At 65.8% G+C, this 56765-nt stretch carries 50 protein-coding genes (1 of these 50 only partly in view); 23 read left to right on the plus strand and 27 right to left on the minus strand.

Annotated elements, in window-relative coordinates:
• The 3 genes in view from H8F01_RS01440 to H8F01_RS01450 are tightly spaced (at most 2 nt apart) and all read left to right on the plus strand, a layout consistent with a single transcriptional unit that may run on beyond the window.
• Positions 1 to 295 carry the 3' portion of a guanyl-specific ribonuclease gene (locus H8F01_RS01440; protein WP_187057326.1) on the plus strand. Its footprint begins 131 nt before the window's first position, so 295 of the gene's 426 nt are visible here — the last part of the coding sequence; the start codon falls outside the window, past its left edge; the stop codon is at positions 293 to 295.
• Positions 292 to 726, plus strand: a complete 435-nt coding sequence (locus H8F01_RS01445) for a barstar family protein (RefSeq protein WP_187057327.1) — start codon at positions 292 to 294, stop codon at positions 724 to 726. The genes H8F01_RS01440 and H8F01_RS01445 overlap by 4 nt, the downstream gene beginning before the upstream one ends.
• A gap of 2 nt (positions 727 to 728) precedes the next feature.
• Positions 729 to 950 carry an RNA-binding S4 domain-containing protein gene (locus tag H8F01_RS01450; RefSeq protein WP_187057328.1) on the plus strand — a complete coding sequence of 74 codons (222 nt, stop codon included), beginning with the start codon at positions 729 to 731 and terminating at the stop codon, positions 948 to 950.
• A gap of 146 nt (positions 951 to 1096) precedes the next feature.
• On the opposite strand, the gene H8F01_RS01455 is transcribed toward H8F01_RS01450, so the two are convergent.
• Positions 1097 to 1924: an arylamine N-acetyltransferase family protein gene (locus H8F01_RS01455; protein WP_187057329.1), complete on the minus strand. Its 828-nt coding sequence runs from the start codon at positions 1922 to 1924 to the stop codon at positions 1097 to 1099.
• 182 nt (positions 1925 to 2106) lie between these two features.
• On the opposite strand from H8F01_RS01455, the gene msrA reads away from it, so the two are divergent.
• The gene (gene msrA, locus H8F01_RS01460; RefSeq protein ID WP_238481106.1) at positions 2107 to 2814 is read left to right on the plus strand and encodes a peptide-methionine (S)-S-oxide reductase MsrA; all 708 of its coding nucleotides are present in this window, start codon (positions 2107 to 2109) and stop codon (positions 2812 to 2814) included.
• A gap of 9 nt (positions 2815 to 2823) precedes the next feature.
• Here the strand turns inward: msrA and H8F01_RS01465 are convergent, their stop codons facing one another.
• The 6 genes from H8F01_RS01465 to H8F01_RS01490 all read right to left on the minus strand — a co-directional run bounded on the left by H8F01_RS01465 (position 2824) and on the right by H8F01_RS01490 (position 11824).
• Entirely contained in the window at positions 2824 to 5574 is a 2751-nt protein-coding gene (locus H8F01_RS01465; protein ID WP_187057330.1) for a putative bifunctional diguanylate cyclase/phosphodiesterase, read from the minus strand.
• 71 nt (positions 5575 to 5645) lie between these two features.
• Positions 5646 to 6419, minus strand: a complete 774-nt coding sequence (locus H8F01_RS01470) for an iron-containing redox enzyme family protein (RefSeq protein ID WP_187059096.1) — start codon at positions 6417 to 6419, stop codon at positions 5646 to 5648.
• A 364-nt stretch (positions 6420 to 6783) separates the two neighbouring features.
• Positions 6784 to 7179: an MAPEG family protein gene (locus H8F01_RS01475; protein WP_187057331.1), complete on the minus strand. Its 396-nt coding sequence runs from the start codon at positions 7177 to 7179 to the stop codon at positions 6784 to 6786.
• Positions 7180 to 7290: 111 nt separating this feature from the next.
• On the minus strand, positions 7291 to 8310 hold the full coding sequence (gene bla / locus H8F01_RS01480; protein ID WP_187057332.1) for a class A beta-lactamase: 1020 nt from the start codon (positions 8308 to 8310) through the stop codon (positions 7291 to 7293).
• Between the two features lie 129 nt (positions 8311 to 8439).
• A complete protein-coding gene (gene hutU / locus H8F01_RS01485; protein ID WP_187057333.1) occupies positions 8440 to 10110 on the minus strand; it encodes a urocanate hydratase in 1671 nt (556 codons plus the stop codon).
• Positions 10111 to 10189: 79 nt separating this feature from the next.
• On the minus strand, positions 10190 to 11824 hold the full coding sequence (locus tag H8F01_RS01490; RefSeq protein ID WP_187057334.1) for a DUF4034 domain-containing protein: 1635 nt from the start codon (positions 11822 to 11824) through the stop codon (positions 10190 to 10192).
• Positions 11825 to 12053: 229 nt separating this feature from the next.
• Between H8F01_RS01490 and H8F01_RS01495 the strand changes: the two genes are divergently transcribed.
• From H8F01_RS01495 to H8F01_RS01510, 4 genes are all read left to right on the plus strand, one after another.
• Positions 12054 to 12611 (plus strand): hypothetical protein, encoded by a 558-nt coding sequence (locus H8F01_RS01495; RefSeq protein WP_187057335.1) that lies wholly within the window; start codon positions 12054 to 12056, stop codon positions 12609 to 12611.
• 75 nt (positions 12612 to 12686) lie between these two features.
• A complete protein-coding gene (locus H8F01_RS01500; protein ID WP_187057336.1) occupies positions 12687 to 14177 on the plus strand; it encodes a DNA-3-methyladenine glycosylase 2 family protein in 1491 nt (496 codons plus the stop codon).
• A complete protein-coding gene (locus H8F01_RS01505) occupies positions 14177 to 14707 on the plus strand; it encodes a methylated-DNA--[protein]-cysteine S-methyltransferase (protein ID WP_187057337.1) in 531 nt (176 codons plus the stop codon). The genes H8F01_RS01500 and H8F01_RS01505 overlap by 1 nt, the downstream gene beginning before the upstream one ends.
• Positions 14708 to 15121: 414 nt before the next feature.
• Positions 15122 to 16402, plus strand: coding sequence for an alkaline phosphatase family protein (locus H8F01_RS01510; protein WP_187057338.1), 1281 nt, complete (start codon positions 15122 to 15124; stop codon positions 16400 to 16402).
• A 45-nt stretch (positions 16403 to 16447) separates the two neighbouring features.
• Here the strand turns inward: H8F01_RS01510 and H8F01_RS01515 are convergent, their stop codons facing one another.
• A complete protein-coding gene (locus tag H8F01_RS01515; RefSeq protein ID WP_187057339.1) occupies positions 16448 to 16831 on the minus strand; it encodes a VOC family protein in 384 nt (127 codons plus the stop codon).
• An 8-nt stretch (positions 16832 to 16839) separates the two neighbouring features.
• On the minus strand, positions 16840 to 18138 hold the full coding sequence (locus H8F01_RS01520; protein ID WP_238481107.1) for an MFS transporter: 1299 nt from the start codon (positions 18136 to 18138) through the stop codon (positions 16840 to 16842).
• A 278-nt stretch (positions 18139 to 18416) separates the two neighbouring features.
• Here H8F01_RS01520 and H8F01_RS01525 point away from each other — a divergent pair, with 278 nt between their 5' ends.
• Positions 18417 to 20081, plus strand: coding sequence for a GGDEF domain-containing protein (locus H8F01_RS01525; protein WP_187057340.1), 1665 nt, complete (start codon positions 18417 to 18419; stop codon positions 20079 to 20081).
• Here H8F01_RS01525 and H8F01_RS01530 read toward each other — a convergent pair.
• The 5 genes from H8F01_RS01530 to H8F01_RS01550 all read right to left on the minus strand — a co-directional run bounded on the left by H8F01_RS01530 (position 20062) and on the right by H8F01_RS01550 (position 27351).
• On the minus strand, positions 20062 to 21039 hold the full coding sequence (locus H8F01_RS01530; protein ID WP_187057341.1) for an alpha/beta hydrolase: 978 nt from the start codon (positions 21037 to 21039) through the stop codon (positions 20062 to 20064). The genes H8F01_RS01525 and H8F01_RS01530 overlap by 20 nt on opposite strands.
• 29 nt (positions 21040 to 21068) lie before the next feature.
• Positions 21069 to 24071: a glycoside hydrolase domain-containing protein gene (locus H8F01_RS01535; RefSeq protein WP_187057342.1), complete on the minus strand. Its 3003-nt coding sequence runs from the start codon at positions 24069 to 24071 to the stop codon at positions 21069 to 21071.
• Positions 24072 to 24240: 169 nt separating this feature from the next.
• Complete coding sequence (locus H8F01_RS01540; protein ID WP_187057343.1) at positions 24241 to 25227, minus strand: multidrug resistance efflux transporter family protein; 987 nt, start codon at positions 25225 to 25227, stop codon at positions 24241 to 24243.
• Between the two features lie 73 nt (positions 25228 to 25300).
• The gene (locus H8F01_RS01545) at positions 25301 to 26668 is read right to left on the minus strand and encodes a sensor histidine kinase (RefSeq protein WP_187057344.1); all 1368 of its coding nucleotides are present in this window, start codon (positions 26666 to 26668) and stop codon (positions 25301 to 25303) included.
• Positions 26665 to 27351 (minus strand): response regulator transcription factor, encoded by a 687-nt coding sequence (locus H8F01_RS01550; RefSeq protein WP_187057345.1) that lies wholly within the window; start codon positions 27349 to 27351, stop codon positions 26665 to 26667. Before H8F01_RS01550 ends, H8F01_RS01545 begins: the two co-directional genes overlap by 4 nt.
• A gap of 163 nt (positions 27352 to 27514) precedes the next feature.
• Between H8F01_RS01550 and H8F01_RS01555 the strand changes: the two genes are divergently transcribed.
• Positions 27515 to 28012, plus strand: a complete 498-nt coding sequence (locus H8F01_RS01555) for a Spy/CpxP family protein refolding chaperone (protein ID WP_187057346.1) — start codon at positions 27515 to 27517, stop codon at positions 28010 to 28012.
• Positions 28013 to 28197: 185 nt separating this feature from the next.
• Here the strand turns inward: H8F01_RS01555 and H8F01_RS01560 are convergent, their stop codons facing one another.
• Positions 28198 to 29313, minus strand: a complete 1116-nt coding sequence (locus H8F01_RS01560) for an aldo/keto reductase (protein WP_187057347.1) — start codon at positions 29311 to 29313, stop codon at positions 28198 to 28200.
• A 108-nt stretch (positions 29314 to 29421) separates the two neighbouring features.
• Between H8F01_RS01560 and H8F01_RS01565 the strand changes: the two genes are divergently transcribed.
• Positions 29422 to 30339, plus strand: coding sequence for a LysR family transcriptional regulator (locus H8F01_RS01565; RefSeq protein WP_187057348.1), 918 nt, complete (start codon positions 29422 to 29424; stop codon positions 30337 to 30339).
• A gap of 20 nt (positions 30340 to 30359) precedes the next feature.
• Here H8F01_RS01565 and H8F01_RS01570 read toward each other — a convergent pair whose 3' ends face one another.
• Both H8F01_RS01570 and H8F01_RS01575 read right to left on the minus strand, forming a co-directional pair.
• On the minus strand, positions 30360 to 30530 hold the full coding sequence (locus H8F01_RS01570) for a hypothetical protein (protein WP_187057349.1): 171 nt from the start codon (positions 30528 to 30530) through the stop codon (positions 30360 to 30362).
• A 134-nt stretch (positions 30531 to 30664) separates the two neighbouring features.
• Positions 30665 to 32032 (minus strand): formimidoylglutamate deiminase, encoded by a 1368-nt coding sequence (locus H8F01_RS01575; protein ID WP_187057350.1) that lies wholly within the window; start codon positions 32030 to 32032, stop codon positions 30665 to 30667.
• Between the two features lie 81 nt (positions 32033 to 32113).
• Between H8F01_RS01575 and H8F01_RS01580 the strand changes: the two genes are divergently transcribed.
• Genes H8F01_RS01580 through hutI form a run of 3 tightly spaced genes read left to right on the plus strand, consistent with a single transcriptional unit; the run spans position 32114 to position 36422 of the window.
• A complete protein-coding gene (locus tag H8F01_RS01580; RefSeq protein ID WP_187057351.1) occupies positions 32114 to 33688 on the plus strand; it encodes a carbon-nitrogen hydrolase family protein in 1575 nt (524 codons plus the stop codon).
• Positions 33685 to 35190, plus strand: coding sequence for a chloride channel protein (locus tag H8F01_RS01585; protein WP_187057352.1), 1506 nt, complete (start codon positions 33685 to 33687; stop codon positions 35188 to 35190). Before H8F01_RS01580 ends, H8F01_RS01585 begins: the two co-directional genes overlap by 4 nt.
• Positions 35187 to 36422, plus strand: coding sequence for an imidazolonepropionase (gene hutI / locus H8F01_RS01590; protein WP_187057353.1), 1236 nt, complete (start codon positions 35187 to 35189; stop codon positions 36420 to 36422). The genes H8F01_RS01585 and hutI overlap by 4 nt, the downstream gene beginning before the upstream one ends.
• 74 nt (positions 36423 to 36496) lie before the next feature.
• On the opposite strand, the gene H8F01_RS01595 is transcribed toward hutI, so the two are convergent.
• From H8F01_RS01595 to H8F01_RS01615, 5 genes are all read right to left on the minus strand, one after another.
• Entirely contained in the window at positions 36497 to 36658 is a 162-nt protein-coding gene (locus tag H8F01_RS01595) for a 30S ribosomal protein THX (protein ID WP_187057354.1), read from the minus strand.
• 101 nt (positions 36659 to 36759) lie between these two features.
• A complete protein-coding gene (locus tag H8F01_RS01600) occupies positions 36760 to 37758 on the minus strand; it encodes a cation diffusion facilitator family transporter (RefSeq protein ID WP_187057355.1) in 999 nt (332 codons plus the stop codon).
• Between the two features lie 62 nt (positions 37759 to 37820).
• Positions 37821 to 38246 carry a MerC domain-containing protein gene (locus H8F01_RS01605; protein WP_187057356.1) on the minus strand — a complete coding sequence of 142 codons (426 nt, stop codon included), beginning with the start codon at positions 38244 to 38246 and terminating at the stop codon, positions 37821 to 37823.
• A 120-nt stretch (positions 38247 to 38366) separates the two neighbouring features.
• Positions 38367 to 38885: a transcriptional repressor gene (locus tag H8F01_RS01610; RefSeq protein WP_187057357.1), complete on the minus strand. Its 519-nt coding sequence runs from the start codon at positions 38883 to 38885 to the stop codon at positions 38367 to 38369.
• Between the two features lie 48 nt (positions 38886 to 38933).
• A complete protein-coding gene (locus tag H8F01_RS01615; protein ID WP_187057358.1) occupies positions 38934 to 39218 on the minus strand; it encodes a hypothetical protein in 285 nt (94 codons plus the stop codon).
• Between the two features lie 90 nt (positions 39219 to 39308).
• Here H8F01_RS01615 and H8F01_RS01620 point away from each other — a divergent pair, with 90 nt between their 5' ends.
• The 5 genes from H8F01_RS01620 to H8F01_RS01640 all read left to right on the plus strand — a co-directional run bounded on the left by H8F01_RS01620 (position 39309) and on the right by H8F01_RS01640 (position 47368).
• The gene (locus tag H8F01_RS01620; RefSeq protein ID WP_187057359.1) at positions 39309 to 40010 is read left to right on the plus strand and encodes a response regulator transcription factor; all 702 of its coding nucleotides are present in this window, start codon (positions 39309 to 39311) and stop codon (positions 40008 to 40010) included.
• Positions 39997 to 41376 carry a sensor histidine kinase gene (locus H8F01_RS01625; protein ID WP_187057360.1) on the plus strand — a complete coding sequence of 460 codons (1380 nt, stop codon included), beginning with the start codon at positions 39997 to 39999 and terminating at the stop codon, positions 41374 to 41376. The genes H8F01_RS01620 and H8F01_RS01625 overlap by 14 nt, the downstream gene beginning before the upstream one ends.
• A 128-nt stretch (positions 41377 to 41504) precedes the next feature.
• A complete protein-coding gene (locus H8F01_RS01630; RefSeq protein WP_187057361.1) occupies positions 41505 to 42683 on the plus strand; it encodes an efflux RND transporter periplasmic adaptor subunit in 1179 nt (392 codons plus the stop codon).
• A gap of 27 nt (positions 42684 to 42710) precedes the next feature.
• The gene (locus H8F01_RS01635; protein ID WP_187057362.1) at positions 42711 to 45902 is read left to right on the plus strand and encodes an efflux RND transporter permease subunit; all 3192 of its coding nucleotides are present in this window, start codon (positions 42711 to 42713) and stop codon (positions 45900 to 45902) included.
• Between the two features lie 8 nt (positions 45903 to 45910).
• Positions 45911 to 47368 carry an efflux transporter outer membrane subunit gene (locus H8F01_RS01640; protein ID WP_222615748.1) on the plus strand — a complete coding sequence of 486 codons (1458 nt, stop codon included), beginning with the start codon at positions 45911 to 45913 and terminating at the stop codon, positions 47366 to 47368.
• Positions 47369 to 47509: 141 nt separating this feature from the next.
• Here H8F01_RS01640 and gltX read toward each other — a convergent pair whose 3' ends face one another.
• Entirely contained in the window at positions 47510 to 48910 is a 1401-nt protein-coding gene (gene gltX, locus H8F01_RS01645) for a glutamate--tRNA ligase (RefSeq protein ID WP_187057364.1), read from the minus strand.
• 121 nt (positions 48911 to 49031) lie between these two features.
• On the opposite strand from gltX, the gene H8F01_RS01650 reads away from it, so the two are divergent.
• Positions 49032 to 49760: a transporter gene (locus H8F01_RS01650; protein ID WP_238481108.1), complete on the plus strand. Its 729-nt coding sequence runs from the start codon at positions 49032 to 49034 to the stop codon at positions 49758 to 49760.
• A 3-nt stretch (positions 49761 to 49763) separates the two neighbouring features.
• On the opposite strand, the gene H8F01_RS01655 is transcribed toward H8F01_RS01650, so the two are convergent.
• Positions 49764 to 50198, minus strand: coding sequence for a DUF4399 domain-containing protein (locus H8F01_RS01655; protein ID WP_187057366.1), 435 nt, complete (start codon positions 50196 to 50198; stop codon positions 49764 to 49766).
• A 169-nt stretch (positions 50199 to 50367) separates the two neighbouring features.
• Here H8F01_RS01655 and H8F01_RS01660 point away from each other — a divergent pair, with 169 nt between their 5' ends.
• Positions 50368 to 51528, plus strand: coding sequence for a glycosyltransferase family 4 protein (locus tag H8F01_RS01660; protein WP_187057367.1), 1161 nt, complete (start codon positions 50368 to 50370; stop codon positions 51526 to 51528).
• Positions 51497 to 52078 (plus strand): phosphatase PAP2 family protein, encoded by a 582-nt coding sequence (locus H8F01_RS01665; protein WP_187057368.1) that lies wholly within the window; start codon positions 51497 to 51499, stop codon positions 52076 to 52078. Before H8F01_RS01660 ends, H8F01_RS01665 begins: the two co-directional genes overlap by 32 nt.
• Before the next feature lie 627 nt (positions 52079 to 52705).
• Here the strand turns inward: H8F01_RS01665 and accD are convergent.
• Genes accD through trpB form a run of 3 tightly spaced genes read right to left on the minus strand, consistent with a single transcriptional unit; the run spans position 52706 to position 55647 of the window.
• The gene (accD, locus tag H8F01_RS01670) at positions 52706 to 53578 is read right to left on the minus strand and encodes an acetyl-CoA carboxylase, carboxyltransferase subunit beta (protein ID WP_187057369.1); all 873 of its coding nucleotides are present in this window, start codon (positions 53576 to 53578) and stop codon (positions 52706 to 52708) included.
• Between the two features lie 54 nt (positions 53579 to 53632).
• Complete coding sequence (gene trpA / locus H8F01_RS01675; protein ID WP_187057370.1) at positions 53633 to 54442, minus strand: tryptophan synthase subunit alpha; 810 nt, start codon at positions 54440 to 54442, stop codon at positions 53633 to 53635.
• Positions 54439 to 55647 (minus strand): tryptophan synthase subunit beta, encoded by a 1209-nt coding sequence (trpB, locus tag H8F01_RS01680; RefSeq protein WP_187057371.1) that lies wholly within the window; start codon positions 55645 to 55647, stop codon positions 54439 to 54441. The genes trpA and trpB overlap by 4 nt, the downstream gene beginning before the upstream one ends.
• A gap of 105 nt (positions 55648 to 55752) precedes the next feature.
• Here trpB and H8F01_RS01685 point away from each other — a divergent pair, with 105 nt between their 5' ends.
• Positions 55753 to 56667, plus strand: coding sequence for a LysR family transcriptional regulator (locus tag H8F01_RS01685; RefSeq protein WP_187057372.1), 915 nt, complete (start codon positions 55753 to 55755; stop codon positions 56665 to 56667).
• Positions 56668 to 56765: the final 98 nt, after the last annotated feature.

Below are 56765 nucleotides of genomic sequence, written 5' to 3' on the forward strand. Positions count from 1 at the left end.
CACGGCTGGCCAGGGTTCGCTGCCATCGTTCCTTCCTCCGGAGGCCGCCGATGAGCTGCGGCGCATCGCCACTGGCGGCCCGTTCGAGCATCGCCAGGATGGCGTGGTATTCCAGAACCGCGAACATCGTCTGCCGGCGCAGCCCGAGGGCTACTACCACGAGTACACCGTGGATACGCCCGGGCTCGATTACCGCGGGGCCCGGCGCATCATCACCGGTGGCACGCCACCGCAGGTCTACTACTACACCGACGACCACTACCGCACGTTTCGACAGTTCGAGGTATCCCGATGAGCGCGCAATTTGATCTCGACTTCGGCGACGCCGAACACGGCGGCATCTTCTTTGTCACCAGCGAAGACCTGGAACCGCTGGCCGAAGCCGCCGGCATGCAGGGCCTGCGCGTATGCCGCGTGAACCTGGCCGAGTACACCGACCACGATGCCCTGTTCGACCGCCTTACCCAGGCACTGCAGCTGCCGACCGATTTCGGCCGCAACTGGGATGCACTGGCCGACAGCATGCGCGACCTTTCGTGGCTGAAGGCCAGCGGTTACATCCTGCTGTTCGACCACGCGCAGGACATGCGTGACCGCAATGAAGACGACTTCGACATGCTGCTGGACATCCTCGAGGAAGCTGTCGATTACTGGCAGGAAGCCAACGCCCCCTTCTTTGTATTTTTCGCGCTGCCTGAAAGCGCCTTTGACGAAGCCGACGCCTGACCATGCAAGAACTCGAATTTGAACTGGACCGCGACTACGTCGAACTCAACCAGCTGCTGAAGCTGGTGGGCCTGTGTGACAGCGGCGGCGCCGGCAAGGCCATCGTGGCCAGCGGAGCGGTCTATGTGGACGGCGCGCAGGAGCTGCGCAAGACCTGCAAGATCCACGTAGGCCAGGTGGTGCAGGTGGAGGATTTCGTCATCCACGTGCATGGGCTGGACTGAGTAGTAGCGAGGCGCCAGCACCGCCTTGCTGTTGCAGGAGCGCACCCTGTGCGCGACCGCAACCTCACACGCTTCGACGTGCCTGGGGACCTGCGGTCGCGCACAGGGTGCGCTCGTGCATGAAACATTCCGTCTGAGCGTTGCCCTCAGACCGCTGCCGGCATCGGCAACGCATCGAGCTTTGCATCAAGCAACGGCGACGCAGGCAGGCGGAGGCCAAACTGTTCCTCCAGCACGCGCCGGATCTCCGCCGTGCCCTGCAGGGTGCGACGCACCGACTCCTGCCCCAGCGCATGCACCACGAACTCGCGATCACGCAGGCCCAGACGACGGTCGTGCAGCGTGCGCGCGACAATCAACGAGTGCAGGAAGTGCGATGTGGGATGGGTCGAGGTGAAATGGTTGGCCACGACATAGTCGATGGCTTCGGCAGGCTGCAGGCGAAAGCGATAGAGCGTGCGCCATTCGTCGCGCACCAGCGCCTGCGTGCGCCAGTGGACGCCGTCCGTGACCAGCCGGAACGGTTCCAGCGACGTAGGCTGTGCTTCATCCACCACCAGGCGCAGTGCGCCACCCAGTGCCATGCTGCCGAAGCCCACGTCGGCCAGCCAGCTTTCGCCCTCCACCTCCACCCGCAGCAGCATGTGCGTCTGCGGCACCTCGGCATCCTCGGGCTTGTTCCACAGCACGCGGGCAATCAGGCCCGACACGTCGAAGCCGATGGCGCGCAGTGCGGCGATGAATAGCCCGTTCTGTTCGAAGCAGTAGCCACCGCGCCCGCTCTCCACCAGCTTGTGCTCGATGGCGGCCAGGTCCAGCGATACCGGCGTGCCCAGCAAGGGGTCGAGGTTCTCGAACGGAATGGCGGCGATGTGCGCGGTAGCCAGCGCGCGCAGGGTGGCGACATCCACCCGCGGCTCGCCCACGTAATCGATGCGCTGCAGATAACGGTCCAGATCGAGCCGGTGCGACATGGGGACGTCCACGGGGAGGGAATCCCCACCATAACACCGCCTTGGCGCGGCCTTCGCACGCCACCGGCCGGGCCGTGCCAGCATGCAGGTAACCGCAGGCGATCCCGTGGCGAATAAGGAAGCAGAGCCCGTGCCGGTGGCGACGGGCCTTGACGTCCCTCCCCTCGATGGAGCGTTCCTTCATGAGCATCCGCCGATTCAAGTGGTTCCCTCCCGTTGCCGGCCTGTTGCTGATGGCCGGCGTCACGGCATGCACGCTGGCCACGGCCGGCAACGACCATGCGCCCCTGCCCGACCCTGCCGTCAACGCCACGCCCGCCCAGGGCGACCAGGTCGCCGTGCTTGCCGGCGGCTGCTTCTGGGGCCTGCAATCGGTGTTCGAGCACGTCAAGGGCGTGAAGAAGGTATCGGCGGGCTACTCCGGCGGCGCGGCCAACACGGCCGACTACGACCGGGTCAGCGACGGTGACACCGGCCACGCCGAGTCGGTGAAGATCGTCTACGACCCCGCCAAGGTCAGCTACGGCCAGCTACTGAAGGTGTATTTCTCGGTGGCCACGGACCCCACTGAACTCAATCGCCAGGGCCCTGACGTGGGCACGCAGTACCGCTCGGTCATCTTCTACGGCAATGACGAGCAGAAGCGCATCGCCACGGCCTATATCGCCCAGCTTTCGGCAGCCCATGCGTTTCCCGATGCCATCGTGACCCAGGTAGTGCCGCTCAAGGGCTTCTATGCCGCGGAGTCCTACCATCAGGATTATGCAAAGCGGCATCCGGATGACCCGTACATCGTGTTCAACGACGCGCCCAAGGTGTCACACCTCAAGCAGCAGTTTCCCGACCTGTACGTGCCTGACCACGAAGTGGTCAGCGTGCTGCTGCACTGAGCCGGGCGCTCAGCTCGCCTCGGGTGGCACCAGACGCAGGTGCGAGTTGCCCTGGCGTCGCCCGGGGGTGAGCAGTTGCGCGATGACGGCCGGCTCCACCGGGCGCGAGTACAGGAAGCCCTGGCCTTCGACGCAACCTGCACGCAGCAGGAAGCGGTGCTGTTCTTCGGTTTCGATGCCTTCGGCGATCGGGCTGATATCCAGCCGCCGGCACAGCGTGAGCATGGCTTCGATGATGGCGCCGTCGCTGCCATCGTCCGGCAGGCCAGCGACGAAGCTCTGGTCGATCTTCAGGTAATCGATGGCGCGCATCTTCAGGTAGCTCATCGACGAATAGCCGGTACCGAAATCGTCAATGGCCACGCTCACGCCCAGTGCGTGGAGCGCGTGCAGCGTGCGCTCCATTTCCTCGCCGAGGCGCAGGATCGCGCCCTCGGTGATTTCCAGCATCAGCCGCGCCGGCGACAAACGGCGCGCCTCCAGCAGCATGCGGATTTCGTCGACGAAATTGGCCTGACCGAACCAGTTCGCGGACACGTTCACCGCCATGCGCAGCGGCGGCAGGCCGGTCGAATCCCATTCGTACATCTGCTCGCAGGCCGCCTGCAGCACCCACTGGTCGATGCGGCGGATCAGGCCGAGCTTCTCCGCCATGGGGATGAATTCACCCGGTGAGATCAGCCCGCGCTGTGGGTGGAACCAGCGCAGCAAGGCTTCGACGGCCACGATGCGGCCGGTGCGCATTTCCACGGTGGGCTGATACATCAGCCGGAACTCATTGTCAGCCAGCGCCTTGCGCAGTTCCGACGCCAGCGCAATGCGGCGCCGCGCATCCGCCTGCATGCGCGGCGAATAGAAGCGGAACGCGTTGCGCTCTTCTGTCTTGGCCGCGTACATCGCCGCGTCCGCGTTGGTGATCAGCGTGGGCACATCGGTGCCATCCAGCGGAAAGCAGGCAATGCCGATGCTGGCGCTGAGTGCCAGTTCATAATCACCCACCGCGAACGGCGCCGACAGCACGGTCAGCAGGCGCCCCGCCAGGGCGCTGGCCTGCTCGCGCGAATGCATGGCGGGAATCAGTACGGTGAATTCGTCACCGCCGATGCGCCCCGCCACGCCCTTGTCGCCCAGTTCATAGGCAATGCGTTCGGCCACCTTCACCAGCAGGTGGTCGCCAATGGCGTGCGTGTAGCTGTCGTTCACGGCCTTGAAGGCATCGAGGTCGATGAATACCACCGCTGCCATGCCGCGGTCGCGCTCGGCGGCGGTGACCGCCTGTACGCAGCGCCGCTCGAACTCGGCTCGGTTGGCCAGGCCGGTGAGCGTATCGTGCGCGGCCATGTACTGCAGGCGCTGCTCGTTCGCCTTCGCCGCGCTGATGTTGTTGATCACGGCTACGTAATGCTGCACTTCGCCTTCCGCGTTGCGGATGGCGCTGATGCTGAGCAGTTCCGGGTAGCTGGTGCCGTCCATGCGCCGGCTGCGCACTTCGCCGACCCAGTTGCCTTCAGACTCGATGGTGTCCCACACCGATTCGGGCAGCAGCGAGCCGTCGGCCAGGCAGCGCAGGTCGTCGAAACGCAGGCCCTGAAGGGCCTGCACGGTAAATCCGGTCATGCGGATGTGCGCGGCATTCACGCGGGCCACGCGGCGGTCGGCGTCGGCGATGATCACGCCCTCGGCAATGCTGGCCAGGGCCTCCGAAGCAATGCGTCGCTGCTGCTCCAGATTCACGCGCTCGGTGATGTCGCGCATGATGGACTGGCGCACGCTCTTGGTGCCCCAGTGCGTCACGCTGCTGCGCATTTCCACCGGCCGCAGTTCCTCATCAGGGCCCTTCAGTTCGCCGGTCACTGCGCCATCGGCCCGGTGCAGCAGCGGATTGAAGAACGAGGACAACTGCTCGCCCGCCAGATGATCCACGTCGCGCCCGGTCCACTGCAGCGCCGTGCGGTTCGCGTCGAGGATGCGCCCGCTGTCCTCGTCGACCATCAGGATGGCGTCGGCGGCGCTGTTGAACAGCACGCTGTAGCGCTCCTCCGTGCCGCGGATGCGGATCAGGATGCGTCGCGCCGTGCGCATCCAGATCAGCGAGGCGGCGCAGGCGGTAAGGAACACCCCGATGAACAGCACCCGTCCCAGCCAGATGGCGCCCTGCGCCACCTCCAGCGAGAAGTCGTTGGTGAGCGGCTCCAGCTCGCGGTTCAACCCATTGATGCGGTCCATCTGCCACTGCAGCCAGGCGTGCTCGGGCCGGCCGCCTGCATAGGCGTCCTGCAGCTCCCCGGCCACGTCGTTCAGGCGCGACAGCGGACGATCCGCCTCACGCCAGAGGGACACGGCCTCGCGCATGTGCGGCGCGCCGGTGCAGTAGCGCAGCATGAAGATCATGCCGGGTTCGGACTGGGCCAGGATCTTGCCGCGCTGGAAGGCCTCGTGGACCTGCGTCCGGTCGTAATGGCCCGAGGCAATGGCGTCGCGTGCCCAGCCGTCGGAGCGGAGCAGCTGGTAGCTTTCGTGGAAAGCGGCGAGACGCGTGGCCTCGCCGTTTTCCGCATAGCCGAGCAGGTCAACCACCGCCTGCTTCTGCGCCTTGCTCCAGACACTCTCGCCGTTGAGGAAACCGGCGAGAGTGACCTGAACCTGGAGGGCTCCCCAGGTAAGCGCGAGAATCAGGCCGATAACGGCCACCAGCCCATAGGCCAGTGGCCTCAGGCGCTGGGACAGCGGTCTTGGAGAGGTGCTACGGATCAAATCCATGGCGTCCTTTTACACGACCGTTCCATAAAGCTGCATCTCGTCCCGTTACGCCATCGACCACGGGATCCCCGTTACGCCGCCTGCTCTTCGACCCCGCCAACCTCGTGCTGCAGGAGGCAGCGCTCAAGGCCGTAATGCAGGCTTACATAACTGCGTTCAATACATTCACGCACGTGCTCCACTTCCTCCGCGGCGGGCTGGCTGCCCATCAGGGTGCAGACGATCTCCAGCGCCTCCCAGGGATGAGTATCGTCATATGCCGCGTGTAGCTGAAGCCAACGCAGGGTGGCCTTGCGACCGGCCTCCGGCAGGCTGTTGGCATACGCCACACTGTCGAAGACCTTCTGGGACCACTCGCCCGTGACACCCTCGATAGCGTAGTTGGTCGCCGCGATGCCTGCAGCCAGGCTGTCCCGGCCGCTGACGTCGTGGCACCAGTCCGCCGCCGTCTGGGTGCCGCGGGGCGGCATGCCATCCAGCACCTCCTCCCGCGATACGCCGGCACCTTCGGCCCAGTCCAGCCAGTACTCGGCATGGTTCTGCTCCACGCGGATATTACGTACCAGCCAACGTCGTGCCATGTTGTCGCCGGCACTCCTGCCATAACGTGTCTTCAGCAGGTTTAGTGCCATGAAGGACGGGAAGCGTTCGATCAGCGACCAGGTGCCGACCATGAAGTTGCGCATCGTTGCCAGGTCAATGCTGCCTTCGCTCATCATGTCCCACATCACATGGTCGCGAACGCTCCGGCGGGCGGGTTCGCAGGCCTCGATCATCTCGCGCGCCCACTTCGGGTAGCTGGAAATTTCGGTCAGCGAGCCGGTGCGTACAGTGTTGGTGTTCATTAGCAAGTTCTCCAGATCAATCAGGGAATACCGCCAGACCCTGCCGGCGGCCCAACGCTCAATGCGTCGGACCTTCAGTGTGGTCACGGATGGAGAGCTTGCGAACGCCCGCTTATGAGACGGGCGGCATTATGCGCGCAACTATTTGATAAATATCACTAACATCGCGAAGCGCGGAGCCCCGCAAAAGGCGTGGGCGACAAGAAAATGGCGCCGGAATCGTGACGAACGTCAATCTTTTGACGTCGACTGCGACACAGAAAGGCGCCCCTGGCGCCCCGGAATCGCACGAAGCGCGGTGGCAACATCCGCGTGACGCGACCTGCCCCGCGAGACTGCCGCCGCACACGTCGCGGCGACGGCGTCACAGGGTGCCGAGCAGCCCGGACAGCACCATGACGATGCCCACCACGGAGACGGCCCACACCAGGGTGCGCAGGTAAGGAATGCCGATGGCGTACACCGGCAGGTAGACCACACGGGCCCAGAGGTAAAGCTCGGCGCCAAGCGCGGTCTTGGCGCTGGTGCACTGCCCCACCACCACCGCCAGCACCGCGGCAGCGAAGAACACAAACGTTTCCATGAAATTGCGGCTGGACCTGTCGACGCGCGCGGCCAGTCCGGTCAGCTCCACAAGCTGTTCGCGGTTGCCGGCGTTCCACCTCATGCCGCGCTGCATCAACGACAGCAGCGTGGCGAACACCAGATAGACCAGCCCCAGCAGGATCGACCACCCCAGCATCTTCAGCTCGACCGGCATGTCGCACCTCCTCGTTGGATGGGCGACATCATGCGCCGGGCCACCGTCCGGCACCACTGGCGGAAGTCCGGCCGGCGGGTGTCGGGCCTGCAGGCATGAGGCCTGCAGCAATCAGGGATGTGCAGCCGTCACCGTGCGTGCGATGTCGGCGAACAGCTGGTCGCGCTCCCTGGCGGTCGTCGCCGAATCCATCAGGAACGCGGTGATGAGCAGCTTGCGGCCGTCTGGCCAGGTGACGATGCCCATGTCGTTGTAGGCCGCCGTGCGGCTGCCCAACGATCCGCTGGTGCCCGTCTTGTCTGCAAAGCGCAGGCCTGGCGGCAGGCCGGCGCGCAGACGGTTGGGGATGGTCTGCGCCTCCATCAAGGCCAGCAGGCGCTGCGTGGACGCGGGCGACAGCAGCTCCCCGCCCTGCAGCTTCTGCAGGAACACGATGGCGGCATCCGGCGTGGTGCGATTGCGCGGGTCCTTCAGGAAGGCCTGGTAGCCCCGGTTGTACCGCTGCTTCGCCGCCTCGTCGGTTTCATGCTCGGGCACCTGTCCGCCCGGTGGCAGGCCGCCGAAGATGCGTCCGATGCCAGCCTCGTCCAGATCCACCCGCATGCCGTCGATGCCATGCGCCCGGAAGTACGCCATCACCACATCCGGGCCACCCACCGTGCGGATCAGCGCGTTCACCGCAGTGTTGTCGCTCTCGCTGACGGCAGCCTTCAAGAGCTGCTCGATGGTGAAGTCCATGCGCTCGCCATGGAAATGCGCGCCCACCGAAGGGATCGCGGAGCCGCCCTGCACCTGCTCACGCGTGATCGACACCAGCTGCTGCAACGAAAGCGTGCCCTCATCCACGCGCGACAACACGGCGGCGGCCACCGGCGCCTTGAACACGCTCATCATCGGGAAGGCGACTTCGGCGTTGACGCGTGCCGACGCACCGCTCGACAGATCCAGTACGGCGATGCCCAGCGTGGCCGGCAGCGCGCGTTGCGCAAGCGCGTCCAGCGAGTGCTGGAGCGCCGCGTCGGCATGGACGGCTTTTGCCGGCTCCGTCGCAATCGACACAGGCGACATGCTGGCGCATGCCAGCGCGAAGATGGCGGCCGCCAGCGAACGGCATGCATAGGGGAAGGTCATGCGGATTCCTTGCCGATGGGTTTGCGGCCGACACTGTTGCAGCCGGTCATGGCAAAGCCGGGGCAGCGGCCTGTCCATCGTCGGACGGGCCACTGTGGAGCCCTGCGCCATGCGCAGGGCTCCAACACCTCACAGCATGGGCAGCTTGAGCCCCTGCTCTTTCGCGCACTCGATGGCGATGTCGTAACCGGCGTCGGCATGACGCATCACGCCCGTGCCCGGGTCGTTCCACAGCACGCGCGCAATGCGCTGGTCGGCCGCTTCGCTGCCGTCGCAAACGATCACCACGCCCGAATGCTGTGAGTAGCCCATGCCCACGCCGCCACCATGATGCAGCGACACCCACGTGGCGCCACCGGCCACGTTGAGCATGGCGTTCAGCAGCGGCCAGTCGCTCACGGCATCGGAGCCGTCACGCATGGCTTCGGTTTCGCGGTTGGGGCTGGCCACGGAACCCGAATCGAGATGATCGCGACCGATCACCACCGGCGCCTTCAGCTCGCCGTTGCGCACCATTTCGTTGAACGCCAGGCCCAGCTTGTGGCGCAAGCCCAGGCCCACCCAGCAGATGCGCGCCGGCAGCCCCTGGAAGCTGATGCGCTCGCGCGCCATGTCCAGCCAGCGATGCAGGTGCGGATCATCCGGGATCAGCTCCTTCACCTTCTGGTCGGTCTTGTAAATGTCTTCCGGATCGCCCGACAACGCCACCCAGCGGAACGGGCCCACGCCACGGCAGAACAGCGGGCGCACGAAGGCCGGCACGAAGCCCGGAAAGGCAAACGCGTTCGCGCAGCCTTCGTCCTTCGCCATCTGGCGGATGTTGTTGCCGTAATCAAAGGTGGGAATGCCCTGTTCGTGGAACGCCAGCATGGCTTCCACGTGCTTCTTCATCGACTGCTTGGCGGCCTTGGCCGTACCGGCCGGATCGCTCTTGCGACGCTCGAACCATTCCTCCACGGTCCAGCCTTGCGGCAGGTAGCCGTTGACCGGATCGTGCGCGCTGGTCTGGTCGGTGACCGCATCGGGGCGCACCCCACGACGCACGAGTTCGGGCAGCACGTCGGCGGCATTGCCCAGCAACGCAATCGACTTCGCTTCGCCCGCAGCGGTGTACTTGGCGATGCGCGCGAGGGCGTCGTCGAGATCCGTCGCCTGCTCGTCGACATAACGCGTCTTCAGGCGGAAATCGATGCTCTTCTGCTGGCATTCGATGTTGAGCGAGCACGCGCCTGCCAGCGTGGCCGCCAGCGGCTGCGCGCCACCCATGCCACCGAGGCCGGCGGTGAGGATCCACTTGCCCTTGAGGTTGCCGCCGTAGTGCTGGCGACCCATTTCCACGAACGTCTCGTAGGTACCCTGCACAATGCCCTGCGAACCGATGTAGATCCACGACCCCGCCGTCATCTGGCCGTACATCATCAAGCCCTTCTTATCGAGCTCGTTGAAATGCTCCCAGTTCGCCCAGGCCGGCACCAGGTTGGAATTAGCCAGCAGCACGCGCGGTGCGTCCGGATGCGTCGGGAACACGCCCACCGGCTTGCCGGACTGGATCAGCAACGTCTCGTTGTCGTTGAGTTCGCGCAGCGAACGCAGGATGGCGTCGAAACACTCCCAGTTGCGCGCCGCCCGGCCGATGCCGCCGTAGACCACCAGCTCGGCCGGATTCTCGGCCACTTCCGGGTCCAGGTTGTTCTGCAGCATGCGGAACGGAGCCTCAGTGAGCCAGCTCTTGCAGCTCAGTTCGGTGCCGCGCGGCGCGCGGATGGTGCGGGTGGTATCGATACGGGTGGGGGCGTTCATGGATGAGTGCTCCGGTAAATCGAACGCCGAGTATAGGCTAGCTCCCCCCGCCCCTACGCCTTGCACTGCGGCAAACGACTTACTTGCCAGCTGCCTTGGCCGATGTCCGGGCCTTGCCTTCCTGCAGCGCCTGTGCCGCACGCATCTTCAGCAATTGCTGGTGCAGTTCGGGTGACTTGTCAAAATGCGCTTCGAAATAATCCGCGGTTTCCTTCAGCCCAGCGCGCGGCTGGTATTGCTGCACCGTCGCCCGCAACAGCCACACGTAAGGCTCCTGCGGAAACAGCTCGACCATGCGCTCGTCGAGCTTCCACAGCTTCTCCCAGTCGTGCGTGCCTTCCAGATAGAGCTTGGCCAGCTGGCCGTAGATCTCCTGATTTCCCGGATCGAGCGCCAGTGCCGCCAGGTAATCCTTTTCAGCGGCCTCGTAGTTGTTCAGGTTTTCGTTCGCGTAGCCACGTGAGAACACGAAGCGCCAGGCGTGCGGGTTCTGCCGCACGACGCCATCCACCTCCTTCAGTGCCCAGGCCGATTCATCGAAATCGTTCAACTCGTTCGCGCGACTGATGCGAGTGTCGTTATCGTCTGGATTGAAGCGCAGCGATTCGGAGTAGTACACGACGGAAAGCTCGATACGATTGCATTGGGCCGCCTGGGTGCCCGCCTTGAGCAACTGACTGGCCACGGCCGGCTGGTCGAAGATGACGCTGTAGTGCTCGAACTGTCCCGGTGTGGTGCAGCTGTCACCATCCAGGTCGGCCGCGTAGCCAAGTTCCTTTTCCGGCAGCAACAACAACACGGGGTTCTGCCCCGCGTGTTTCACCGCAAGCTTGCCGAGGGCCCTCATCTGTTCCAGTGAACCACCCCACTTCGGCTGCACCGCCCACATCAACGTGTCATAGAACGCGAAGTTCGCCGGATCGGCGCGCAAGGCCGCCTGTGTCGTCTGTTGCAGATAGACGTCGCCCATGCCGTAGCGAGCCGCCCTGACCATCGCGCTGTAGGACGGCGTCACCCTCGCATCCAGCTCGATCGCACGGCGAAGATCGGCATCGGCCAGCCGTATCAGGCGATCCATCGACTCAAGATTGCTCGCAGGTGTGTCCTCGATGTAACCCGCGCCACGCGCATGTGCTGCCATGGCAACGTAGGAGACGCCACTGGCTGCGTACGCGAATGCGCTCTTGGGCACGGCCTGCTTCCAGTTTTCCAGCAGGGGGCGCAGCTCCAGGTCCGGGCGGTTGAACCAGTTGTCAAAGGTGTGATCCATGACGTTGCGCAGCTCGGGCTTGGTCAGCTTGTCCTGCAGCAGCGCGGCCAGGCGACGTTCGACCTCGGCGAATTCGCCCCGCTGCAGCAGGGTGCGCACCTCGTCATAAGGTGCCAACGGCTGCGTGCGGTAACGGCAATAGGCTTCCACGGCCGCAACAGGCCAGTGGCTTCCCGGCGGATCGGGATACTTCAGGCATCGCTGCAAGGGATCGGCCATGGCTTCGGCCTGCTTCACGGCAGCAAGAAACGCATAGGTGCGCTCACGCTCGGCCGAGTGTGCCTTGCTGCCGTCCAACGCGCCGGCATCCGTTGACGCCGCCATGGCGGCACCGGCGGCAGCGGCGTGCGTGTCAGTCGCTTCGGCAGCAAACGGAAACGCAGCGACGACAACGGCAGCACGCAGAGCAACCACGGCGGCCAGGCGTGGCCACTCATGCTTCATGACATTCATTCCCTGGCTCCCCCCAGTGATTGCGCAGAACCGTATCATCGACGCCCGAACCCGCCAACCGTCGTCCTGCCGGGCAGCCGCCCCCGGTACAAGGTGCCCTGACCGCTTCGCCTGGCCGACGCGCTTAAGCCTTCTGGTCGATTGAAGGCAACCTGGGGCACGCCCAGACTGCGAAAGGGAACCCAGGCTGGACCGTCGCGCAAGCTAGTGAGGAATTCCCATGAACGCGACCTGCTCCGCCGCGTTGCTCACGCTGGCCATGCTCACCGTTGCCGACGCCTACGGCGCCGAAAAAAGCGCTCCATCCGACCAGGAACTGATCGCCAGCGCGATGCGCGCCGCGCCTCCCGGCGTGGCGAAGGACGCAACCATCGTCGCCATGGATGCCCAGGGCAAGATGCGCACGCTGCGCGAGGGCAAGAACGGATTCACCTGCATGCCCGACAACCCGGCCACACCCGGGCCGGACCCGATGTGCATGGACCGCAACGCGTGGGAGTGGATCTCCGCGTACATGGCCCACAAGCCACCGCCGGCAGGAAAAGTCGGCTTGATGTACATGCTTGAGGGCGGCACCGATGCAAGCAACACCGATCCGTATGCCACCGGTCCTGCCGCGGGCAATCACTGGATCAAGACGGGGGCACACGTGATGGTGGTGGGCGCCGACTCCGGTTTCTACGACGCCTATCCGAAGAGTGCGGATCCCGACACCAGCGCGCCCTATGTGATGTGGGCGGGGACGCCGTATCAGCACCTGATGGCACCGGTGAAATGAACAGGCCTGGGTACGCGGGCCATTGATGTCCGAAAACGGCGAGTCAGGCGCCCGGGCCGGTGCTAGCCTGCACCCATGACCGAACGACCTGACCCGCTACCCGACGACCGCACCTGCGAGCAGGCGCGACTGAGCCGCGATGCGCGCTTCGATGGGCTGTTCTTCACCGCCGTCACCAGCACGCGCATCTATTGCCGCCCGGTATGCCCTGCGCCGCCACCGAAACCACAGAACGTGCGCTACTACGGCAGCGCGGCGGCGGCGGAAGCGGCCGGCTTCCGGCCCTGCCTGCGCTGTCGCCCGGAACTGTCGCCGGGCAACGATGCCTGGCAGCGCGGCGACCATGTGATTGCGCGCACGCTGAAACTGATGGACAGCGGCGTGTTCGACGAACTGTCCGTGGACGACATGGCCGAACGCGTGGGCCTGGGCGCTCGCCAGTTGCGCCGCCTGTTCGTGGAACGCCTGGGTGCGCCGCCGGTCAGCGTGCACACCACGCGCCGGCTGCTGTTCGCCAAGCAACTGCTCACCGAAACCACCATGCCGGTGACCGAGGTGGCACTGGCCTCCGGCTTCCGCAGCCTGCGCCGGTTCAACGCGGCATTCCTGCAGGCGAACCGCATGGCGCCACGCGATCTTCGCCGCCATCCCAGCGCGGCGACAGGCGATGCGATCACGCTGCGACTCGGCTACCGGCCGCCTTACGACTTCGAAGCCATCCTGACCTTTCTCCGCGGGCGTGCACTGCCCGGCGTGGAGGCCGTCGATGACCACAGCTATGCGCGTGTGTTCGGCACACCCGACGCGCCGGGATGGCTGCGACTGAGTGCGTGGCCAGGTCGCGAGCATGCGCTGAAACTGGAACTGCATTGCCCGCAGCCGGCGCAGATGCTGGGCGTGGTGAACAAGTTGCGGCGCATGTTCGATCTCGATGCCAGCCCGCAATCGATCAGCGAGGCGCTGAAGGAAAGTGCCGTGCTTCGCCCGCTGCTGCGCAAACGCCCGGGCCTTCGCCTGCCCGGCGGCTGGGACGGATTCGAAATCGCGGTGCGTGCCATTCTCGGCCAGCAGGTCAGCGTGGCGGCGGCACGCACACTGGCGACGCGCATCGTGCAGCGCTTCGGCACCGAAGTCGCCTCGCCGGTGACAGGGCTGCAACGCCTGTTTCCCGGGCCCGAGTTGCTGGTGGAAGCGGACCTGCGTTCGCTTGGCCTGACCACCGCGCGCGCCGCGACCGTGCGCGGCGTTGCGCAGGCCCTGCTGGATGGCCGCATCGATTTCCGTAGCGAACAACCGCTGGACGAGTTTGTCGAAAGCTGGGTGGCCCTGCCCGGCATCGGCGAATGGACGGCGCACTACATGGCCATGCGTGCGCTCAGCCATCCGGATGCGTTCCCGGCGGCAGACCTCATCCTTCGACGCGCGGCGGCCGGCACCGGACCGGAGCTGTCGACCAAGGCGCTGACCTCGCTCGCCGAAGCATGGCGCCCCTGGCGCGCCTACTCCGTCATGCATTTGTGGCGCAGCGCCAGCGATGCCGCCGCAACGAACAAGAAGGTGGCGTGATGTCCAGCGAGACGATCTGGTACGACGAGATGCGCACGCCCATCGGCGTGCTGCGCCTGGTCAGCGACGAGGTGGGCCTGCGCGAAGTGTGGTTCTCCACCGGACGTCACCAGCGCACGCCGCGCCCGGAGTGGATTCGCGCCAGCGAGCCGCTGGCGGAAGCCAGGCGTCAACTCGACGAATACTTCGCCGGTGAACGCCAGCACTTTGATCTCACCCTGCATCCGCTGGGCACGCCGTTCCAGACCCAGGTGTGGCGGGAACTCGCACGCATCCCCTACGGCACCACCATCAGCTACGGCGAACTCGCGCGCCGCATCGAGCAGCCGCTCGCGGTGCGTGCGGTGGGCGCCGCCAATGGCAGGAATCCGCTGCCCATCGTGCTGCCGTGCCATCGCGTGATCGGCGCAAACGGAAGCCTGACGGGTTTTGGCGGCGGCCTGCCGACCAAGCGATTCCTGTTGTCGATGGAAAGCCGCGTTGCCGAAGGCGATCTGTTCGGCGTGCCGTCGCAGGTTACTGCGCACTGAGGCAACACCCGCCCCGGCCGCGACAGCAGAACGCAGCGATCAGCGATCCGTGGTTACCGGCGGCGTAACCGCGTTCCGGTACGAATCAAGTTGATTCGACTGATGCGAAAGACGATAGGCATCGTGCGCTGACGCCTGCGGCTTCGAAGCGGCCTTGGCCGGGTGTTTGGTGGCGGGCGCATGCGCAACGCCGGCACCAGGCGCGCGCGAACCTGCCGCCGCAGGCGGGTGCAAGGCCAAGGCCGGTTTGCCCGTGGTGGCAGCGACAGCAGGTGTCTCTTCTGCCGTGGCATGCGCGGAAGCCACACCTGCTTGCAACATGCAAGTGGCGAACGTCGCGTAAAAGAAAAGACGTGTAATGGTCATACGCCTAGGGGATGATACGTCCTTTGTGTTGATAGTACGGCATTACTCATGAAGATCCTGTTTCGCCCGCTGCTGTGTTCGTTGATGGCGTTGGCCGCGGGTTGCGCTACCACGCATGACCACCCTGCCGCTGTTGCGCCTGCGCCCCAGGCCGCCATCAAGCAGGCACCCGCGCCGGTGCTGCTGATCTCCATCGATGGTTATCGCGCCGATTATCTTTCACGCGGACTCAGCCCCACGCTGCAGACGCTGGCCAACACCGGCGTGCATGCTGCGAGCGGCATGCAGCCATCGTTCCCGTCGCTGACGTTCCCGAATCACTACACCATCGTCACCGGACTGCGCCCGGATCACCACGGCATCGTCAACAACACGATGACCGATCCCGTGCTCGGCAAGTTCTCGCTGGGCAACCGCGACGCGGTCAGCAACGGACGCTGGTGGGACCAGGGCACGCCGCTGTGGGAAACCGTGCAGACGCAGGGCATGAAGAGCGCCACCATGTTCTGGCCCGGCTCCGAAGCCGATATCCACGGCAAGCACCCGAATTACTGGAAGCCGTACGACGGCAACGTCACCGCCGACCAGCGCGTTGACCAGGTGCTGGCATGGCTTGACCTGCCCGCCGACCAGCGCCCGACGTTCATCACCCTCTACTTCGACGAGGTGGATCATGCCGGCCATAGTTTCGGACCTGATTCGCCGCAGGTGAACGATGCCATCCGCCATACCGATGAAGCGCTTTCCCGCCTCGTCGACGGCCTGAAGCAACGCGGCCAGCTCGATCGCATCAACCTGATCGTGGTGGCCGACCATGGCATGGCGCACACGCCCACGCGCAACACGGTGCTGGTGGACAGGCTCATCCCCCTCAAGCACGTGGACGTGGTGAGCATGGGCGTGCTCGCGGGCTTCAACCCCAAGCCGGGTTTTGATTTCGCAAAAATCGAAGCCACGCTGGAGAAGCCGCAGAAACACATGACGTGCTGGGACAAGACGCGCGTGCCGGCGCGACTCGCCTATGGCAGCAACCCGCGCGTGCCGCAGCTACTGTGCCTGGCCGACGTGGGCTGGCGCATCTCCAGCAGCGATTACGTGGCGAAAAAGAAGAGCACCACGCAGGGCGAGCACGGCTACGACAACGAGGCACCGGAAATGCAGGCGCTGTTCATCGCGCACGGCCCGGCGTTCCGCCAGGGCGCGCAGGTACCGTCGTTCCCCAACGTGGACGTCTACCCGCTGATGACCCACCTGCTCGACGTCCCCGCCGCTGCCAACGATGGCGACTACAACGCCGTGAAGGGCATGCTGAAGCCGGAAGCGCAGTAAGGCAGGTTTACCGCGGAAGCGCGCAACGCGCTTCCGCGGCCTGGCTCAGTCGATGTAACGACTCACTTCGATCAGGTTGCCATCCGGGTCGCGGAAGTACACCGACTCGATGGGACCACGCGCGCCCGTGCGCTGCACCGGCCCTTCTTCAATGGTCACGCCATGGCGGCGAAGATGATCGACCACGTCGCCTGACACGGATGATGTCAGCAGGCACAGATCCGCCGAACCGGGCGTGGGTCGCAGCGCCTTGGGTTCGAACTCCCTGCCGTGCGCGTGCAGGTTGATCTTCTGCACGCCAAACACCAGCGCCTTGCGCCCTTCCCCGAACGTCACCTCCTGCATGCCCAGCACGCGGGTATAGAACGCACAGCTGGCGGCTACATCGGCAACCGTCAGCACGAGATGGTCGAGCGCTTCGATTTTCATGGCAGGCCTTACTGGGGAATCGGCGGTTCGGTTTCCGGCTTGGTCGGGCTCACCAAGGGCGGCAAGCGATACAAGCGCAGGGAAATCAGCAGGCCGGCAACCATCAGCGCGCCAACGAACACGGCCACGCCATTCCAGCCATGCGCCCCGTAGAACAGGCCACCGCAGGCACCGGCAATGCTGGAGCCCATGTAATAGGAGAACAGATAGAGCGATGAAGCCTGCGCCTTGTTGCTGCCCGCGCGGCGTCCCACCCAGCTGCTCGCAATGGAATGCCCGCCGAAGAAGCCGAACGTCACGGCGACGATGCCGAGCACGACCAGCGCCAGCGGCCGGGTGGCGGTAAGCGCCAGGCCAGCCAGCATCAGCGCGAACGCCGTCCACAACACCTTGCGTCGGCCCAGTTTGCCGGCCAGGTGGCCCATCCAGGCGGAACTGAACGTGCCGATCAGATACACGCTGAAAATGGCGCCGACCACCGCCTGGTTCAGCCCATACGGCGGGGCGAGCAGGCGGTAGCCGATGTAGTTGTAAACGGTGACGAACGCACCCAGTAGCAGGAAACCTTCGACGAACAGCCACGGCAGGCCCGCATCCCGGAAAGTCGCCGCAAAACGCCCCATCAGGGCCTTCAGCCGCAACGGCTGGCGCACGTGATGTCGAGACGGCGGCAGGATGCGCCAGAACACCAGGCCGGACAGCAGGCCAATGACGCCCACCGCGGCAACGCCGATACGCCAGCCGACGAACTCGGCCAGCACGCCGGCCACCAGCCGCCCGCCCATGCCGCCAATGGCGTTGCCGCTGATGTACAGGCCCATCCCCAACCCAATGGATTCGGGGTGCATCTCTTCACCGAGATAAGTCATCGCCACCGCGGGCAACCCGCTCAGGGTCAACCCCAGCAAGGCGCGCAGGATCAGCAGCATGTGCCAGTCCGGCACCAGCGCGGTCAGCAGCACGAGCAAGGCCGAGGACAGCAAGGATGCCGTCATGACCGACTTGCGCCCCCACGCGTCGGACACGCCACCGGCAAACAGCATGGCAACGGCCAGCACGCCGGTAGTGAGCGACAGCGACAGTGCGGCGGTGGCGGCGCTGACCCCATAGTCCTTGCTGAACTCGGGCATCAACGGCTGCGTGCAGTACAGCAGGCCGAACGTGGCCAGGCCGGCGGCAAACAGGGCCAGGTTGGTGCGTCGGAAAGCGGGCGTGCCGTGGCGGATAGTGGGCGCAGGCTCAAGTTCGTCCGCCGTTGGCCGATGTTCTGGCCGAGACACCGGTTCCACGCTTTCCCGCCTTGCCATGTTGCTGACGCCTCGATACTGCAGAGGCTGCAAGCATAAGACTTGCCGCGATCGTGTACGACCCGCGGCTCAGTGCAGGACGGGCTCGCGGGCCGGCATCGCCCCCCCGGGACTGACAAGAAAGCCATATCACAGGGTGAACGTGATACATAAGGACTCAGCGGGAGACGCCTCGGGAGAGGGCGGCCCCGCCAGCCGGTGTGGGAGCCGGTGACCTGAGGGGGGAACATATGCGGTTACGCGGACCTGCGGTGGTGTTCGTCGCATGGCTGTGCGCCATGGCTTTTGTGCTGTCCGCCGACGCCGAGCCGGCACCGCCGCGACTGCCGGCGCTGCACGTCGCGGCGCTGAAGCCACTCCCGCAGACGCCTACGCCCGATCAGGTCATCCATGGCGACGTGGACGCCGGCTTCGCGCCGCTCCCCACCACGCACACACCGAACGCAGTGGAAAAGCAGCGCTGGTATCGCCTCACCCTCGATCGCGACTGGCATGAAGAAAGCGCGCCCCTGCTGAATTTCACCGGCGCCATGTACGTGCACATCACGGTGTACCCGCCGCCGGACTACCGTCCGCATGAGCTGTGGTTCGCCCAGACGGATTTGCCCGCGCGTTTCTCGCGCCACCACCTGGCGCTGGAACTGCCGCACGACCTGCGCGCCGGCCAGCCCATCTACGTGCAGATCGCGGCGGACAGCTTCACCCGGCAGATTCGCGCGGAGATCGTCGACATGGCCACGTATCAGGCGCAGGACCTGAATCACGTGCGCCTGACCACGCTGTTCTCCAGCGTGCAGTTCACCATGATCCTGGCGGCACTATGCCTTTGGCTGGTGCTGCGCGACCGCGTCCTGGTCTACTTCATCGGCTACACCGGTTGCCAGCTGATGAACCAGCTGCTGACCAGCGGCGAGCTGTACGAACTGCCCGGTGGCCGGTTGCTGATACCGCTGGGCACGCATGCACCGTGGCTGTTCACGGCGCTCAGCGCACCGCTGCTGCTGTCCTTCATCGTCGAGTTCTGCGAACTGCGCGTGATCACCCCGCGCGGGGCACGCCTGCTGGGCGCCATGCGCTGGCCGTATCTGGTGATCGCCGCCCTGCTCTGTTTTCCGTTCGCCGAGCGCATGCACCTGCTGGCCAGCGCCTACAACTTCTGGTTCATCGTCTCGTTGCTGTGTGCGCTGGCCGCGGTGATACTGGCGACCTTGCGCCACGGGAGGCAGGCACGCTTTTTCCTGGTGGCGTGGCTGCCGCAGGTGTTGCTGACGGTGGTACGGGTGAGCCAGGTGCTGCTGTCGCTGGACCTGCCCCGCTGGCTGGAATACAGCATGCCCGCGGCCATGGCGTTCTGCAGCGTGGTGGTCACCATCGGCCTGGCCGATCTCTCGCTGCGCGCGCGGCGCGAGCGCGACATGGCGCACCATCTTGCCGATCACGATGCACTCACCGGCGTGCTCAATCGCCGCGCACTGGTCCGCCGCCTGCATGACGCCATGGCGCAGGCGCGGCCGTTGCACCAGCCGCTGGCGCTGATTTTCCTGGACATGGATCACTTCAAGTCCGTCAACGACCGTCACGGGCACCAGACGGGCGATGCCTGCCTGCGCGCCGTGGCCGAAGCCATTGCCGACGAGTTGCGACCTTCGGACAGCCTGGGGCGCTACGGCGGCGAGGAATTCGTGGCGATGCTGCCGGGCACCACGCAGGACAATGCGATGGCGGTGGCCGAGCGCATCCGTCACAGCATCGAGGTGCTGCAGGTGCACGCACGCGGCAATACCTTGCAGACCACGGTGAGCATGGGCGTGTCCAGCCTGCTTGGCCCGCTGGACACGGTCGACGATCTGATCGCCCGCGCGGATGCCGCGCTTTATCGGGCCAAGACGCAGGGACGCAACTGCGTGGTGGCCCACGCCTCGCTTACGGCGGTGACGAGCTGAGCGGCATGTCTGGCGCCACCCCGTAAGCCCACACCAGAAACACCGGCAGCATGCGTTTCCAGGTGGCCTGGTTGTGTTCGCCATCGGGCACCGGGTCGTAGACAACCTCGCTGGTCTGGACCGGATGCGCGGCATCGACCACGCCGACGTCGTAACCCAGGTCGCGCAGACCGCGCCGGTGGGTGCCATCGGGAGCGGTGAATCCGCTGATCAGGTCCTGCAGGTCTTCCACGGCATCGATGGTGCCGTTGTGATTGCGGTCGTTGGTTTCCTCATGACCACCCACCGCGAACCAGAAGCGGACCGGCCGGCGTTGCCTGGCCCGGTCCACCATGGCCTGCGCCAACCGCGTGCCTTCCACCGCGTTTGCATCGCTGCGGTCGCCCGCCAGCCAGAACGACGGCGAGAACGCCCCGACCTGGCCGAACACCTCGGGATACTCCCAGCCCAGGCAGAACGCGTTGAGCGCACCGAGTGACCAGCCCAGCATGGTGCGCCCCTGCGCGGTGGCCTGCGTGCGGTAGTGCGCATCGATGTAGGGCACGAGCTGTTCCGCCACCCACGCGGAATAATCATAGGCGCGCGCACCGATGGGCCCGATGCGCGAGCCGCCGACCACGCTGCGGCGCCTTGCGCGATCAAACAAGCCGTAGCCGGAAGCACGATCCTTCAGCATGTCCACCGCCACCACGATCACCGGGCGGATCGCGTGCTGCGCGTAAAGCGACGCCAGCGCGTCCTGCAGCGCCACGGCATCCATGTCCTGACCGTCGTTGGCGTAAAGCACCGGATATTGCACAGCGGAGTCCGCATAACCCGGCGGCAGATACACCGTGACCTTGATCTGCTCGGGTGCGAAGGCTGGGGCATCCAGCGCCAGTTTCACCGGTGCCGGCGCCGCTTCGGTGGCGTGTGCCACCGGCATCGTCCATACGGAGCCCAGCAGCAGGCACGCCATGATGTGTTTCCAGCTCGCGCGCATCGTCATCACTCCACCACGATCAGCCAGCCCTTGCCGGGCTCCACGGGAATGGCATCGCCCGCCTTGAAGCTGGCCTGCGGCTGGAAGCCGTTCACTGCCTGGGCGGTGAGGGTCGCCCTGGCCGGCGACAGGCCCAGCGCCTTCCAGTCCACGACAAGCGTGACGTCCACTTTCTGCGGTGCCCACGAGGCAATCGCGATCAGCGTCTTGCTGCCCTTGCGCACATAGCTGGTGACCAGCACGTCGTCACGGTTGGTCTTCACCGGCGTGTCGTGCACCCACCAGCCGATCATCTCGGCCTGTTCGATGCCGAAGGCATCCCACAGCTTCCACAGGCCGCGCGGATCGCTGCCGGCCGACCAGCCGAGGCGATTGGTCATGCCGAACAGCATGCCACGCCAGGGGTTGCCGTCGTTCTGCAGCATCTCGCCCATCAGGCCATACGGAATGCCGGAGATCTCGGTGAGCCAGTACGTGGGCGAGGTCTTCTCGTAATCGAACTCTTCGCCGAACCATAGGCGGTCGATGTACGGAAACAGCTCCATGTAAAGCAGTGCACTGTTGATGTAGCCGTCGCGCGGGTTGTACTGGCTGGCCGAATGCAGGTCGATCAAGGGATCGGGACGATGCGCCTGCAGCACCTTGCGCACGCGCTTCATGGTCGTGCGGTCATAGGCCACGTCGTCGAGGTACAGGCCGTCGAAGCCCACGTTGCGGGCAAGCCAGTCCAGTCCTTCGATGTAGTAGTTGTGCCAGCGACTCTGGCCGGCATTGATGATCGCCGCATCGCGGTTTTCCGGTACATGCCACGCGGCGATGTAGTCGCCATCCAGATGCTCCTGCAGCCAGGAGAACCCACCACCCTTGCCGGCGCTGATCACCTCGTGCCCCAGGCTTTCCAGCATGGGCAGCTCGGGCGCACGGTCAGATACCTCGCGCACCGTGTCGTAGATCTTCACCCGCATGCCGCGCTGGTGGGCCGCATCGATATACGCGCGCATGGCCGCCGGCTCGAGGAACGGATAGTTGATCCACGGATTGATCGGCGTGGCGTGGTGGATGTTCACCACGTTGGCGCCATCGGCCTTGATGGCATCCAGGTCGCCGTATTTGTGGAAGAACCGCTCGGAAAAGTGTTTCGCCGGATCGATGGTCTTGAACGGCGTGACGCGCATGACCAGGTCGTAATGCAGCGTGTCGCCGGCCTTCATCTGGCGCGGACCGCTATAGGCCTCGGCCAGATAGTCCTTGTCTTCGTTGCGCAGGTGGATGCCACCCTGCCCGCCGTTGTCCCACGACACCGGCATGCGCAGCGGTTGTTGCTGGTAGAAATTGGTGTTGAGCGGGCGACGGTAGTTCTCGTCGCGCAGATGGAACTCGAGGCCGGCATTCACCGAGCCGATCCACGCACCGTCCTGGTTGTTCTTGACCTGCCACTTCCAGTTGAAATCGTCGGGGGCGCGATCGCCCTGCCGGCCAAGTCCAAGCTGGTAACGGGCGGCGTCCTGCTGCATCGGAATGGACAGGCGAATATCCCGCAGCGCCACGTCCTTCGTTGCAGTCAGGGCAATGCCGTAGACCATCGTGCCATCTGCTTCCAGGCTGGCATTCACCTTGCCCTGCAACGCTCCCGCGGCGGCCGCGACCTGCCAGTGCACCTTGCCGGGGCCATCCACCTGGATCTGCGGCATGCGTGCCGTGCCCAGCACATGCTTGCCGGCGTCGTCCTCCACGATCAGTTGCATGGGCGCGACCAGCAAGGCCTTGCCCTGCTTGCTGATCCCGGTCATGCGCTCATCGAAATGACTGGTGATCTGGGCCGGCAGGCCACTGGCGTCGAGCTTGATCTCGCGCCCGAGGATGCCCAGCGTCTGGCCGTTCACCGCAATCGGCAGCAAGGGCTTTACCACGGAATCGTCCTGGGCCAGCGTGGAGTTGAGCCAACGCAGGCGGGTCAGCCTGGAAGGGTCGTCATCGCCGTGGGCGACTGCCACGCCCTCGCCCACGGTGATCGCCAGGGGAATCGACTGCGACGCCACGCCATCGGCAGACACCGTGACCGTTCCGCGGTACACGCCGGGTGTTGCCGAGGCAGGCACATCCAGCCCTATCCACAAGGCCTGGATGCGTCCTGCGGCCACGTCCACGCGGGCGGTGAACGGTTTCCCGTCATAACCGGTGCCCCCCAGGTTGAAGCAGGTCAGGGCGTTCGAAGGAATCGTCGAGCCGTCATCCGCACGCAGGTCGCCAAAACTCACACGCACGTTGCCGACGGCTGCGCGAGGCGCCCAAGCGCCGAGCTGGAAACTCAGGTATTCGCCGCGCTGCGCCGATTCGCTGAAGGTGCCGCCGGGGCCGCGCTTCGCCCAGCTTTCCGGCAACGCATCGAACATGCGGATGGGGTTGGCACGTGTCTCGGGAAACAGCAGCAAGGCATCGGCGGCATGCTTCGCCAGCACGGCCTGCACCTCGGCCGGTGTCGCCGTGCGCTCCATGGGCGTGTAAGCATCAAAATCATCCACGGCCTCGTAGCCCAGCACCCTGGCCTGCGGCAGGCGGGACCAGTGACTGGCATCGCCCACCGTCCCTGCCCACGCGGCATCGGCGGTGTCTTTGGGCTCCGCATAGGTCACCGTGGGGTAGTTGCTGCGCCCCTTGTTCACGTACGGCTGGTAGTACACCGCATACGTGCCGGCCTGCGCCGCCTTGAACACCAGCTCGCCACTGGCCTGATCGATGGTGCCGCGTCTTACGTTCGATACCACGGAGCCATCGGGCGCAGTAATGATGATGGCGACGTTCTCCGGGTGTGCATCGCGGCGACGCCAGGGGATCACCACGCGCACCGCCGTTGCCGGCGCATCGACCCGGACCAGGTAGCGGTGATTGCCCAGCGCGTCCGCGTTCCAGCGCAGCGGTTGCTGCGTCACCAACGCCTGCGCGTGACCCGTGCATGCCGCGCCCAGCAGCATGCCCGCCACGATCCACGCCTTGCTTCGATGCACCATGTCCACCCCAGATAGCCGAAAAGCCGTGCGCCGATTTGCGCACCGGAACAGGGGTGTTTAACCCGATGGGGTGCGAGGGGGCAAGTTCCGGAAGACGTGGCGAGGTGTTAGTGGTGGAAATAGCGCGAGCGTTCTCTCGCTACTCACTGCTCATCACTCACTCCTGCTTTCAAGCCCCACGGTCGGTCTTCAGTGCACGCACTTCGTCATCATGCCCGGCGGCGGAGCGCCCGCTCACCCAGCCGAACAATGCAATGCCCACCATGATCATCACGGCGCCGAATGCCGAGTAGCCGTGCGGCCATGATTCGCCGAGGAAGGTGGCACCGATCACCGTGGCAAACAGCAGCTCGGCGGCCTGCATGGCCTCCACGGCAGCGAGCGCGGTCGGCTCGGTACGCACCATGTCGGTGGCGCGGAAGAACAGCACGGTGGCGATCACCCCCGAGGACAGGGCCACGCCGCCGGCGAGCAGGATTTCCCGCCAACCCGGCGGCCCGACGACTAACCATGCCATCGCCGCCAGAACCAGCCAGAACGGCCAGCTGCACAGCGTCATGCCGAACACGCGCTGCGTGGCGCCGATGTGCGAGCCGCTCTTCTCCAGATGCAACAGCACCATGCGATTGCCCAGCGGGTACATGAAGGCCGCGAACACCACCGCCGCCATCTCCAGCCAGTCGATGACACGCAGCTGGCCGTGCGCATGGCCCCATTGCAGCGCAAACACGCCGGCAACGATCAACGCGCCGATCGCCACGCTGCGCCAGGCCAGGCGGCGTCGCTCGTCGCGATAGATCAGTGGCGCCAGCAGCGGCCCCGCCAGCACCGTGGTCTGGAAGCTGCCAGCCACCAGCCACGAAGGCCCGCTGTTGGCCGCCCACGTGAGCGGCAAACCGAACAGCACGAAGCCCACGGCACTCCACAACAGCCAGGTACGCGGATAGCGCCTCAGCTCGGCCGGCAATTCGCCCAGCCCGCCCTGCCACGGCAGCGCAACGGCCAGCAGCGGCAAGGTGATGAGATAGCGCAGGATCACGGCCCACGCCCAGTGGCCCCCGCCAGCAACAAGGCTACGGTTGAGCACATAAGTCATGGTGAAGAACAACGCCGCGCACAGCGCCAGTCCCACCGCGGCGACAGCGTTCGAGCGCATGCACGGACCGTGGTTCATCAAAACAGCGAGTGTCGCAGACACCCGGGTGTTTTCGAAGCCCGCGTGCGGCCAATCAACCCATGCCAGAGGGTGCCAGCGGAAGCTGCAGATGAACCATCAACCCGCCCTGCTCGCGATTCTCCGCATGAATATCGCCGCCGTGTGCCTTCACCACCCGCTGCACGATGGCCAGGCCCAGGCCATGGCCGTGCGCGCGCGAGGCATTGCTCCCGCGAAACAGCGGGCGGAACAACGAGCCGATTTCCGACTCGGGCACGCCGGGCCCGTTGTCGCGGATCGACACGTCGACCGTGCCGGTCGTCGCCTGTGCTGCCAGCTCGACCTTGCCACCCTCGGGGCTGAACTTGATGGCATTGCCAATCAAGTTGTCGAACGCGCGCTCCAGCAGAAGTCCGTTGCCGGAAACCACCGCCGGCGCATCGCCGTCCAGGTGCAGCGTGATGCCACGCGCCTGCGCCTCCACGCCAGCGCGACGAACGCATTCGCGCAACAGCGCCAACACATCCACCGGCTCGCGGTTCACACCGGGAATACCGCCTTCCAGCCGCGACAGCGCGAGCATCTCGCCGGTCATGCTGTCCAGGCGACTGATCTCCTGTTCGGCCTGCAGGAAATAATGCGCGGCTTCCTCCGGCGTGGCGCTGCGCTGGGCCAGATCCAGGATCAGATGCAGACGCGCCAGCGGCGAGCGCAGTTCGTGGGAGAGATCCTGCAGCACGCTGCGATCGTGCGCGACCAGTGCCTCGATGCGCTCGGCCATGGCGTCGAAATCGCTGGCAAGCTGGTTCAGTTCTTCCGGCGCGCGACGTCCCGGCGGCCCCACGCGTGCGGACAACTCGCCCGATGCCATGCGCCGCGTGGCATGACTGATCGCCTCCACCGGCTTCGCCACGCTGCGCGCCACCCACCAGCCCACCAGGCCGATGAACAGCAGCGAGAGCCCACCCTGGATGGCAAGGAAGATCGTCTGGCGCGTGCCTTGCCGCAGACGCGAATGCGTGCGGCTGAGCGCCACCAGTTGCCGGACATGGCCATCACCGCCCTGCACCTGCTGCACTGCCAGGTAGAGATTCGGCCAGGGCTGCAGCACCACGTCACGCTTCTCGTCCAGCCCGCTCTGCAGCGACGACTCCACCGACGCCGGCATGCGGATGGGCGTCAGCGCCTGACCGTCCTCGTAAAGCGTCGCTTCGATGCCTTCGTGTCGCTGTTGCAGCGACCATTCGGCCAGTGCTGTCTGGCCGCCACTTTCGTAGGCCTGGTCCGCGCCCTGCGCGAGGGTCGACCAGTTGATCTCCACCGCCGTGGTGAATTCGATGAAGCTCTGCGTGAGGAAGATCCCCAGCCCCAGCGCCAGCAGGTTGGCGCCGCAGAAGCTGATCAACACGCGCCAGTAAAGCGAGCTCTTGAAAGGACTCACGCCGCGCCCGCCACCAGGCTGTAGCCCGCACCGCGAACCGACTCGATGCGAGGCGCCTGCGCCGATGCTTCCGTCAACTTGTGACGCAGGCGGCTGACGTGCACGTCGATGCTGCGGTCGAAGCGCTCCAGCTCGCGCCCCAGCGCCATGCGCGTCAGCGTGGCCTTGTCCACCAGTTCGCCGGTGCGTTGCGCCAGCGTCAGCAGCAACTGGAATTCCGCACCGGTGAGCGACAACTCCTGCTCGCCCACATAGGCACGGCGTTCGGCCGGTTCCAGCCGCAGCACGCCCACTTGCAGGCTGCCGGCGCTGACCGGCGCGTTGCGGCGCAGCTGTGCCCGCACGCGGGCCAGCAGTTCGCGCGGCAGGCATGGCTTGGTGAGGTAGTCGTCCGCGCCCAGCTCCAGGCCGATCACACGATCCACCGGCTCGCCCCGGGCCGACAGCATGATCACTGGCAGGCGGTGCTTGAGGCGTACCTCACGCAGCGTTTCCAGGCCGTCGCGCCCCGGCATCATCACGTCCAGGATCAATAGATCCGGCCGCGTGGACGGGTTGTGCAACTGGGCCAGGCCGGCATCGCCGTCATGGGCAACGTCCACCACGAAACCTTCGCGCTGCAGGTATTCCGCCAGCAGGGCGGCCAGGGCGCGGTCGTCGTCAACGATGAGGATCTTGGGCATGTTCTGAGGAAAAACCTTGTCCGTCTCGCCGACATTCAAACCGGGCGAAGGATCTTGCTCCACCGGCTTTACCGTTCTTTACCTTCCCGCAAAGAACATACACATAGCGCTGTCGTCAAATAGGCATCACGCAAGACCAACCCCAACGACACAGGTAATCCCCATGCGCAAGAACATCTCTCTCGCTCTGGTGCTCGCTTCGGCTGTTGCCCTCGCTCCGTTCGCCATCGCTTCCGCACAGGACGGTGGCCCGCAGGGCGGCTTCCATGGCCACGACCACGGCCACGGCGCGTTTGAGGCGTACAGCAAGCTGAACCTGACCGACGCCCAGAAGGCCAGCATCAAGCAGATCATGCAGACGGCCCGCTCGCAGGGTAAGACCCAGCGCGATGCACTGCGCCAGCAGCGTGAAGCCTTCGAGCAGATGGCCCCGAACGCCTCGGGCTACCAGGCCGCCGCCACCGCGCTGGCCCAGGCTGAAGGCGCCGCCACCACGGCCCGCGTACAGCAGCGCGCCGCCATCCGCGCCCAGGTCTACGCCATCCTGACCCCGGCCCAGCAGTCGCAGCTGGCCACCCTCAAGGCCCAGCGCGTTGCCCGCCACCAGCAGTGGGAGCAGTTCAAGGCCCAGCATCCGGCGTCGGGCTCCACGGCCCAGTAACGGTTCGGACGACGTCATAGAAGAACCACGGCGCTGCCTCGGCGCCCGCAAGAAGATCGGCGCCAGCCTGCATGCTGGCGCCGCTTTTTTCCGAAAACGGTTTTAAAGCAAACCCTGTGCGTCCCGGCGGGCCTCCCCGCCCTTGCCCATGGCGCACAGGGTGCGCTTCGCGTTGGTCGCAGCGATCAGTCCGCCTTGAACCCCGCCTGCTGCAGCGACGGCACGAACACCGGCGGCGCGTAACCGGCCGGCTTGCTGCCCACCGCCACGCCGCCATGAATGCGCGACTGCTGCACGTCGCCAAAGAACCAGTATGGGAAGGTCGGCTCCAGCGCGCTGGCTTCATTCAGTCGGGCACGCAGGTCGGCAGGTATCTCGAACGACAGCGCAGACAGGTTGTCGTCCAGCTGCGCCAGCTTGGTCGCGCCGATGATCACCGATGCAATACCCGGCTGCGTGGCGACCCAGTTGAGCGCCACCTGTGCCATCGGCCTGCCCATGGTGCCGGCCAGTTCTTCCAGGGCGGCGACGATCGCCCAGTTGCGCTCGGTGAACCGGTCGAAACCCGGTGCGCCGGAGATCTTGGCCAGACGCCCCTCGCCAGCGCCGCCCGCTTCGCTCGGCTTGTACTTGCCCGACAACAGGCCCATGCCCATCGGGCTCCAGGCCGTGATGCCCATGCCCAGCTCGGTGGCCATCGGCACGAACTCGTGTTCGATATGGCGTTCGATCAGCGAGTACTCGAGCTGCAGGTTCACCAGCGGCGTCAACGCGTGCGCCTCGGCATAGGTCTGTGCCCGCGAGGCATACCAGGCCGGCACGTCGGACAGGCCGGCATAGCGGATCTTGCCGGCACGTACGAGGTCGTCCAGCGTGCGCACCACTTCCTCGGCGGGCGTCAAACGATCCCAGGTGTGCAGGATGTACAGGTCGATGTAATCGGTGCGCAGGCGACGCAGCGAGCCTTCCACCGCGCGCAGGATGTTCTTGCGGCCGTTGCCGCCCGCGTTCGGATTGCCGGGCTGGGCGTTGTAGGTGAACTTGGTGGACAGCACCACGCGATCACGCGTGCCGCTGTCGGCGACGAATTTGCCGAGCAGCTCCTCGCTGGCACCTTCGGTGTACAGATCGGCGGTGTCGAAGAAATTGCCGCCGGCATCCAGGTAACGATCGAACATGGCGCGTGCGGTGTCTTCCGCCGCGCCCCAGCCCCAGTTGTCACCGAAGGTCATGGTGCCCAGGGCAAGGCGGCTCACGCGCAGGCCGGAGCGGCCGAGGGTGTAGTAGGCATCGAGTGACATGGCGGACTCCTGGTGGGATGGGGGTGGAGCAGATGGGTGAAGTCTGCGCCTTGCCATTACGGGGAAAAATCCGCATCTTGTGCATGCTTTATTAAGCAAGACTAATCAATGGCTCTCGATCACGCCTCTGCCCTGCGCGCTTTCCGCCTGATCGCCCGCCACGGGAGCTTTACCCGCGCCGCCGCCGAACTGGAGGTCACTGCCTCGGCCCTCAGCCAGACGCTGCGCCAGCTGGAAGACCACGTGGGCGTGCGCCTGCTGCATCGCACCACGCGTCGCGTCGGCCTCACCGAGGCCGGTCACGCCTTCCTGGAACGTATTTCCCCTGCCCTGAACGAGATCGACCAGGCCATCGACGCACTGCGCCAGCACGGCGACCGCCCTGCCGGCACCCTGCGCATTGCCGTGCCACAGATGGTGCTCGACCACCTGGTGGCGCCTTGTGTCGCCAGCTTCATGCGGGCCTGGCCGGAGGTGAAGCTGGATATCCAGGTCGAGAACCGGCTCACTGACCTGATCGCCGAGGGTTTCGATGCCGGCATCCGCCTAGGTGAACGGCTGGCGCGCGACATGGTGGCCATGCCATTGGGAGGGCCACAGCGCGCCGTGGTGGTGGGCTCTCCCGGTTACTTTGCCGCCCACGGCCGCCCTGCCCATCCGCGCGATCTGGCCATGCACGACTGCGTGCGTTTCCGCTTCAGCAGCAATGCCATTTATCGCTGGGAGTTTGCCCACCCCACGGGCCCGTCGAAGGGCCAGTGGTTCGAGATGGATGTGGATGGCCCGATCACCACCAACGATCCCACCATGGCGATACGCGCGGCCATCGACGGCCTTGGCCTGACGCATATGGTGGAACCGTCGGTGCGGGCGGCACTGACCGACGGGCGACTTCAGTCGGTGCTCGACGAGTGGCTGCCGCCGTTCGACGGTTTCTACCTGTATTACCCCAGTCGCCTGCAGGTGCCGCCCAAGCTACGGGCCTTCATCGAACACCTTCGACATCACCTCGCCACCGGGCGCTGAAGCCGCATGGCGACGCGCGATCACGAATGCCAGTGACCGGAGACGTAGACGCCGGTCGGCGCGTAATACGCCGGCACCCACACGCGCGCAGCGTAGTGCGGCCGTGGTGCCACTACCACGCAGCCGGTAAGTGACAGGCTCGCGCTGAACATGACGGCGAGGCCGAGACCGATCAGCATGAGTCGACGCATGGTGTTCTCCTTTCCGGTTGGGTTTGACCCGGAAAACGCCGGCCCGAAAATCGCGCTGACGGATACGCACAAATACGATGGCCGCCATTCATGCAAATGACGGCCATCGTTCATGCTGACATCAAGCTTGCACGTCAGTGCGGAGCAAGTCGCTCCATCACGGTGCGATAGCGCGCGGCAATGCGGTCTTCGTCGCGATGCGTGAATCCGCGCACCGCCCATTCGCCGCCGACCATCACGTCGCGCACCAGCGGCACATTGCCGGCAAACAGGAAACTGTCGATCACCGAGCGCTCGTCGCGCGCGGCAAGCAGCGGCGCGCGATCATCCAGCACGAGCAGATCCGCACGCGCGTCGGGGCGCAGCTCACCAATGGCAAGGCCCGACGCCGTGGCTCCGCCGCGCAACGCGGCACGCCACAGCGTTTCGCCCACGCTATCACCCTGATGGCGCGCGGCGATGTTGCGATGGCACGTGGACAGGCGCTGGCCGTATTCCAGCCAGCGCAGTTCTTCCACCGGCGACACCGAGATGTGCGAATCGGAACCGATGCCCAGCGTACCGTTGGCATCGATGAAGTCGGCCAGCGGAAACAGGCCGTCGCCGAGGTTCGCTTCGGTGGTGGGACACAGGCCAGCCACCGCACCACTACGCGCGATCTGCGCGGTTTCCTTGTCGCTCAGGTGCGTGGCATGCACCAGGGTCCAGCGCGCATCCACCGGCGCATGGTCGAACAACCATTCCACCGGGCGCGCACCGCGCGTGGCGAGGCAATCCTGCACTTCGCCGATCTGTTCGGCGATATGGATATGGATGGGACACGCCTTCGTGGCGTCACTGGCGAGCACCAGCTTCAGCGCCTCTTCCGGCACGGCGCGCAGGGAATGCAGTGCCATGCCCACGCGCAGCTTGTCGTTCTCGTACGCGCGCAGGGTTTCCAGCAAGCGCAGGTACGACGGCACATCGTGACCGAAGCGACGCTGGCGCGGCGCCAGCGGACGACCATCGAAGCCACCGCTCATGTACAGCACCGGCAACAGCGTGAGCGCGATACCCGCTTCCTTCGCTGCCTCGATCAACGCCAGCGACATCGCCTCGGGTTGCGCATACGGCGTGCCGTCGGGCTGGTGGTGCAGGTAGTGGAACTCGCAGACCTGCGTGTAGCCGCTCTTGAGCATCTCCACGTAGAGCTGCGCGGCGATGGCCTGGAGTTCATCCGGCCCCACGGTGGCGGCAAACGCGTACATGGTTTCGCGCCAGGTCCAGAAGCTGTCGTCACTCTTGCCCTTGCGTTCGGCCAGCCCTGCCATCGCACGCTGGAATGCATGCGAATGCAGATTGGGCATGCCCGGCAACACCCAGCGGCCGAGGCGCTCGCCTTCACCAGTCGTCACGCCCGCCAGCATGCCGCCGTCATCCACTTCCAGCACGGCGCCAGGCGTCCAACCCTGTGGCGTCCAGAGACGATCGGCGGTGTAACGGGTCGCGATGCTGCCAGCCATGACCGGGCTCCTGGGAAACAGATCCTGAGTGTAACCGTTCGCCAAGCCGTCTCGTTCACGCTGGTACGGCATAATGTGGCGATGGCCAAGAAAACACCGGAACACACCCCGAAGCTGCTGGTGCGGCAGGCAACGCCCGCCGATGTGCCCGCACTGGTCGATCTCACTGCCCGCGTCTACACCCCCGAGTGGGGGCATTCGGCGGAAATGCTGCGCTCACAGCAGACGCATTTTCCCGAAGGCCAGTTCGTGGTCGAGTACGAGGGGAAGATCGTGGGCTACTGCGCCACCTTCCGCATCGATGAAGCCGCCGCACTGGCACCGCACACCTGGATGCAGATCACCGGCGGTGGCATGGCTTCGCGCCATCGTCGCGACGGCAACTGGCTGTACGGCATGGAAGTAGTGGTGCATCCGGAATACCGCAACATGCGCATCGGCCAGCGCCTGTACCAGGCACGCAAGCGCATCTGCACCGACCTCAAGCTGCGCGGCATCGTGTTCGGTGGACGCATGCCCGGCCTGGCGCGCAACCTGCAGCGCTATGGCAGCGCCGAGGCCTACGTGCAGGCCGTGTCGGAAGGCAAGCGCCGCGACCCCACGCTCAGCTTCCAGCTCAACAATGAGTTCGAGGTGATCGGGCTGTTGCGCGGCTATGTGCCCTCCGACTATGAATCGCTGGGCTATGCAGCGCACCTGGTGTGGCGCAACCCGGCCCTGCTCGATCATCCGGATATTCCGTCGGTGCCGTCCACGCAGCGACTGCCCGACCTGGTGCGCGTGGCATCCGTGCAGTACCAGCAGCGACGCATCCGCTCGTACGAGGAGTTCGCCACGCAGGTGGAGTACTTCACCGATATCGCGGCCGACTACAACGCCGATTTCGTCACCTTTCCCGAGCTGATCACGTTGCAGCTGCTGTCGATCGAGAACGAGGAACTCTCGCCGGTCGATACCATCCGCAAGCTCAGCCAGTACACGCCGCAGGTGAAGGAACTCTTCAGCCGGCTGGCGGTGCACTACAACATCAACATCATCGCGGGCTCGCATCCCACCGAGCAGGCCAACGGCGACATCCACAATGTCTGCTACGTGTGCCTGCGCGATGGCTCGATCCACGAGCAGGAAAAACTGCACCCCACGCCCAGCGAACGCACGGTGTGGAGCATCACCGGTGGCGACACGGCGGCGACCATCCAGACCGATTGCGGCCCCATCGGCGTGATGATCTGCTACGACTCGGAGTTCCCCGAGGTGGCGCGCCATCTGGCCGACCAGGGTGCGCTGATACTGTTCGTGCCGTTCTGCACCGACGTGCGCGAGGGTTACCTGCGCGTGCGCTATTGCTCGCAGGCCCGCGCCATCGAGAACCAGTGCTACGTGGTGTTGTCCGGCAACGTGGGCAACCTGCCCGGCGTGAACAACTTCGACATCCAGTACGGCCAGAGCTGCATCCTCACGCCGAGCGATTTCCCGTTTGCGCGTGACGGCATTGCAGCCGATTCCACGCCGAACATCGAAACCGTGCTGTTCGCCGACCTGCACCTGGAAAGCCTGGCGCGCGCCCGCAACGCCGGCGCGGTGCAGAACCTCAAGGATCGTCGCTTCGACCTCTACGAGACGCGCTGGACCCGCAAGTCCGAGGCGAAATCGTGAGCGATCGGAACGACGAACCGAGCCCCGCCTCACCCAAGGTCACCGGACGCTTCCAGCAGCTTGCCCAGTCGGAGTTGTTCTCGCCGGTGCAATGGCGCCGACGCGTGCTGTTCTGGGGCGGCGCCGTGCTGGTTGGCCTGGCCGCCATCGGCTTCGCGCAGGCGGCCGACTGGGCATTCCACGTGTTCAACGGCGTGGTCACGCACAATCGCTACTGGGCGTTCCTGATCACGCCGCTCACCTTTGCCCTGCTCGCCTGGCTCACCGAGGGTGCCCTCAAGCCCACGCGCGGCTCCGGCATTCCGCAGGCCATCGCCGCGCTGAAGATCGAAGACGAAGGCTTCCGCAACAGCCTGCTCTCGTTGCGCGTGGCCATCGGCAAGATGGCCCTGACGCTGGCCGCCTTGCTGGGCGGCGCCTCGGTGGGGCGCGAGGGCCCCACCGTGCACGTGGGTGCAGGCCTGCTTTATTCACTCGGGCGCCGCTTCGGTTTTGCGGAACCGGCTGCGGCGGGACGCTTCATCCTGGCGGGCGCGGCGGCCGGCCTCGCTGCCGCGTTCAACACGCCACTGGCGGGCATCGTGTTCGCCATCGAGGAAATGAGTGGCTCGTTCGAGCACCGCATGAGCGGCATCCTGCTGACCGCGGTATTCGTGGCGGGCCTGGTCTCGCTGGGCATCCTTGGCAACTACGCCTACTTCGGTCATTTCGACATCGGCCTGCCGCTGGGCAAGGCGTGGTGGGCGGTACTGGCCACCGGCATCGTGTGCGGACTGGCGGGCGGCTTGTTCGCCCGGCTGATCGTGCCGCATGACACCGGCTTCCGTGGCTTCGTCGGGCGATTGCGCGCACGCCAGCCCGTGGTGTTCGCCGCCGCCTGCGGCCTGGCCCTGGTGCTGCTGAGCCAGCTCACCCACACCGGCCTCTATGGCACCGGCTACGAGCAGGCCAGGAACATCCTGCAGGGCCACACGGATACGGTGACGAGCTTTGGCGTACTGAAGTTTCTCGGCAACATCGCTTCGTACTGGGCGGGTATTCCCGGCGGTATCTTCTCGCCTGCGCTGGCGGTAGGTGCCGGCCTGGGCAACAACCTGTGCGCCATCCTGCCGGGTGTCGATCCCTCGGCGGTGGTGCTGCTGGCGATGGCGGCCTACCTCTCCGGCGTGACGCAGGCGCCGCTGACGGCCACGGTGATTTCCATGGAGCTCACCGCCAACCAGCAGATGGTGCTGCCCATCATGGCCACCTGCCTGCTGGCGCGCGCCACGTCATCGCTGCTGTCGCGCAAGCCGGTGTATCGCGCGCTGGCCGACAAGCTCATCGAAGGCTACGAACGCGAGCTCGCGCGTCGCGCTGCCGAACCGTCCGCCGATGACGAAGGCGACGCACACGGCGCGTGGGCCGAATCATCCGTGGTGGAAGATCCGGCTACCCCGCTCCCGCCTTCCGGCGAACCACCGCATCCGTCCGTTTCACCCACCGATCATCAACCGTCATGACGCCACGCTGGGATCACCTGCTGACCAACGCCACGCTCGCCACCTTCGCCGGTGACGCGCCTTATGGACTGATCGAACGTGGCGCCATTGCCACGCTTGAAGGGCGCATTGCCTGGGTGGGCCCGATGGACGCGCTCCCCCCTGATGCCGCCACGCGCGCGGCTCATGTGGAAGACCTGGGCGGAGCCGTGGTAACCCCCGGGCTGGTCGATTGCCACACGCACCTGGTATTCGGCAGCAACCGCGCGCACGAGTTCGACATGCGCCTCAATGGCGCAACCTACGAAGAGATCGCGCGCGCTGGTGGCGGCATCGTCTCCACGGTGAAAGCCACGCGCGAATCCAGCGAAGACGAGCTATTCGCGCAGGCACTGCCGCGCGCCCATGCCTTGCTGGCCGATGGCGTGACCACGCTGGAGATCAAATCCGGCTATGGGCTGGACCGGGAGACCGAACGGCGCATGCTGCGCGTCGCGCGCCGCCTCGGGAAAGCGCTGGGCATCACGGTGCGCACGACCTTCCTTGGCCTGCACGCGCTGCCACCGGAATACCGCGATAACCGCGAGGGCTATGTCGCCCTGATGTGCGACGAGGTATTGCCCGCCCTTGCCGGCGAAGGCCTGGTCGACGCGGTCGATGCCTTCTGCGAAACCATCGGCTTCACGCCGGAAGAAACGCGTCGCGTGTTCGAACGCGCGACGCAGCTTGGCCTGCCGGTGAAGCTGCACGCCGAGCAGCTGTCCGACCTCGACGGCGCTGCCCTGGTCGCCCGTTACCACGGGCTGTCCGCCGACCATCTGGAGTACCTCAGCGACAGCGGCATCCGTGCGATGGCACAGGCCGGCACCGTGGCCGTCTTGCTGCCCGGCGCGTTCTACGCCTTGCGTGAGACGAAGCTGCCGCCGATTTCCGGCCTGCGCGAACATGGCGTGGCCATGGCGGTGGCCACCGACTGCAACCCCGGCACCTCTCCCCTGCTTTCGCTGCGGCTGGCGGCAGGCATGGCCTGCACGCTGTTCCGCCTGACCCCGGAAGAAGCGCTGCGCGGCGTCACGGTGAATGCGGCACGCGCGCTCGGCCTCGATGACCGCGGCACGCTGGAGGCCGGGCAACGGGCGGATCTCGCCGTGTGGAATGTCAGGCAGCCGGCCGAGCTGTGCTACTGGATCGGCGGCAACCATGCCTTGCGCAAGGTGTTCGTCGGCGGCGCTGAGCCAGCCTTCGCGGGCTGAGCCCGCCCCCGCCGCTTACTCGCGGCCACAAAAAAGCCCCCGCTGGGCGGGGGCTTTCTGGCGAGCCTGATGGCTTAGGCCGACTTCTTCTTCGGCGCTGCCTTCTTGGCGGCGGCCGGCTTGGTCACGGTCGCCTTGCCACCGGCCACGGCCGGGGTCAGCGAATGCGAGCGGCTGTTGCCGTAGCTGCCACGGTAGGTCTTGCCACGACGGGTCCTGCGATCGCCCTTGCCCATGGGGAACTCCTTGATTCGTTGGGGGTGAATACGGCCGATCATCGTATCAGCGACCGTCCAAAGCGCAATAGTCGGCAAGCGCCGCCCGTTCAGCGCTGCTGTCAGCGGCAACCGGGGCCCGCGCAGCCGCCTGCCTGATCCGGGCAATGCTCGTCGTCGACCTGCACGGTGACGTGCTGGATGCTGAAACGCTCGGACAGCATCTGGTTGATCGCCCGGATGGCGGAGGCGCTGCTGGCACCCTCGTGCAGCTCCGCGTGCAACGTCGCCATGCGCGAGCCCGAGGCCAGCTGCCACACGTGCAGGTGGTGCACATTGCGGATGGACGCATCCGCACCGCGCAAAGCTTCTTCCACCTCGACGGTATTCATGCCCTCGGGCACGCCTTCCAGCAGGATGTGCGCGGACCGGCGCAGCAGGCGCCATGCACTATTGAGGATCAGCAGCGACACCAGCAGCGAAAGCACCGGATCCGCCCAGTTCCAGCTCATCCAGCGCACCAGCAGGGCCGCAGCCACGGCGGCCACCGAACCGAGCAGGTCGCCGATCACGTGGAGGGTGGCACCGGCCAGGTTCACGTCGTCATGGGCGTGGCCGTGCAGCGTACTCAGCACCAGTACGTTCACCACCAGGCCGATGAGCGCCACCACCAGCATCATCCCGGACAGGATGTGCGTGGGTTCGAACAGGCGGGCAACCGCTTCGTAGGCAATGAACGCCACCAGCACGAACTGGGTCAGTGCGTTGACGAAACCAGCCAGCACTTCCAGGCGACCGTAACCGTAACTGCGGCGCGCATCGGCCGGGCGACGCGCAAACCACGCCCCCGCCACCGCGAGCAGCAGGGCCAGGGCATCGATCAGCATGTGACCGCCATCGGCCACCAGCGCCAGCGAACCGGACCAGAAGCCGCCGACCATCTCCACCACCATCATCAGCGTGGTGAGCACGAAGGCCAGGATCAGCTTCTTTTCCTTGCCGGTCACGCTGCCGTGCGAATGGTCCTGACCATGAGCATGGTCATGCGCATGGTCGTGCGCATGACCGTGGGCATGGTCATGGCCGTGATGATCGTGGTTATGCACGTGGGTAGAACTCATGGGTGCAAATGCTAGAAACCGCGGGGCCCGTTACACAATCACGACGAACTGAGCCACGGCGCTCAGTGAGCGCACTGGGGCCCGTGTACGTGCAGCGCGCGATGCGTGCGCAGGTTGACGAAATGCCCTGCGGCCACCAGCAGGCCACCGCAGGTGACCATCACGCTGTGCAGGCCAACGGAATATTTCTCGGCGAAGGTCACGCCGATGATCAGCAGTGCAAGGCCGGGCAAGGCCAGGATCAATGCCAGCGGACGATGATGATGGCGATAGCCACTGACCAGGCTGATCAGCGCCAGCGCGCAGGCGAACATCACGAAGCCGCGCTCGAACGCGTGATCGGCCAGGAAACCGAGCCCGAGCAGAGGCAACAGCGCGAGCACGAACGGCAAGGCGGCGCAGTGGATGGCACACAGGAACGACGCGGCTGCGCCTATCCGGTCGGCCAGCGACCACCAGCGGTTCTTGTTCTGTTGAGGAGCATCCATCGGATCGGGGGCCGGAGCGGTGCACGGTTCGGGCCTTGGAGTGACCCACTGAGCGCATGTTACATTATAACGTCGCGAACGCAAACCCGTCCGTCCGGGCCATTCAGGCCAACGGCGGTATCAGCTCTTGCGGCAGTTCTTGCAGAGGCCGTGCACTTCCAGCGTCTGCGCCTGCGGGCGGAACCCGAAGGTCTTGGCCTGCGCCTCGATCAGCTCCGCCACGCGCTCGTCGCACACTTCCTGTGCGCTGGAGCAGTTGTCGCAGATCAGGAATGGCACCTGATGCGCCTCCGCCGGGTGATGGCAGGACACGAAGGCATTGATGGATTCGAGCTTGTGGATGAAGCCGTGCTCGAGCAGGAAATCCAGCGCGCGATAGACGGTGGGCGGCGCCGCGTTGCCATGGCGCTCGCGCAACTGGTCCAGCAGGTCATATGCCTTCACCGGCTTGCCGGCAACGGCCACCAGTTCCAGTACTTCCTTGCGCAGCGGAGTCAGGCGCAGACCGCGCTCTTCGCTGGCATGTTCCACCGCGCGCACGAAGCTCTGCGCATCATCGTGATGATGATGGTGCGGGTGGTCATGCGAATGCGATTTGTCGGCGGTATGGCTCAACGGATTCTCCTTGGGCGCCATCATACACCGTCACTTACATGAGGCCTGCGGTGCGTAGGCGCAAGCGCCTGCTCAGCGTCCGCGCGGCAACGGCGGCGGCACGGGCCGCCCCCTGGGACGCGGCCGGACGACGACCACCACCCAGCCGATGGGCCCTAGCACGGCGGCCCAGACGATGCCCTCCACCGTGCGCCCGCGCCACCAGCCCAGCAGCGCGCCCACGGCGACAAACGCCACGTTCCACCACAGCAGCGCCACCCACGGCACCATGGCCATGAGGTTCATGAAGATGTGCAGGAAGGCATCCGGGCTGTCCGGGTCCACGCCCTGCATCGCCTTGTTCAGCCAGTGCTCCACGCCGACTCCGTCGACTGATTACGATAGAGGGATGATGAAGCGTCGGCGCGCGCCTGCCTACGTCGCCCCTCGCCATGACGGACCGGAGCCATGCGCTGCCTGCTTATCGAAGACGACATTGCCACCTCGGACCTGATCCGCGAAGGCTTGACCGGGGCGGGCCACGAGGTGATCGCCTGTCATGACGGCAGCAGCGGGCTCGCGCACGCCAACAACGAACGCTGGGACCTGGTCGTGCTGGACCGCATGCTGCCAGGCGGCATGGATGGCCTGGACATTCTGGCCACCATGCGACTGCGTGACGACCACACACCCGTGCTGGTACTCAGTGCGCTCAGCAGCCTGGACGAACGCATCCGCGGCCTGCGCAGCGGCGGGGACGACTACCTCACCAAGCCTTTCGCGCTGGACGAGATGCTGGCCCGCGTCGAGGCACTGGCGCGACGGGCCAGCCAGCGCCCGGAACCAGAGGTGTTCAGCGTAGGCGACCTGTCGCTGGAGCCGCGCACGCGCCGCGTCTTTCGCAACGGCCGCCCCGTGGCGCTGCAGCCACGCGAGTACCAGTTGCTTGAATACCTGGTGCGCCATCAGGGCGAAGTCGTCACGCGGAAGATGCTGCTCGCCGCCGTCTGGGGTTTCCACTTCGACCCGGAAACCAACGTGATCGACGTGCAGATGAGCCGGCTGCGCACCAAGCTCGACGAGGGCGGCGCCGCCCCGTTGATCCGCACCGTGCGCGGCGTGGGTTTCACCATCGGCGACAACGACGACGGCACACATGTCGCTGAGTGACTTCCGCCATTCGGTCGTCTTCCGCATGGCCGCCGGCTACGGCGTCCTCCTGCTGTTGTCGGTGACGCTGATCGCTGCCGTGTTTTATGTCGGCACTGCCGGCATCCTGCGCAGCAATATCGACGAACAACTGCGCAGCCGCTCGCGCCAGCTGGTGCAGGAAGAACACCAGCACGGCATCGGCGCGCTGGCAAAGGACATCCACGACCTGCTCACCGACAACCAGGACACGGACACCGAGATCTACCTGCTGCTCGATCCGCACGGCCGCAAGCTGATCGGCAACCTGACCGCCTGGCCTGCCACAGCGGTCGCCACCGACGGCCTGCACCAGCTGGAAGTCGACCGCCTCGACCGACATTCATCCAGTCGCCTGCTCACCCATCGCTTTGCCGATGGCAGCACGTTGCTGGTGGGCCGCGACATGCAGGACGTGCGCACGCTTGAGCGCCTCATCGAGGTGGCGTTCGCCATCGGCGGCCTGTTCGCGCTGCTGCTGGCGGGCGGTGGCGCCCTGCTGTTCCGCTCCCAGCTGCAACGGCAACTCAAGGCGATCCACCGCACCACCACGGCGGTGTCTGCCGGCCGGCTGGATCGTCGCATTGCCGTGGGACGCCCGCGCGACGAATTCGCCATCGTGGCCCGCGACGTGAACGACATGCTCGACCAGATCGAGCGCCTGATGGACAACACCCGCCAGGTCTCCAATGCCATCGCCCATGACCTGCGTACGCCGCTGGGACGCGTGCGGGCCACGCTCGAGCAGGCATTGCGCTCGCCGCATCGCCAAACCCGGCTTCCCCATGATGCGCAGTACGCCATCGACGAAATCGACGGCCTGATCACCGTGCTCGACAAGATGCTGCAGATCGCCGAAGCGGAATCGGGCGTGCGACGCGGCAGCTTTGAGGCGGTGCCGCTGCGCGGCCTGCTCGCGGATATCGTGGAGCTGTACCAGCCCGCTGCCGAAATGCGCTCGATCCACCTGCGCTTCGCCGTGGACGGCGAACCCGCCGTGCTGGCCGACAGGCACCTGCTGGCCAACGTGCTCGCCAACCTGCTCGACAACGCCTTCAAGTACGCCGGTGAAGGCGCGCACGTCGACATGAAGGCCGCGCTTGCCGGCGAATGGGTTCGCATCAGCGTCCAGGACGATGGCCCTGGCATTCCCGACGAGGCGCTGGCGCGGGCGACGGAACGCTTCTTCCGCGTGGATGCCAGCCGCCACCAGCGTGGCAATGGCCTGGGCCTGAGCATCGTGGCCGCGGTGGTCGCCCTGCATGGCGGCCGATTGACCCTGGAGAACACCACGCCGGGGCTGCGCGTGGCCATCGACCTGCCGCCGGCAAACCTTTCCAAATCGTAACTGTCCCCGCAGGCAGGCCTGTCCTAGGGTGACCGGACTTTCCGGCCCGCCCGTCGTCGGTGCACCGGGAAGTCGCGTGCGGCACCCCGCCGCCGCCCCCTGCCCCCGCGCGACACGCCACAGGTTTCATGAAGAAGCATCAAGGACGACTGGTCGCCGCCGCCTGCCTGTTGGCGGCCATCCTGCTGGCCGTAGGTCTGCATCCGGCGAGCACCTCGGCGGACAACGCTGCCACACGCGCCGCGCCCCCGCCCGATGTGCAGGACGTCACCATCAATGCGCAGCAGGCCCGCCAGGTACGGGTCGCGCCCGTAGCCACGCGCGACTTCACGCCCGGCATCGACGCCGTGGGCTACGTGGATTTCAACCAGGATCGGCTCGCCCAGGTCAATTCGCCCTACGCCGGACGCGTGCGGGAGGTCTTTGCCAAGGCCGGCGACACGGTCAAGCGCGACCAGCCGCTGTTTTCGGTGGACAGCCCGGACCTCGCGCAGGCCGAAGCGACCCTGGTCAGCGCCGCCGCCGCGCGCGTGCAGACGGGCGCCGCACTGGAGCGCGCCCGGGGCATGGCGCAGGTGCAGGCCAACGCGCCGCGCGACCTGGAGCAGGCGATATCGGATCAGCAGACGGCCGAGGGCAACTATCAAGCCGCACGTCGCGCCCTGCATATCTTCGGCAAGAACGACGCAGACATTGAGCGCATCGCCGCCACGCGGCGCGTCGATGGTGAGCTGCGGATCGACAGCCCCATCGACGGTCAGGTGAGCACACGCAACATCGCGGTCGGCGACCTGGTGCAGCCGGGCAACAGCCCTGCACCATTCACCGTTTCCGATGGCGACAGCCTGTGGCTGGTGGCCAACGTCAGCGAAGACGAGGCGGCGCAGGTCCACGTAGGCGACCATCTGGCCGCCACACTCTCCGCATGGCCGCAGCGAGCCCTCGCGGCCACGGTCGACTACGTCGGCAACAGTTCCGACCCTGCAACACATCGCGTGACCCTGCGCTCCGTGCTGCATGCACCGCCGGCCGGCCTGCGCGCACAGATGCTGGCCACCTATCGCATCGATACCGCGGCGCCCGTGCGCCACGACGCGGTACCCGTCGACGCCGTGGTACGTGAAGGCACCGGCGCGATGGTGGTGTTCACCACCACCGACGGCCTGCGCTTTACCCGGCACCCCGTGCAGCTCGGGCCGCTGCAGGACGGCTATTACCCAGTGCTGTCTGGCCTTCCCGCCAGCCAGCGCATTGCCACCGAAGGCGCGCTGTTCCTCAGCAACGCGCTGGCGCTGCAGTCGCAGTAAGCCCACCTCACCGCATAAGGACCGAACGTGTTCCGTGGTCTTGTCGCCTTCGCGCTGACCCGCCGCGCCATCGTGCTGATGTCGCTGGCGGCGTTCGCCATTGCCGGGCTGGTGGCGTACGCCAAGCTCAATATCGAGGCATATCCCAATCCCGCGCCGGTGATCCTGGAGATCACGGCGCAGGCGCCCGGCCTTTCCGCCGAGGAAATGGAACGTAGCTACACGCGCCCCATGGAAGTGGGCCTGGCGACCACGCCGGGCGTGGAGAGCATCCGCTCCACTTCGTTCTACGGCCTGTCGTTCGTGCGCGTCACCTTCAAGTACGGCACCGACTACTACTTCGATTACACACAGGCCGCGCTGGCGCTGCAGCAGAACGTCAGCCTGCCCAACAACGTGCAGCCGCAGATCCAGGCCTCCAGCCTGGTGGGCGAGATCTTCCGCTACCAGCTGGTCGGGCCGCGATCGACCAGCCTTACCGAACTGCGCACCCTGCAGGACTGGGTAGTCACGCGGCGCCTGCTGTCGGTGCCGGGTATTGCCCAGGTCGTGACCTGGGGCGGCACCACCAAGGAGTACGACGTCGAAGCGGACCTGCGCAAGCTGCAGGGCTACGGCATCACCCTGCCCCAGCTGGTCAGCGCCATCGGCAACGCCAACAGCAACGTCGGCGGGCGCACCATCAACATCGGCCAGCAGTCGGTGAACATCCGTGGCGTCGGCCTGATCAAGGATGTCGACGACATCGGCAACATCGTGCTCAACCAGTCCAACGGCACGCCGGTGCTGGTGAAGGACGTGGCAAAGATCGACGTGGGCGCGGTGCCGCGACTGGGCCGCGCCGGGCGCGACACCCAGGATGATGTGGTCACCGGCATCGTCGTGATGAACCGCACGCTGCAGACCAATGAAGTGGTGGCACGCGTCAAGGACGAAGTGGCCCGGCTCAACAGCGACGGCACCTTGCCGCCCGGCGTGAAGCTGGTGCCCTTCTACGATCGCTCGACGCTGGTCGCGGTAACCACCCACACGGTGCTGCACAACCTGATCTTCGGTTGCCTGCTGGTATTCCTGATCCAGTGGATCTTCCTGGGCGACCTGCGCAGCGCCATCATCGTGAGCGCCAATATCCCGGTGGCCCTGTTTTTCAGCATCATCATCCTGGTGCTGCTGGGCGACTCGGCCAACCTGCTTTCGCTGGGCGCAGTGGACTTCGGCATCATCGTCGACTCGGCGGTGATCCTGATCGAGAACATCTTCCGCAACTTCCAGAAGACCCACGAACAACAGCGCGAGATGCTGCACGATGCCGCGCAGAGCGACCTGGGCACCTATATGCGCGGTGGCGCCGCCCACGGCTGGACGGACCGCATCCGGTTGCTCTTCATCAGCGCCATGCAGGTGGACCGCGCCGTGCTGTTCTCCTCGGCCATCACGGTGGCGGCGTTCATCCCGCTGTTCACCATGCAGGGCGTGGAAGGCCAGATCTTCAACCCGATGGCGCGCACCTACGCCTATGCACTGACCGGTGCGCTGATCGCCACTTTCACCGTCTCGCCCGTACTGGCCTCCCTGCTGCTGCCCAGGAATGTCAAGGAAACCGAGACGCTGTTCGTGCGCGCGATTCGCCGTGTATATACGCCGGTGTTGCGCTGGGCGCTGGAACGGCGCCGCACCACGGTCGGTCTGGGCATCGGCTTCCTGCTCGTCGCCGCCGTGTTGCTGACGCGCGTGGGTACGGAGTTCCTTCCCGCGCTGGAGGAAGGCAACCTGTGGATCCGTGCCTCCATGCCGCCCACCATCTCGCTGGAGGCGGGCGAAGACAAGGTGAGCGCGCTGCGTCACATCCTGCTCCGGCACCCGGAAGTGGTCACCGTGGTGTCGCAGCATGGCCGCCCCGACGATGGCAGTGACGCCTCCGGCTTCTACAACGTGGAGCTGTTCGTTCCGCTGAAACCGCAGGACGAGTGGCCGGCCGGGCATACGAAGGAAAAGCTGGTGGCCGAGTTGCAGCAGGAGTTCGAAAACACGCTGCCCGGCGTGGAATTCAATTTCTCGCAGTACATCCAGGACAACATCGAGGAAGGCCTTTCCGGCGTGAAGGGCGCCAACTCGGTGAAGATCGTCGGCCCCGAGCTGCCCGAACTCGAACGCCTCGCCGACGAGGTCATGCAGCAGATGCGGCAGGTGCCCGGCGTACAGGACCTGGGCGTTTTCCATGTGCTTGGCCAGCCCAACCTCAACATCACCGTCGACCGCGCCAGGGCGGCGCGCTATGGCCTCAACACCGGCGACATCAACACCGTGGTGCAGGCGGCCGCAGGCGGCACTTCGGCAACCACCGTACTGGAGGGCGAGCGCCAGTTCGACCTGGTGGTTCGCCTGGCGCCGCAGTATCGCCGCAGCATAGAGGACATCGGCAACATCCAGGTGGGCTACACCCTGCCCAACGGCGGCACGGGTTACGTCCCGCTGCGCGAGGTCGCCAAGATCAGTCTCGACACCGGCGCGTCGTACATCTACCACGAACGCAACGAGCGATTCGTGCCGGTGAAGTTCAGCGTGCGCGGACGCGACCTGGGTGGCACCGTGGCCGAGGCGCAGCGACGCATCGCCGAACACGTCACGCTGCCGCCGGGCTATCACCTTTCATGGGCCGGTGAATTCAACGACCTGCAGCAGGCCAAGCAACGCCTGGCGGTGGTTCTGCCCATCGCGGTGGGGCTGATCCTGGCGCTGCTGTTCGCCCTGTTCAACTCACTGCGCGACAGCCTGCTCACCCTGGCGGCGATTCCCTTCTCCATCGGCGGCGGCATCGTCGCCCTGTATCTGTCCGGGCTGGACTTCAGCATTTCCGCGGCCATCGGTTTCGTATCGCTGTTCGGCGTATCGGTGATGAACGGCATTCTGGTCATCACGTACTTCAATCACCTGATCTTCGAAGGGCGCTCGCCCGTGGAGGCCATGGCCGAGGCCGCCGAGCAACGCATGCGCCCGATGCTGATGACCGCGCTCTCGGCCTGCATCGGCCTGCTGCCTGCGGCCTTGTCCACCGGTATCGGCAGCCAGGTGCAACGCCCGCTGGCCACCGTGGTGGTGGGCGGCATGTTGATCGGCCCGGTCATGCTGCTGATCGTGGCTCCCGCATTGCAGGTGCTGGTGGTGGAGTGGTCGCAAAACCGTCGCAAGCGCCGCAGCCACGCGGGAGAGACGCCATGACCCGTGCCATGAAGCTGCCACGCTGGAGCGTACTTGCCGCGAGCATCACCGTGTGCGCCGGCTGCGCGGTCGGCCCCGACTACCAGCGTCCGACCACCCCGGCGCCCGCACAGTTCACCCGCCAGCCCCTGGCAGACACCACCCACAGCGCGAGCGGTGCCTCCCAGCAGTGGTCGTCCAGCGAAACCATCGCGCAGACCTGGTGGCAGGTATTCGGCTCCGACGCACTGAACCATCGCGTCGAGCGCGCACTGTCCCGCAACCCGGACATCGCCGCCGCCACCGCCGCCCTGCGCGCGGCGCAGGAGAACGTGGCCGCACAGCGGGCAACCTTCTTCCCGTCCGCCCAGCTCGGCTATTCGCCCTCTCGCCAGCGCGATGCGGTAGGCACGCTTTCGCCCACGCTGACCTCAAACGCCACCTACTACACGCTGCATACAGCGCAACTCAGCATCAGCTACGCGCCGGACGTGTTCGGCCTCAACCGGCGCACGGTGGAGTCGCAGCAGGCACAGGCAGACAACCAGCACTACCAGCTGGAAGCCGCACGCCTGAGCCTGGCGGCCAACGTGGTCAATGCTGCGATACAGGAAGCCTCGTTGCGTGCGCAGATCGACGCGACCACGGCCGTGATCGACGCACAGACCCGGGCTCTCGCCATCCTGCATGACCAGGCGAGGCTGGGTTACGCCTCGGCCCTGGACGTGGCCGCGCAGGAAAGTGCCCTCGCGCAGGCCCGTCAAGCGTTGCCCGCACTGGAAAAACAGCTGGAGCAGAACCGCGATCTGCTTGCCGTACTCTGCGGCGATACGCCGGATCAGGCCGGGGCTCCCGAGTTCGACCTGGAACACCTGACCCTGCCGGTGACGCTGCCGCAGACGCTGCCCTCGCAACTGGTCACGCAACGCCCCGATGTGCGGGCGGCCGAAGAAAACGTGCACGACGCCAGCGCTCAGGTTGGTGTGGCGCTGGCCAACCGCCTGCCTCAGTTCACCCTTTCGGGAGGCTACGGCGGCAGCTCGACGTCATTCACGCGCATGTTCACTGATGACAATGTGTTCTGGAGCCTTGCCGGCAGCGTCAGCCAGACTGTGTTCGACTTTGGCGCACTCAAGCACAAGCAACGCGCCGCGGAAGCCACCCTGCAGCAATCGGCTGCCCAATATCGCAGTGTGGTGCTTGGCGCCTTCCAGAACGTGGCCGACACGCTGTATGCGATCGACAGCGATGCACGCGCGCTGGCCGCTGCGGACGATGCCGAGAAGGCTGCGCAACGCACGCTTTCCCTCACGCAGAAGCAGCAGCAGCTTGGCTATGTCAACGCGCTGGCGCTGATCAATGCGCAGCAGGCGTATCAACAGGCGCGTGTCTCGCGGGTGCAGGCGCAGGCGGCGCGATTGAGTGATACGGCGGCACTGATTCAGGCGCTGGGGGGTGGGTGGCAGGGTTCGTCCCTGCCGAACTGAGGCGGGTGTCGCGCTGTGCTGGTGAGGGCAAGTCCAGCAGGAATGCGCAACGTTTCCGCACCACCGCAGGAACCCGGTAAAAGAAAAGGCCGGAAGTGACTACCGCCACTCCCGGCCTTCGAATCCAACCGGCGAAAGAACTTAGCCCTTCGCCTTCGCGATCGCGTCATCCACCCGCTTCAACGCCACCTCGCGCCCCGCCAGGTAAATGGTGTGGTCAATCGACGGCGACACCTGCGTGCCCGTCATCGCCACGCGCAGCGGCTGGGCAATCTTGCCCATGCCCAGTTCCAGCTTCGCTGCCACCTGTTCGATCACGCCGTGGATCGGCTCCGGCTTCCACTCAACGTCGACAAGCAGGGCCTTTGCCGCTTCCAGCACGGCAACGGCGCTGTCGTTCTGCAGATGCTTGGCTACCGCCTTCTCGTCCCACTCGGTGATCGGGCCGTACCAGATCTTCGCGCGCTCGGCCATTTCCTTCAGCGTCTGCACGCGATCGCGCAGCGCGACGATGACGTCGGCCGGGTTCGGGCCCTTGCTGAAATCGATGCCGGCCTGGCTGAGGTGCCACTCGAATTCCGGCGCGATGGATGACGGCTCTTCCGTCTTCAGGTAGTGCTGGTTGAGCCACGACAGCTTGGTGACGTCGAAGCGCGACGCGGCCTTGTTGACGTCGGCCACGTCGAACAGGCGGATCATCTCCTCTGCGGAGAAGATTTCCTGGTCGCCATGGGACCAGCCCAGCCGCACCAGGTAGTTCAGCAGCGCGTGCGGCAGGAAGCCGTCGTCACGGTACTGCATCACGCTCACCGCGCCATGGCGCTTGCTCAGCTTCTGGCCGTCCGGGCCAAGGATCATGGGCAGGTGCGCGAACTCCGGCACCGGCTTGCCGAGCGCCTTGTAGATGTTGATCTGGCGCGGCGTGTTGTTCACATGGTCATCGCCACGGATCACCTCGGTGATGCCCATGTCGATGTCGTCGACCACGACGGCGAAGTTATAGGTCGGCCAGCCGTCGGAGCGGAAGATCACCAGGTCGTCGAGTTCGGCATTGGCCCACTCGATGCGGCCTTTCACCTTGTCTTCGAACACCACCGAGCCTTCCAACGGGTTCTTGAAACGCATGACGCGGTTCGGATCGTCACGGTACGGCTCGTTGCGGTCGCGGTAATAGCCGTTGTAGCGCGGCTTTTCGCCCTTGGCGTACGCGGCCTCGCGCATGGCCTCGATCTCTTCCTTGGATTCGTAGGCGTAGTAAGCGAGGCCGGCCTTGAGCAACTCGTCGGCGACCTGCTTGTAGCGCTCCAGGCGTGCGGTCTGGTAAACCGGGCCCTCATCGTGGCGCAGGCCCAGCCAGCTCATGCCGTCCAGGATGGCCTGCACGGCCTCTTCGGTGGAGCGCTCGCGGTCGGTATCCTCGATGCGCAACACGAATTCACCGCCGCGGCGGCGTGCCTCCAGCCAGCAATACAGCGCCGTGCGGGCACCGCCGATATGCAGGAAGCCGGTGGGACTGGGGGCAAAACGAGTGCGGACGGTCATGGGCTGCCAGGACGGGGACAAGAAGGAAGTGCGGAATTTTAGCCGATACTGGGGCAAGAACCGATCAAGACTGCCGATATCGCCGATTGCGGCGCGGTTGGCGCTGGCATGCGCGTGCGGATTGGCCGCCAGCGCGGCCCACGCAGACGACAACCCAGGCTACGACCGCCCCGGCCTCGGCTTCACTCCGGTGGCGCTCAGCCGTGGCGACGTGACCATCGAGCAGGGGCTACCCACCTGGACGCGCGACCATTTGGGCGCCGGCCAGATCCAGTCCCAATACACCACCGACAGCCTGATCCGGCTGGGTCTCGGAGGCCCGTTCGAAGCGCAGCTGGGCACCTCGCCATTCAATGCCGTGCAAACCACCGGCGCCGGCGACGACAGCTGGGCACACGGTCGCGGGGACACCATCCTTGGCCTCAAGTATGCCCCCTGCAAGGCGGTTGCGAAGTTCACCTGGGGACTGCTGGGCAGCGTGGAGTTCACCGACGGTGATCAGGCGGTGCGCAACGAGCACCGGCAATACCTCCTCGGCGCGGACCTTAACTGGCAGGTCACGGACAATGACGGTGTCGGCGCTTATCTGGAGCAAACCCACAGTGGCCACGACGGCCAGAGCACCCTCGCCGTGAACGAAAGCCACGTGCTGAGCCACGTGCTGGTGGGTTATGTGGAACTGGCGCAGGTGCACGAACGCGGCGAGCGCAGCGGCACCGAAGCCGGCACCGGCGTTGCCTGGCAGCTCAACCGCCGCGTGCAGATCGATGGGGGCGTGCGCGCCCGCATCGCGGGACACGCCCAGCTGTGGATGGCCAGCATGGGCGTGTCGGTGTTCCTCGGCCGCTAAGGCTTACTTCACCGTGATGGTGATCGGCTTGGAGACAATGGCCGGCTCGAACGGAATGTGGTTTTCGTCGGCAAGCTCGAGCTGCAGCGTGTGCTTGCCGGGTGCCAGCTTCAGCGTGGTTTCGGTCTGGCCGTTGCCGAAGTGCAGGTGCTGCTCGTCCTTCGGGATCGGCTGGCCGGCGGCCGGCAGGTCCTTCACGTCCACCAGCAGGTGGTGATGACCGGTGCCTTCTTTCTTCGTGCCGGCAGGTGCCACGCCCATGCCCTTGAGGCCGAATTGCACGGTCACTTCCGTACCGACAATGGCGCCGTCCTTGGGCGAAATGATGTAAACCTCGGCGCCGGCCGGCGCCTTGGTCACGGGCAACGTCGGGGCGTCCGCAGCAAAGACCGCGCCCGTCAGGCCGGCAAGCGCAACAGCGAGCAGAAAGCGTTTCATCGACATTTCTCCACGGTGACAAGAACCCCGAGTGTACCCCGCTGAAAACGGGATGCGTCCACGGGTCCCCTTTGATCCGTTACCGCCGTCACGCGGGCGTCATACATACGCCATGCACCAGCAACGCCAAAGGAGGAATCTGCGCCGGGCCAGCCAACGGTATGTTCAAGTGCGCATCGGCATTGTCAGCGAAACCTATCCACCCGAAATCAACGGCGTGGCACTGACCGTGCACAGCCTCGCCGCCGGACTTGCGGCACAGGGGCACACGGTCGATCTGATCCGCCCCCGCCAGCGCGAACCGTTCAAGGATGAACCCGGCATCGTCACCCTCGAGGTGCGTGGCGCTTCCCTCCCCCGCTATCCCGGACTGCGCTTCGGCCTGCCTGCCGGCGGCGCCTTGCGCGAGCGCTGGAAGCGCCTGCGCCCTGACGCGATCTACGTGGCCACCGAGGGGCCGCTGGGCTGGTCCGCCGTGCGCACGGCAAAGCGCATGGGCATTCCCACCGCAACCGGCTTCCACACCCGCTTCGATTCCTATGCCGATCACTATGGCGTGGGTTTCCTCACCCCGGTGGTGCGCAACTACCTGCGCAACTTCCACCGCCGTGCCAAGGCCACGCTGGTGCCGACGGAAGCCCTCGCCAACGAGCTCACCGCGCTGGGCGTGGATACCGCCCGCCTGCTGCGCCGCGCGGTGGATACGCAGCTGTTTCATCCACGCCACCGCGACGCCGAACTGCGCGCAACGTGGCAGGTGGACGGCAACACGCCGGTGGTGCTGTACGTCGGGCGCATCGCGGCGGAAAAAAACCTTGACCTCGCCGTGCGTGCCTTCCGCGCCGTGCAGCAGCAGGTGCCAAAGGCGAAGTACGTGTGGGTGGGCGATGGCCCGGCACGCGCGGCGCTGCAGGAAGCCAATCCCGATTTCATCTTCGCCGGCATGCAACGCGGCGATGCGTTGGCGCGGCACTACGCCAGTGCCGACCTGTTCCCCTTCCCCAGCCTCAGCGAGACCTTCGGCAACGTGATCCTCGAAGCGCTCGCCTCCGGCCTGCCTGTGGTGGCGTACGAGGAAGGCGCGGCACGCGAGCACCTGCACACGGGCCACAACGGCTATCGCATCGACGCAGGCGACGAGAAGCACTTCATCGATTCCACCGTGATGCTCGCCTCCAATGCCAGCCTGATCCGGCACATGGGGCGTGCTGCACACACAAGCATGGCCTACCTGTCACCCGACGCTGTCATCAGCGAGTTTGAAAACCTGTTGAGCGAACTGGCCCAGGAGAATGCACATGAGCACCATGCCGCCGCTGCACACGCCTGACCTCATGAAGCCTGTTCATGGCCCCCGCTTTGCCATCGACCGCCGCATGTGCGTGGCCGCCAACCGATGGGGCACACGCCGGGCCGTGGGGGTGTTCTTCGGCATCATCAGCCGACTCGGCGATGGCGTGTTCTGGTACTCGCTGATGGCGGTGCTTGCTTTGGTCGACGGCCGGCGCGGCCTGCTGGCCGCATCGCAGATGGCCGTCACCGGCCTGACTGCCCTGCTTCTGTATCGCCTGCTCAAGCGCTGGACGCGACGTCCGCGCCCGTTCCGCGCCTGCCCGGGCGTGATCGCCCACGTGCCACCACTGGACGAGTTCAGCTTTCCCTCGGGCCACACGCTGCAAGCGGTGAGCTTCACCGTCGTTGCGCTGGCCTGGTATCCGCTGCTCGCGCCACTGCTGGTGACCTTCACCTCGCTGGTGGGCGCATCGCGCGTGATCCTGGGCCTGCACTATCCCAGCGACGTGATCGCCGCGACGGCTATCGGCAGCGCACTCGGTGCATTGTCACTGTGGCTGCTGCCACTGCACTCACTGCTGGCCTGAGTCCTTGCGCGCGGGAGCGCAACGCCTGCGCAACCGCCCACCGCCGACGCTCCACATTTGCGCGCCAGCTCGTCGCTGTTGCTTTGCCATCAACGAGATAGGTCACCTATCCACAGGCATTGCCTGTACGCATCCACATCCGCTGTGGAAAACATGGGTGCTGTCGTGGCACGTCTCGCGCGCAGGGCCAGCTCCCGCAGGGAAAGCCGGCACCTTGCGGGAGCACACCCTGTGCGCGGCACAAGCTCGCCCCACCCTGTACATTCGCGCATCAACGCGTCGCCATCGCATAGGGATCAGTGACATAGCGCACCTATCCACAGGCTACGCCTGCCTGCATCCACATTCGCTGTGGAAAACATCAGGAGACGTGGCGCTTGTCGCGCGCAGGGCGCGCTCCCACAGGGAAAGCCGCCACCTCGTGGGAGCACACCCTGTGCGCGGCACAATCTCGCCCCTTCCTGCACATTCACGCATCAACGCGTCGCCATCGCATAGGGATCAGTGACATAGCGCACCTATCCACAGGCTACGCCTGCCTGCATCCACATTCGCTGTGGAAAACTCGCGCATAAAAAAACAGCGCCCTGGGGCGCTGTTTTTGCTGCAACGGCTGCGGCCACCCGATCAGGCTACGCGCGGCGTCTTCATCAGGATGCCAAGCAGATCCGCCAGCTTGTCGCGCATTTCGCGGCGGTCGACGATGAGGTCGATGGCACCATGTTCCACCAGGAACTCCGAACGCTGAAAGCCTTCCGGCAGGGTTTCGCGCACGGTCTGTTCGATCACGCGCGGACCGGCAAAACCGATCAGCGCCTTCGGCTCGGCCACGTTGATGTCACCCAGCATGCCCAGGCTCGCCGACACGCCGCCGGTGGTGGGATGGGTGAGTACGCTGATGTACGGCACGCCGGCATCGCGCATGCGCGCCAGCGCGGCCGACGTCTTGGCCATCTGCATCAGCGAGAACAGCGACTCCTGCATGCGTGCGCCGCCCGTGGCGGAGAAACACACCAGCGCGCTGCGATCGGCCAGCGCACGCTCGGCGGCGCGGGTGAACTTCTCGCCCACCACCGAGCCCATCGAGCCACCCATGTAGCTGAACTCGAAAGCCACGGCCATCAGCGGGTTGCCCTTGAGGCGGCCGCTCATGGCGATCAGCGCGTCTTTCTCGCCGGTGGACTTCTGTGCCGCCACGATGCGATCGCGGTACTTCTTGGTGTCACGGAACTTGAGCGGATCGTTCGGCTCCATGCTGGCCCACAGTTCCTGGGCGGAGCTGGGGTCAAGGAACTGCTCCAGGCGCGACCTGGCCTCGATGGTGTGGTGGTGACCACACTTGGGGCAAACCATCAGGTTGCGCTCAAGCTCGGGACGGTAGAGCACCGTGCCGCAGCCGCCACACTTCTCCCACACGCCTTCGGGCACTTTGCCCTTGCCGGCGTTGCCGGAGGCTTCCGTGCGGGCACGGGGGGTCATGATTTTCTGGAGCCAGTTCATCGCAACACCTCAAACGTTCATGACGCGACGCCGCGTCATGAACGCAGCGTGTTCCTATTGCGCATCCAGCGCGGCGCGAATCGGCGCCAGGAAATCCCTGGCCCGCGCGGTGATGTCGTCGACATCGTCAGCGCCAGCCAGGCGCTCCACCAGCGCACTGCCAATCACCACCGCATCCGCAAAGCCGGCGATGGCCTTCGCCGATTGCGCGTCGCGCACGCCGAAGCCCACGGCCACCGGCGCTTTCGATTTCGCCCGGATGTCGGCCACGCGAGTGGCGATGTCGCCAGTACTCAATCGTGCCGCGCCCGTGATGCCGGCGAACGAGACATAGTACAGGAAACCCTCCGCCGACCCGCACAACTGCACCATACGCGCGGGTGCGGTGGTGGGCGCCGCCAGCAGGATCTGCTGCAGGCCAGCCTTGCGCAGCGGCGAAAGCACGACCGACTCCTCCAGTGGGCAATCCACCACCAGCACGCCATCCACGCCATCCACGCCGGCAGCGACAGCTTCGCTGGCGAAGCGCTCGTAGCCGTGGATCTCCAGCGGATTGAGGTAGCCCATCAGGACCACCGGGGTGTCGGCGTCGCGCTGGCGGAACTGGGCGACCCAACCCAGTACATCGCCCAGGCCCACACCCTTTTCGATGGCGCGTTCACTGGCGTGCTGGATCACCGGGCCGTCCGCCATGGGATCGGAAAACGGCACGCCCAGCTCGATCACGTCGGCACCCGCATCCACCAGCGCGTGCATCAGCGCCACGGCATGGGCCGGCGACGGATCGCCCGCGGTGACGAACGGAATCAGGCCGGTACGGCCGGCCGCCTTGAGGCTGGCGAATCGACGATCGATGCGGCTCATACCTGCACTCCTTCGCGGGCGGCAATGGTGTGCACGTCCTTGTCACCGCGACCGGACAAGTTGCACAACACCAGTCCGTCCTTCGGGTATTCGCGCGCCAGCTTGATGGCCTGCGCCACCGCGTGGCTGGATTCCAATGCCGCGAGGATGCCTTCGGTGCGTGCCAGCAGGTGGAACGCCTCCAGTGCTTCGTCGTCCGTCACGCCCACGTACTCGGCGCGACCGGCATCCTTGAGGAACGCGTGTTCGGGGCCCACGCCCGGGTAGTCGAGGCCCGCGGACACCGAATGCGTTTCGGTGATCTGGCCGTTGTCGTCGCACAAGACGTACGTGCGGTTGCCATGCAGCACGCCGGGACGGCCCGCTGCCAGCGACGCGGCGTGATGCCCGGTGGCAATGCCCTCGCCCGCCGCTTCCGCGCCCACGATGCGCACGCCTTCATCGTTGAGGAACGCATGGAACAGGCCGATGGCGTTGGAACCACCACCGACGCAGGCGGTGATGACATCCGGCAGGCGGCCGAACTGTTCCTGCACCTGTTCGCGCGCTTCGCGGCCGACAATGGCGTTGAAGTCGCGCACCATCAGCGGATACGGATGCGGGCCGGCCACGGTACCGATGATGTAGAACGTGTCGGCCACGTTGGTGACCCAGTCGCGCATCGCTTCGTTGAGTGCGTCCTTGAGCGTCTTCGAGCCCGAGGTCACCGGAATCACTTCAGCACCGAGCAGCTTCATGCGGTAGACGTTGATCTTCTGGCGCTCGATATCCACTGCGCCCATGTACACCACGCACTTGAGGCCGAAACGCGCCGCCACCGTGGCACTGGCCACACCGTGCTGGCCGGCGCCGGTCTCCGCGATGATGCGTGGCTTGCCCATGCGGCGGGCCACCAGCGCCTGGCCGATGGTGTTGTTGATCTTGTGCGCGCCGGTGTGGTTCAGGTCCTCGCGCTTGAGCAGGATGCGCGCGCCGCCCACGTGCTGGCTGAGGCGCTCCGCGTAGTAGACCGGGCTGGGACGACCCACGTAGTACTTCAGGTCACGGTCCAGCTCGGCGATGAAGTCCGGATCCTGGCGCAGGCGCAGGTAGGCCTCGGTGAGTTCGGCCAGCGGTGCCATCAGGGTTTCGGCAACGTAGCTGCCACCGTAGTTGCCGAAGCGCCCGTGCTCGTCGGGGTAGGCGTTGAAGTCGATCTTGCTCATGGGCGTCAGGAAAGTCACAAGAGAATGGCGCCAAACGTACCCTAAAGCGCTGTCCGCAAAAAGCGATATGATGGCCGGCATTGGTCAGAAAAAGTCACACGTGCCATGTCCCGTACGTTGCCTTCGCTGAATGCCCTTCTCGCCTTTGAGGCCGCTGCCCGCCTGGGCAGCGTGAGCCGTGCCGCCACCGAGCTGCATGTGACCCACGGCGCCATCAGCCGCCACATACGCACCCTTGAAGACGACCTTCATGCGCCACTGTTCCAGCGACAGGGACGCGGCCTGGTGCTCACCCCGGCCGGGCAGCGCCTGCGCGACACCAGCACGGTCGCGTTCGGCCAGCTTCGCGACACCTGTGACGAGTTGCGCGCGGGAACCGCGCACGCCCCGTTCGTGCTGGGCTGCCCGGTCAGCCTGCTGGCCCGCTGGATGATTCCCCGCCTCGAGCGCCTGATGGCCGAGCTGCCCGAGCTGGACCTGCACCTGCGCCCGCAGGAAACCAGTTTCGAGGAATCGCTGGCCGGGCTCGACGCCGCGGTAATGGCCGGCGAGCCGCCGTGGCCTTCGGACTGGCGCGTCTACCCCCTGGCCAACGAGCGCATCGGCCCGGTGGCCAGCCCCAGCTTCGCCAGGACGCACCGGCTGGCACGCAGCCGCCCGCAGGCGCTGCACGAACAGGCCTTGCTGCATACACTTTCGCGACCCGACGCATGGTCAAGCTGGGCCGAAAGCATCCACCTGCCATCGAAGCGGCTGCAGGCGGGGCAAGGCTATCCGCACCTGTATCACATGATCGAAGCGGCGGTGGCCGGCCGTGGCATCGCCATTGCACCCGAGCCGCTGGTTGCCGATGACCTGGCCTCCGGACGCCTGGTTGCCCCATGGGGTTTCCAGGAAGTTCGCGGGCAATGGATCCTGGCCACGCCCGCGCGGATCTCCGATGCACGAGCCGCACCACTGGCGGCGTGGTTGAAGGCGGCGTTTGCGGACGGGCACCGACAGGAACCGCACAGCACCTGACGGGTGCGTGTGTTGCGATTCCGCAGGTAGCGCTCGGCAAGCGATGGACGGGTGCTGCGCATTCGCGCATCAACGCGTCACGATGTCTTTGCCATCAA

The organism is Dyella telluris (assembly GCF_014297575.1).
GTDB classification, from domain to species: domain Bacteria; phylum Pseudomonadota; class Gammaproteobacteria; order Xanthomonadales; family Rhodanobacteraceae; genus Dyella; species Dyella telluris.

What these genes read in the sequence shown, in the direction of transcription:
- H8F01_RS01445 (WP_187057327.1), top strand. Translation starts at nt 292, where the DNA reads ATGAGCGCGCAATTTGATCTCGACTTCGGCGACGCCGAACACGGCGGC.
- H8F01_RS01450 (WP_187057328.1), top strand. Translation starts at nt 729, where the DNA reads ATGCAAGAACTCGAATTTGAACTGGACCGCGACTACGTCGAACTCAAC.
- H8F01_RS01455 (WP_187057329.1), bottom strand. Translation starts at nt 1,924, where the DNA reads ATGTCGCACCGGCTCGATCTGGACCGTTATCTGCAGCGCATCGATTAC.
- msrA (WP_238481106.1), top strand. Translation starts at nt 2,107, where the DNA reads ATGAGCATCCGCCGATTCAAGTGGTTCCCTCCCGTTGCCGGCCTGTTG.
- H8F01_RS01465 (WP_187057330.1), bottom strand. Translation starts at nt 5,574, where the DNA reads ATGGATTTGATCCGTAGCACCTCTCCAAGACCGCTGTCCCAGCGCCTG.
- H8F01_RS01470 (WP_187059096.1), bottom strand. Translation starts at nt 6,419, where the DNA reads ATGAACACCAACACTGTACGCACCGGCTCGCTGACCGAAATTTCCAGC.
- H8F01_RS01475 (WP_187057331.1), bottom strand. Translation starts at nt 7,179, where the DNA reads ATGCCGGTCGAGCTGAAGATGCTGGGGTGGTCGATCCTGCTGGGGCTG.
- bla (WP_187057332.1), bottom strand. Translation starts at nt 8,310, where the DNA reads ATGACCTTCCCCTATGCATGCCGTTCGCTGGCGGCCGCCATCTTCGCG.
- hutU (WP_187057333.1), bottom strand. Translation starts at nt 10,110, where the DNA reads ATGAACGCCCCCACCCGTATCGATACCACCCGCACCATCCGCGCGCCG.
- H8F01_RS01490 (WP_187057334.1), bottom strand. Translation starts at nt 11,824, where the DNA reads ATGAAGCATGAGTGGCCACGCCTGGCCGCCGTGGTTGCTCTGCGTGCT.
- H8F01_RS01495 (WP_187057335.1), top strand. Translation starts at nt 12,054, where the DNA reads ATGAACGCGACCTGCTCCGCCGCGTTGCTCACGCTGGCCATGCTCACC.
- H8F01_RS01500 (WP_187057336.1), top strand. Translation starts at nt 12,687, where the DNA reads ATGACCGAACGACCTGACCCGCTACCCGACGACCGCACCTGCGAGCAG.
- H8F01_RS01505 (WP_187057337.1), top strand. Translation starts at nt 14,177, where the DNA reads ATGTCCAGCGAGACGATCTGGTACGACGAGATGCGCACGCCCATCGGC.
- H8F01_RS01510 (WP_187057338.1), top strand. Translation starts at nt 15,122, where the DNA reads ATGAAGATCCTGTTTCGCCCGCTGCTGTGTTCGTTGATGGCGTTGGCC.
- H8F01_RS01515 (WP_187057339.1), bottom strand. Translation starts at nt 16,831, where the DNA reads ATGAAAATCGAAGCGCTCGACCATCTCGTGCTGACGGTTGCCGATGTA.
- H8F01_RS01520 (WP_238481107.1), bottom strand. Translation starts at nt 18,138, where the DNA reads ATGGCAAGGCGGGAAAGCGTGGAACCGGTGTCTCGGCCAGAACATCGG.
- H8F01_RS01525 (WP_187057340.1), top strand. Translation starts at nt 18,417, where the DNA reads ATGGCTTTTGTGCTGTCCGCCGACGCCGAGCCGGCACCGCCGCGACTG.
- H8F01_RS01530 (WP_187057341.1), bottom strand. Translation starts at nt 21,039, where the DNA reads ATGGCGTGCCTGCTGCTGGGCTCCGTATGGACGATGCCGGTGGCACAC.
- H8F01_RS01535 (WP_187057342.1), bottom strand. Translation starts at nt 24,071, where the DNA reads ATGGTGCATCGAAGCAAGGCGTGGATCGTGGCGGGCATGCTGCTGGGC.
- H8F01_RS01540 (WP_187057343.1), bottom strand. Translation starts at nt 25,227, where the DNA reads ATGCGCTCGAACGCTGTCGCCGCGGTGGGACTGGCGCTGTGCGCGGCG.
- H8F01_RS01550 (WP_187057345.1), bottom strand. Translation starts at nt 27,351, where the DNA reads ATGCCCAAGATCCTCATCGTTGACGACGACCGCGCCCTGGCCGCCCTG.
- H8F01_RS01555 (WP_187057346.1), top strand. Translation starts at nt 27,515, where the DNA reads ATGCGCAAGAACATCTCTCTCGCTCTGGTGCTCGCTTCGGCTGTTGCC.
- H8F01_RS01560 (WP_187057347.1), bottom strand. Translation starts at nt 29,313, where the DNA reads ATGTCACTCGATGCCTACTACACCCTCGGCCGCTCCGGCCTGCGCGTG.
- H8F01_RS01565 (WP_187057348.1), top strand. Translation starts at nt 29,422, where the DNA reads ATGGCTCTCGATCACGCCTCTGCCCTGCGCGCTTTCCGCCTGATCGCC.
- H8F01_RS01570 (WP_187057349.1), bottom strand. Translation starts at nt 30,530, where the DNA reads ATGCGTCGACTCATGCTGATCGGTCTCGGCCTCGCCGTCATGTTCAGC.
- H8F01_RS01575 (WP_187057350.1), bottom strand. Translation starts at nt 32,032, where the DNA reads ATGGCTGGCAGCATCGCGACCCGTTACACCGCCGATCGTCTCTGGACG.
- H8F01_RS01580 (WP_187057351.1), top strand. Translation starts at nt 32,114, where the DNA reads ATGGCCAAGAAAACACCGGAACACACCCCGAAGCTGCTGGTGCGGCAG.
- hutI (WP_187057353.1), top strand. Translation starts at nt 35,187, where the DNA reads ATGACGCCACGCTGGGATCACCTGCTGACCAACGCCACGCTCGCCACC.
- H8F01_RS01595 (WP_187057354.1), bottom strand. Translation starts at nt 36,658, where the DNA reads ATGGGCAAGGGCGATCGCAGGACCCGTCGTGGCAAGACCTACCGTGGC.
- H8F01_RS01600 (WP_187057355.1), bottom strand. Translation starts at nt 37,758, where the DNA reads ATGAGTTCTACCCACGTGCATAACCACGATCATCACGGCCATGACCAT.
- H8F01_RS01605 (WP_187057356.1), bottom strand. Translation starts at nt 38,246, where the DNA reads ATGGATGCTCCTCAACAGAACAAGAACCGCTGGTGGTCGCTGGCCGAC.
- H8F01_RS01610 (WP_187057357.1), bottom strand. Translation starts at nt 38,885, where the DNA reads ATGATGGCGCCCAAGGAGAATCCGTTGAGCCATACCGCCGACAAATCG.
- H8F01_RS01620 (WP_187057359.1), top strand. Translation starts at nt 39,309, where the DNA reads ATGCGCTGCCTGCTTATCGAAGACGACATTGCCACCTCGGACCTGATC.
- H8F01_RS01625 (WP_187057360.1), top strand. Translation starts at nt 39,997, where the DNA reads ATGTCGCTGAGTGACTTCCGCCATTCGGTCGTCTTCCGCATGGCCGCC.
- H8F01_RS01630 (WP_187057361.1), top strand. Translation starts at nt 41,505, where the DNA reads ATGAAGAAGCATCAAGGACGACTGGTCGCCGCCGCCTGCCTGTTGGCG.
- H8F01_RS01640 (WP_222615748.1), top strand. Translation starts at nt 45,911, where the DNA reads ATGAAGCTGCCACGCTGGAGCGTACTTGCCGCGAGCATCACCGTGTGC.
- gltX (WP_187057364.1), bottom strand. Translation starts at nt 48,910, where the DNA reads ATGACCGTCCGCACTCGTTTTGCCCCCAGTCCCACCGGCTTCCTGCAT.
- H8F01_RS01655 (WP_187057366.1), bottom strand. Translation starts at nt 50,198, where the DNA reads ATGAAACGCTTTCTGCTCGCTGTTGCGCTTGCCGGCCTGACGGGCGCG.
- H8F01_RS01665 (WP_187057368.1), top strand. Translation starts at nt 51,497, where the DNA reads ATGAGCACCATGCCGCCGCTGCACACGCCTGACCTCATGAAGCCTGTT.
- accD (WP_187057369.1), bottom strand. Translation starts at nt 53,578, where the DNA reads ATGAACTGGCTCCAGAAAATCATGACCCCCCGTGCCCGCACGGAAGCC.
- trpA (WP_187057370.1), bottom strand. Translation starts at nt 54,442, where the DNA reads ATGAGCCGCATCGATCGTCGATTCGCCAGCCTCAAGGCGGCCGGCCGT.
- trpB (WP_187057371.1), bottom strand. Translation starts at nt 55,647, where the DNA reads ATGAGCAAGATCGACTTCAACGCCTACCCCGACGAGCACGGGCGCTTC.
- H8F01_RS01685 (WP_187057372.1), top strand. Translation starts at nt 55,753, where the DNA reads ATGTCCCGTACGTTGCCTTCGCTGAATGCCCTTCTCGCCTTTGAGGCC.